This window comes from Pyxidicoccus sp. MSG2 (assembly GCF_026626705.1).
Taxonomy (GTDB): domain Bacteria; phylum Myxococcota; class Myxococcia; order Myxococcales; family Myxococcaceae; genus Myxococcus.
The window spans coordinates 10647684-10705354 of record NZ_JAPNKC010000001.1; the positions used below are offsets into that span (position 1 = coordinate 10647684).

Genomic DNA, 57671 nt, shown 5'->3' on the forward strand with positions numbered 1-57671 from the left:
CGCCCGGACGACATCGCCTTCTTCCAGTTGAGCTCGGGCAGCACGGGCATGCCCAAGGTCATCCAGGAGACGCACCGGGGCATCCTGCTCCATGCGCACTCGGTGTCCCGGTTCTGTGGCTACGTCCCGGAGGACGTGACGCTCAACTGGATTCCCTTCGACCACGTGGTGCCCATCCTCACGTGCCACCTGAAGGACGTCTGCGTCGGCTGTGAGCAGATCCACGTGAAGACGGAGCGCATCCTCGCGGATCCGCTGGCCTGGCTCGACCTCATCGAGTGCTACCGCGTCACCCAGACCTTCTCTCCGAACTTCGGGCTGAGGCTCGTCTCGGACGCCGTCGCTCGAGCGCCGGGACGGCGCACGTGGGACCTCTCCTCGCTCCGGTTCCTCCTGAACGCGGGCGAGCAGGTGACACTCGGCGCGATTCGCGAGTTCCTCCAGGCGACCGCGCCCTTCGGTGTCAGGCCCGAGGTGATGCAGCCGGCTTTCGGCATGGCCGAGGCGTGCACCATCGTCTCCTACCAGAACGCATTCTCCGTCGAGCGCGGCGCGCATCACGTGGCCAAGGCCTCGCTCGGTGGGGCCCTGGAGTTCCTCCCCGCAGGGGACGAGACAAGCATCGCCTTCATCGACCTCGGCCCGCCCGTGCCGGGCGTGCAGCTTCGAATCACCGATGCCTCGAATCGGCTCCTTCCCGAGGGTTCCATCGGCCGGCTGCAACTCAAGGGCGGGGTGGTGACGCCGGGCTACCTCGACAACCCGTCCGCCAACCAGGAGGCCTTCGTCGGGGGCGGCTGGTTCAACACCGGAGACCTGGGCTTCCTCTGGCAGGGGCGCCTCACCATTACCGGCCGCGAGAAGGAGGTCATCATCATCCGTGGGGCCAACTTCCACTGCCACGAAATCGAGGACGTGGTGGGGAGCCTCCCCGGCGTCGAGCCGACGTTCGCGGCGGCGTGCTCCGTGGTGGACCCCGACGGCGGCACGGAGGGCCTGGCCCTCTTCTTCGTTCCGAGAGAGCCGTCCATCGAAGTGGCCGCCCGGGTCGCGGGAGTCGTGCGCGAGCAGGTGACGAAGCGACTGGGCGTCACGCCCACGTATGTCATCCCGCTGGCTCGGAGCGAGTTCCCGAAGACCACCAGTGGGAAGATCCAGCGCGTGGCCTTGCAGCGGGCTCTCACGGCAGGGCGCTTCCGGAGCACCATCGAAGCCGTCGACCTCCAGCTCGGGAACGAGCGGACGCTCGCGGACTGGTTCTTCCGGCCGGAGTGGCGGCGCAAGTCCACGCACGGTGTGGCCGTAAGGAAGGGCGCAAGCCTGCTCTTCTGCGACTCGCAAGGACCGGGCGCGCGCGTCGCCCACCAACTCCAGGCGGAGGGACGCACCTGTGTCACCGTCGAGCCCGGGGCCGGGTTCGCCCGGCTCGGCCCACGGCGGTACAGCATCGACCCCACCGTGCCCGAGCACTACCCGCGCGTGCTCGCGGCGGTGTTCGAGGAGGCAGGCCCCATCGCCGAGGTGGTCCACCTCTGGACTCACGGCGCACCGGGGATGGAGGTGTGCACCTCGATGAGCGGCGCGCGGAGCTTGCTGCTCCTGGTCCAGGCGCTCGCCTCCGTGGAGGACCTGGCGCCGCGCCGCCTGGTCGTCGTCTCGAGCCATGCGCAGGCGGTCTCCCCGGACGACGCGCCCGACTGGACGAAGGCGCCGCTCCTCGCGCTCGTGAAGACCGTGTCGAGGGAATTGCCCTGGCTCGACTGCCGCCATGTCGACCTGCCCGCGGCCGACCTCGAAGACGACGCGGCATGCATCACTCGCGAGCTGGCGGCCCGTTCCCGTGATCGGGAAGTCGCCTGGCGCGGCGGTGAGCGCAGGGTGGCGGGCCTCGAGCGGGTGGACCCGGCCGTCCTCCCGGAGCAGTCACCTCCGTTCGAGGAGGGCGGAGCCTATGTGTTGGCGGGCGGGCTCGGCGGAATCGGGGTCGAGCTCTCGCGCTACCTGCTCCGGCAGCACCGGGCGCGGCTCCTCCTGGTGGGCCGTACGCCCTTCGCGCGGCTTTCCCAGGAACGGGCCAAGGCCTACGCGGAATTGGAGCAGCTCGCGCACCGCGCAGGCGGACAGGTGCGCTACGAGTCCGTGGATGTGGCGGATGCGCCGAGGCTGCGGGACACCGTCGAGCGCGCGAAGGCCTGGTGGGGCCGCGAGCTCTCCGGCGTGCTCCACCTCGCGGGGACCTTCGATGAACGCCGCCTGCTGGAGGAACGCCCCGAGGACTTCTCCGCGGCGCTCCACGCCAGGGGCGCGGGAATCATGGCGCTGCATGGGCTGCTCGACGGCCGCTCAGACCGGCTCTTCGGGGTCTTCTCCTCAGTCAACGGGTTCTTCGGCGGGCATTCCGCGGGCGCCTATTCAGCCGCGAGCCGCCTGGTCGAGCACTTCGTCCAGGACCTGCGCCGCAAGGGGCATACCCGAGCGTATTGCCTGTCGTGGAGCTTCTGGGATGCCATCGGCATGAACCGGGAGAGCCCGGCGCGCGAGGCGGCCCTCGCCAGCGGCTTCCAGGCGATCTCCGCCACGGCGGGGCTTACCTCGCTCCTCGTCGCCCTTCACCGAAACGAGCCCCAGCTTCTGATCGGCCTCGACGGCCGGCACCGGGCGATTGCGCGCTCTCGCTGGGACGCCGCTCCCGAGTCACCCCGGCTCACCGCCTGGGTCACGAGCACCGAGGGCGCCTCGACGCTCCCCGAATCGCTTCTGGTGCGCGATGACTTCGGGACGCCCATGGCGTGCCGGCTCGTTCGCGTCGAGCGCATTCCTCGGACTCCCGAAGGGCTGCCCGATGTCGCGCTGCTCGGCGGCGGTGAGGCTGCGCGGAGCCGGCCGCCGCACGTGGCGCCGCACTCCGAGGCCGAGCAGCGCATCGCCACCATCTGGCGCGAGGCGCTCGGGCTGGACAAGATTGGCATCCACGACAACTTCTTCAGCCTCGGTGGTCACTCCATGCTCGTGGCCCAGGTGAGCGCGCGGCTCCAGCAGGCCTTCAGCCGGGAGGTGGCCGCCGTCGACCTCTTCCGGCACCCGACGGTCCGCTCGCTGGCGGAGTACCTGGGCCGTGCCGTGTTGGCACCTCCGGGGCTGACGGGGGTGGATGAGCGGGCCCGGAAGCAGCGGGATGCGCTCGAGCGTCGTCGGCTGGCCGCGGAGTCCATGGCTTCGCGGCGAGGGCGATGAGCCCGCGCGGGGAGAGTGGCGCCGGGGCCCGCCTGCTCCCAGCGACGCGGTACGCCTTGGCATCGTGTAAGGGTTGGACATGCAAGTGACTTCCACCGGCCTGACGGATGGCGTGGCCATCGTCGGTATGTCCGGACGTTTTCCAGGCGCTTCGAGCATCGAGGCGTTCTGGAAGAACCTGTGCGAAGGGAAGGAATCCATCGCGCGCTTCACGCCCGAGGAGCTCGTCGCCGCGGGTGAGGACCCGGCGCGGCTGACGAGTCCTCGCTACGTGCGGGCGAGGGCCGTCCTCGGGGACGTCGGGCAGTTCGAGCCGGAGTTCTTCGGCATGAGCCCGCGCGAGGCGGAACTGACGGACCCGCAGCACCGTCTCTTCCTGGAGGGTGCGTGGGAGGCGCTGGAGCGCGCCGGGTACGACCCCTCGCGATACCCCGGCACGATTGGCGTCTATGCCGGCTGCGGGCCGGACGGCTATCTGCTCCACCACCTCCGTGGCCTCTCGGAGGCCTCCGGTGGAATGAACGGGCTGGGCACGCTGCTCGGCAACGAGAAGGACTACCTGACGACGCGGGTCTCCTACAAACTCGACCTGCGCGGTCCCGCCATCACCGTGCAGAGCGCCTGCTCGACCTCGCTCGTCGCGGTGCAGCTCGCGTGTCAGGCCCTGCTCAACTTCCAGTGTGACATGGCCCTGGCGGGCGGCGTGTCCATCGCGTTCCCGCTGAACCACGGCTATCCGTACCAGGAGGGCCACATCGGCTCGCCGGACGGACACTGCCGGGCCTTCGACGCCGACGCGGGGGGAACGGTTCCGGGCGATGGCGTGGGGGTGGTCGTCCTCAAGCGCGCCGCCGACGCGCTGGCCGACGGCGACCACATCCACGCGCTCATCCTCGGCGCTGCGGTCAACAACGATGGCGCGCACAAGGCGGGGTACACGGCACCGGGTGTCACGGGGCAGGCCGAGGTCATCGCGATGGCGCAGGCCCTCGCCAACGTTCCGGCGCGGTCCATTGGCTACGTCGAGGCCCACGGGACGGGCACGCCGCTCGGGGACTCCATCGAGCTCGCCGCGCTCACGCAGGCCTTCCGTCATGGGACGGAGGAGCGCGGGTTCTGCGCCATCGGCTCGCTCAAGGGCAACATCGGGCACCTCAACACCGCGGCCGGCGTGGCGGGGTTGATCAAGGCCACGCTCGCCGTCGAGCACGGGATGCTGCCTCCCAGCCTCCACTTCCGCGCTCCGAATCCGGCCCTCCAGCTCGAACGCAGCCCGTTCTTCGTCAACGCCTCGCTGCGCCCCTGGGGGACGGAGGTCGGCCCGCGACGGGCCGGGGTGAGCGCCTTCGGCTTCGGCGGCACGAATGCCCACGCCGTCCTCGAGGAGGCTCCGCCCACGAGCTCGGACGTTCCCGTGAGGCCCTGGCAGCTCCTCGTGCTCTCGGCGCGCACGCGCGCGGCGCTCGACGCCCAGGCCGCGCGGCTCGCGGACCATCTGGAGAAAGCGCCGGGGCTCGACGCGGCTTCGCTCGCGGACACGGCGTACACGCTGCAGGTGGGCCGGAAGGCCTTCACCCATCGCCTCGCGCTCGTGTGCCGCGATGCCACGGACGCCGTGGCGGTCCTCCGGGATGCGGACTCCCCACGGAGGCTTCACCATGCTGTCGAGGCCACCGAGGAGCGCTCCACGGCGTTCCTGTTCCCGGGAGCAGGCGGACATGTCCCGGGCATGGGCGCGGAGCTCTACCGGTTCGAGCCGGTGTTTCGGGAGCACGTCGAGCGTTGTGCGGAGCTGCTCCACGCACGCTACGGCTTCGACGTCCGCCCGGCGATGTTCGGCGAGAGTGCACCGCTGTCCGGGCACGCACAGCCCGCGCTCTTCGTGTTCGAGCATGCGCTCGCCCGACTCTGGATGGCCTGGGGCGTGCGCCCCGGCGCCGTGCTGGGACGCGGGGTGGGGGAGTACGTGGCCCTGTGCCTCGCCGGGGTGCTCTCGCTGGAGGACGCACTCGAGCTGGTGACCGAGCGCGGACGGCTCATGCAGGCCCTTCTCGCCGGTGAGCCGCGAACCGCGGCTTCCCTCGCGCTCACCGAACGCGTGCGCGGGATGCAGCGGAAGCCTCCCGCGCTGCCGTGTCTCTCCAGCGTCACGGGCACCTGGTGGACTGAGCGCGCCATCGCCGAACCTTCCTTCTTCGCCCACCTCGACGAGGAACCCACGCGTTTCGCGGATGCGCTTTCACAGCTCGCGGAGACTCCAGGGAGCATCCTGCTGGAGGTGGGTTCCAAGCCTTGGCCTGAAGGGGAGGGGATGGCCCTCGCGCAGGAGCTCGGCCGGCTCTGGGCCTCGGGAGTGGAAATCGACTGGGCGGCGGTGCACGTCGGTGAACGTCGCCTCCGGCGCCCGCTGCCGACCTATCCCTTCGAGCGGCGGACCTGCTGGATCGACCCTCCCAGGGTTGGCGCTGGGATTGCCTCACCGCCACGTCCCGAGCGCTCGCTGGCCGAAGCCGAGGCGACGCTCCGGAGCACGCTGGCACCACCCTCCCTGGACGCGCATCCCGGCCTGGTCTCCGGGCTCGATGCCCTGTGCACGGCCCATGTCTGTGCGTACCTGCGCTCGCGGGGCGTGGACATGCGTGTCGGCGCCAGACATGAGGTGGACGCGCTGGCAGGCACGCTCGGCATCCTGCCCAGGTTCCGCCGGCTCCTGCAGGCCATGCTCCGGATGATGGCCGAAGACGGCATCGTTCGCGTCGAGGGCTCCACCATCGTCTTCCTGAAGGACGCGGACCCGGTGCCCGAGCCTTCCGTGCTTCGCGCTGAGCTCGAGCGCCGCCATCCGGCCTTCACCGGCCTGTTCGCATTCCTGGAGCACTGCACGAGCCACTACGCCGTCGCGCTCAGCGGTCAGCGCGAAGCCATCAGCGTGCTCTATCCCGGAGGCAGTTCCGAGGTCATCGACCGCTTCGAGCGCGACACGGCGGCGTACCGCACCGACACCGTGTACCTCGCGCTCCTCCGCGAGGCCGTGCTCCGGCTGGCCGCGTCCCGGCCCGGGCCTTTGCGCATCCTGGAGCTCGGAGGAGGGCAGGGCCTGCTGACGTGGCCGCTCGCCTCCGAGCTGAAGCCACTCCAGGACCGTGTCTCGTACCACTTCACGGACCTCGGGAAGGTCTTCGTCGATGACGCCCGCCGTGAGGCCGCGCGCCAGGGGCTCGATGGGCTGATGCGCTTTGGCGTGCTCGACATCACGAAGGACCCGGTGGCACAGGGCTACGAGGCACACGGCTTCGACCTCGTCGTCGCGTTCAACGTCCTCCACGCCGTGCGCCATGTCCCCGAGGCACTCCAGCACGTGGAGCGGTTGCTCGCGCCCGGAGGGACGCTGGGGCTCGTGGAAGCAACCCGCTTCGGCCGCTGGGACATGCTCACCTGGGGCCTCGCGGAGGGCTTCTGGTACTACGAGGATGGACTGCGCAAGGACTCGCCGCTCCTGACGCTGGACGGGTGGGAGGCGGCCTTGCGACAGGCCCGCTTCGAGCAGGTGGAAGCCCATCCCCTCGCGCAGGACGCGCGTGCGCGGGTGGACCACGGGCTCATCCTGGGCCGGCGCGCGGCCTCCGTGACAGCACACGTCGCGCCGGCGCGAGTCAGCCCCGCGCCCGCAGTGGGTGACACCGCCTCACGTCATCCACGGCCCGACCTGCGAACGCCCTACGTGGCCCCGCGGACCGACCTGGAGCGCCGGCTCGCGGTCCTCTGCGAGGAACTCTTCGGTGTCGCACCCATCGGGCTCCACGACGACTTCTTCGAGCTCGGCGCTGACTCACTGGTGATGCTGCGGCTCTCGGACCGAATCCAGCAGGTGTTGGGGCTGGAGGTCCCCCAACACGCCGTGTTCCGAGGCGTCACCCTCCAGCGCCTGGCGCACACGCTGTCGCCAGTGGACACGCCTGCCGCCGCGACCGGACCGGCTCCGGTGTCCGCCCACGCGTCGGTGCTGGTGCCCCTCCAGTCCGGCGGGACGAAGCCGCCGCTCTTCTTCGTCCACCCCGCGGCGGGAGTGGTCTTCCCGTACATCGGGCTCGCGCGTGCGCTGGGGCCCGAGCAGCCCTTCTACGCCCTCCAGGCGCACGGGCTGGATGGGCTTGCCCCGCCGGACCGGAGCGTGGAGGACATGGCCCGGCGCTACGTCGACGCCATCCGGAGCATCGCCCCGCGAGGTCCCTACCACCTGGGCGGCTTCTCGTTCGGGGGCCTCGTCGTGTTCGAGATGGCCCAGCAGCTCGTCAGGATGGGTGAAGAGGTCCGCATGCTCGCCATCGTGGACGAGCCCGCCCCCGTTGCCGGCTACCGGCCTTCGCCCGCGGTCATGGCCCGGCTCCTGGCCACGGGGATTGCCCGCTCCATCTGGCCGCACCTGCACGACTACCTCTACCTCTGGACCACCTCGCGCGATGGGGCGGAATCGGCCGGACCCGGCCGGCCTCCTGGCTTCAACTGGCTGGAGTCCTTCCTCGCGCGCTCGACCATGGCCAACTTCGTGCCCAGGGAGTCGCGACTGCTCGCGCTCCGGCAGCCCGCCATGCTCCCGATGTTCCGGCTCTTCAAGCATCACCTCCAGCAGACGCTCGACTACTCACCGCGCACCTATCCCTCGCGCGTGACGCTGTTCAAGGCCACGGAGATGCCCGGCCGGAATGGTGGAGACCCGACCCAGGGCTGGAGCCAGCTCGCGGCGGGCGGCGTGGACGTGCACCGGATTCCCGGCGAGCACCTCACGCTGCTCCGGCAGCCGCATGTCCAGGTGCTCGCGTCGAAGCTCCAGGCCTGCCTCGCCGAGGCGAAGTAGCCCTTGCCGATGAAGCGCCTCATCGACGCGGGCATGACGGCGACAGCGCTCCAGCAGGGTCTTCCCCGCCGCCCGCCGAGCTTGCGCTGGCGGCCCGGGCTGCCGCGGGCCCCTATCCGCCTTCATTCACGGTGAGGACTTCCTGGAGCGTGCGGCGCGGTGCGCGCTGGTGGGGCGGGAGCGGCGGAGAGCGTCCCGTGCGGAGCATCCACACGGGTAGCTCCGTGAGCGGGGCTCCGAACCCTCGCGCGATGAGCTCCGGTCCCCCTCGCAGCAGCGCGACATATTCGGGGCGGGCCGTCGAAGGCAGGCTGTCCGTCACCGCGTTGTAGGCCAGCAGGGCCGGGCTCGTGAGCGGCTGGACGCCGAAGCCCGCCTGATTGAGGCGCAGCCACGCCCGCAGGCCCAGCCCGCCCGAGGCGACCAGGTCCTCCCGGCGGGTGGAGCGCACCGTCAGGCACACGAGCGCGGCCGAGGAGCGGAGCTGCATCGTGAGCCAGCGCTTCGCGACCACGCCCAGGGCACGGCCGGCGAGCTCCCCGCCCAGCAACGGTGAGCGCGACAGACTCAACAGTCGGGAATCCGGGATATCGAAGCCAAAGGTGTTCCAGGGCATGCCGTCCCGCGTGCGCTCCAATTCGTCACGGGACAGCCGCATCCAGCGCATCACATCGCGAAGCGAGTCTTCGTGACGCCACACGTAGGACTCGGCCTCGGTGAGGTAGTCGAGCAGCTCCTTCGAGAAACGAGCGGAGACGTGCAGCCCGCAGCCCGGGAAGTCCCCTGCGTCGCCCCTGAGCACGTCGAACACGGAATGGGTGGAGGAGCCGCCCTGGAACAGCCGCCTGTCCGTCCCGCGCGTGGCCAGCACCGGAACCAGCGGGTGGACCTCCCGTGCGCTCGCGCTGAAGCCCAGCGTCGCCCAGACGGTCCCCGGCCCGTCCCCGAGCGACAGCGTCGGCCAGGCCAGGAGTCCCTCAGCGGTGGCCGCGATGGCGATGGACTCGAGGACACAGCCGAGCGTCACGTACGTGGCGTGCTCGTTGCGATTCAGCACGTGCCTCGAGCGCTCCGCGTCGTGCCGCACCGAGAGGACGGTGCCATCCCAGGAGAAGCTCCAGGGCTGGCAGTTCTCCGTGCTCGGCGCCTGGATGGCGGCGAGCACGATGCGCTCGAGCGCGGCGCGTGGAACGCGGCACGGCACGACGGTGGCGGCCGACGTGTGGCTCATCGCGCGGCTTCAGCCCTCCGCGGCGATGCGGAGGTCGGGCTTCGCGCCCACGAGGGGCGCTTGCATCCATTCCTTCCGGGCCCAGTCGACGAGGTGTCGGAAGCCGGGGCCTTCACGGAGCCGCAAGGCTTCCTTGTCCATCGTGTCGAGCAGGTTCTGGGTGTCACCGAAGAGGAGCTGGAGCAGGAGGTGCAGCTGGTCGATGCCGGGCGCGTAGCGGCAGTACTGGTCCGGGTGGAGCAGATCGCTGCACTGGAGCGCGACGGTGTCCATCGCGTTCTGGAACCAGGCGTAGAGCCCCAGGTCGATGAGGTTGAACTCGTAGTTGAGCAGCCACTGGAGCCAGCCCCAGTCCAGGCTCTTCACATGCCTGCCCTTGGGCACCAGCTTGGAGAGCGCCTTCAGGATGAGCATGCCCGTCGGGCGGGGGATGTGGACCTGCTCCATGCCCCCATTCAGCGGGCCGTCCCGCTTCGACTCCCGCCGGGTCACCGTCGAGCCCAGCGATGCCACGACCACGGTCTCGATGGGGTGCCCTCCGATGTGATGCCGGAGCCGGGGGACTCCGTGGTTCAGGCAGAGCGAATTCACCGCGGCCGCGACGGCGGACATGGAGGGGTTGTTCGTGGCCAGCGACCCATCGAGATAGTAGCTGCGCTCCTTCGGGTGCCCCGGGCCGAAGAAGCCCGGGAGCGGGAGCATCAGGGGCATGGCGGAGCTGGCCAGCGCGAGCTCGGAGAGCAGGAACTCCGGAGCGGCGGCCGTCGGCCCGAAGTTCTGGAAGATCTGCGGGCGCTTCTCCGTCATGTTGAAGCTCGCGATCACCACCTTCACGTCGCTCTTCGTCAGGTCCCTGAGCGTCTCATTGCCGAAGCGCTGCTCCACGAGCTTCTGGAACTTGGTTTCGGTGGAGAACAGGCCGGGGGAGAGCAGGGGAGAGATGCCGATGGTGGCCATGAGCGTGCCCCACAGCGATGCGTGCAGCGAGGCGGCCATCTCGTTGCTGAACTCGATGGCGTCGTCGATGGCGGCCAGCGGCTTCATGCGATTGGGGCCATGCAGCCTGGAGGCGAGGTAGACCCCCAGCAGCGTCCCGTCCGAGGCGCCCGCGAACAGCTCCGCCCGCTCCAGGAACCCGGGCACTTCCAGCTCCAGGTACTTCAGCATGCGGATCTGGAGCGAGGTGCTGGCCGCACCGTCAAACGACAGGATGTTCATGATGGTTCCCCTGGCCGATGGGCGCAGCACCGCTGGCCGCTTTTGGCGCGGCGCACATTGTCGTCCGCGTGGGGTTGTAAACGCAACGCCACACGGTCCGGCCTGTTGGGTTGGAACGCGGGAAGCGTCCCGGTGCTCACGTGGAAGTCATGGGTCCGGGTGGGTATGCTCGGCCGCGCCTCACCGTGCCTTCACGCCTGCCCCTGGTCTCCGATGGCTCAGAATCCCTCCGATGCGAGCGCGGTCGAGTTCAATCCCTTCCTCCCGGCCCAGCTCGAGGATCCGTACCCCACCTACGCGAAGGCGCGCAGGGATGCGCCCGTGTTCTTCAGCCCGATGTTCCACGCGTGGATCGTGAGCCGGTACGAGGACTGCACCGAGGCCGCGAAGGACACGGAGCGGTTCTCCAACAAGGTCGCCCTGGTCGAGCTCCCGCCCGAGGTGAAGGCGCTGCTGCCCATCCCGAACGAGGCGCCCGGGCTCGTGAACAACGATCCTCCGTCCCATACCCGGCTGCGGGCCCTGGTCGGCCGGATGTTCGCGCCCCAGCGCGTGGCGAAGCTGGAACCGCACATCCGCCAGGTCGCGAACTCCCTCGTGGATGGCTTCGCGCGCGAGGGCCGCGCCGACATCATGGCGCGCTTCGCCTACGAGCTGCCGCTGAGCATCATCGTCGGGCTGTGTGGCGCGCCGCTCGAGGACCGCCATCAAATCAAGCGCTGGTCCGATGCGTGGCTCACGCTCAACACGCCGGGGCTGCCGCTGGAGCAGCAGTTGCTCTGTGCCCAGGGGGCCGCCGCGCTCTACCACTACGTCGCCGCGCTCATGGCGCAGCGCCGGAAGGAGCCCCAGGATGACGCGCTGAGCGCGCTGCTCTCCGCGGGAACGGAGGGCGAGGTCCAGCCCAGCGAGCAGGAGACCATCAGCACCGCCATGCAGTTGTTCTTCGCCGGCCACGAGACTGTCACCGGCGCCATCTGCAACACGCTGCTGCATCTGCTTCGCCACCCGGAGCAGCTCCAGGCCTGCCTGCGGGAGCCCGCGCTCCTCCCCCAGGCCGTCGAGGAGGGGCTGCGCTTCGACACCTCGAACCCGGCGATGTTCCGCACCGCGGCGGCGGACGTGGAGCTGGGCGGCGTCCGCATCCCCAAGGGGGCCCGGGTGGTGCTGCTCTTCGGCTCGGCCAACCGGGATGAGACGCAGTTCGAGCGGCCGGACACCTTCGACATCCACCGGAGCAATGCGAGCCAGCACCTCACGTTCGGCCGCGGCCCTCACTTCTGCATCGGCGCCTCGCTCGCACGGCTCGAGATTCGCATCGCCCTCGAGACGCTGTTCGCACGGCTGCCGAACCTCCGGCTCCCCCCGTCTCCAGAGCTGACCTTCACCACCAACCTCGTCCTCCGGTGGCTCAAGCACCTGACCGTCGAGTGGGATCCGGCGTGAACCACGGGTAGCATCCCGGGCGCTCGCGGACGGGTGGGCCAATGAGCGAAAGCAGGCGATCACAATGCATGTCATCCCGGGTTTCACGGTGGCGGAGGTGCTGGCCGAGGACAGCACGGTGCTCTTGCGTGCAAAGAGGAGCGACGGGCAGTCGGTGCTCCTGCGCCACTTCGCCAAGGAGTACCCCAGCCCCGAGGAACTCGCCCGCCTCGGCTACGGCAACGAGCTGACGAGCGGGCTCCAGCTCCCGGGGGTCGTCAAGTCCCTGGGGCTCACCCGCGAGGGTGGCCGCTACGTGCTCGTCCTGGAGGACTCAGGCGGCTCACCGCTCACCAGCCTCCTCGCCGAGGGGCCGATGGAGCCCCTGGAGGCCATTGGCATCATCACCCAGATATCCCGAACGCTCGGCGAGCTGCATCGCAATCGCGTCATCCACAAGAGCATCCAGCCGGCGCACATCCTGTACAACCGGCGGACGGGAGAAGCGAAGCTCACCCACTTCGACTTCGCCTCGCGGCTGGACCGGGAGACGCAGGTCCTGAGGAGCATCCACCGCCTCGAAGGCCACCTGGCCTACATCTCGCCCGAGCAGACGGGGCGGATGAACCGCGCGGTCGACTACCGCTCCGACCTCTACTCCCTGGGAGTCACCCTCTACCAGCTCCTCACCGGGCGGCCTCCCTTCGAGGCCACCGACCCCGTCTCGCTCGTGCACGGGCACATCGCCGTCGAGCCCACGCCGCCGCATGCGCTCCGCCCGCAGGTGCCCCCCGCGCTGTCGGACATCGTCCTCAAGCTCCTGGCCAAGCGCGCGGAGGACCGGTACCAGAGCGCCTATGGCCTGACGGAGGACCTGAAGGAGTGCGCGGACCGGCTGCGGGTGGAGGACTCACTCGACGGCTTCGTTCCCGGCCGGCACGACGTCTCGGCGACCTTCCGCATCCCCGAGAAGCTCTATGGCCGCGATGCCGAGAAGGCGGTGCTCATCGGCGCCTTCGAGCGCGCCAGCCACGGTGCCGCCACCATCGTGCTGGTGAGTGGCTACTCCGGCGTCGGCAAGTCGGCGCTGGTCAGCGAAATCCACAAGCCCATCGTCGCGCGCCGCGGCTACTACAGCTCCGGCAAGTTCGACAAACATCGCAACGAGCCCTACGGCGCGTTCATCCAGGCCTTCCGGGAGCTCATCCGGCAGATTCTCGGGGAGGACGCACGCACGGTCGACCGGTGGAGGGACCGCATCCGCGAGGCGCTCGGGCCCAACGGGCGCGTCGTGACGGACGTCGTCCCCGAGGTCGCCCTCATCGTGGGGCCGCAGCCTCCCGTGCCGGACCTCGGGCCGTCCGAGGCGGAGAACCGCTTCAACATCGTCTTCCAGCAGTTCGTCCGCGTCTTCGCCCGCGAGGAGCACCCGCTGGCGCTCTTCCTGGACGACCTCCAGTGGGCCGACTCCGCGTCACTCAGCCTGCTGTCCCGGCTGCTGCATGACACGGGCAGCCGCAACCTGTTCTTCGTCGGGGCCTACCGGGACAACGAGGTCTTCGAGTCCCACCCGCTGATGGTGGTGCTCGACGGCCTGCGCAAGCGCGGGAGCGTGGGGGGGGAAATCGCGCTCAAGCCGCTCGGGCTGGAGCACGTCCGGCAGCTCATCGTCGACACGCTCGGCGGCGACGGAGAGCCGCAGGTGGACGAGCTCGCGGCGCTGGTCTTCAACAAGACGGAGGGCAACCCGTTCTTCGTGAACCAGTTCCTGACCTCGCTCCACGCGCGCGAGCTGGTGACCTTCGAGTCGGAAACGGGGCGCTGGCGCTGGAGCCTCGAGCGCATCCGTAAGGAGGGCATCACCGACAACGTCGCGGTGCTGATGGCCGAGAAGATTCGCGCGCTGGCCGAGCCCTCGCAGCGGGTGGTGGAGCTGGCCGCCTGCATCGGCAGCACCTTCGCGCTGGACACGCTCGCCACCGTGAGCCGGCTTCCGGCGCAGGTGGTGGCCGCGGAGCTGTGGCCGGCGCTCGAGCAAGGGCTCCTGGTGCCCATCGGTGACGCGTACAAGTACGTGGCCCCGCTGCGCGACGACGCGCACGGCCCCGCCACCGGACGCGCGGCCGTCTACTCGTTCCTGCACGACCGGGTGCAGGAAGCGGCGTACTCGCTCATCGACCCCTCGGCGAGGAAGGCCGTGCACCTGCGCGTCGGGCGGCTCCTGATGGAGCACACCCCGAAGGAGGAGCTCGACAAGCGCGTCTTCGAAATCGTCGACCACCTGCTGGTGGCCTCGGAGTTGCTCGAGACGCGCGAGGAGCGACTCCAGGTGGCGCAGCTCGGCCTGCTCGCGGGGACGCGGGCCCGGGCCTCGGCGGCGTATGCGTCCGGCCTCCGCTACCTGGAGGCCAGCATCGGGCTGCTGCCGGAGGATGGCTGGGAGCGGGAGCGCGAGCTCGTGCATTCCCTCCACCGCCAGCGGGCGGAGTGCTTCTACCTGCTGGGCCAGTTCGATGCCGCCGAGGCGGACTTCGAGCGCCTCCTGGCCCATGCGCGGACCCAGCTCCAGAAGAGCGAGCTCCACAGCCTGCGGGCGGCGCTGCTCATCAGCCGGGGGGCCTTCATGGCCGCGGCCCAGGCCGGGCGCGAGGCGCTGCTCGCCGCCGGCATCGAGATTCCCACCTCGGGCTACGAGGCGGCCTTCGTCGCGGAGCTGGGCGTCGTGGGCGGGCTGCTCCAGGCGAAGCTCGCGGGCCGTCCCGTGAGCAGCGTGCAGGACTTCGAGGAAGCGCGTGAGCCGGAGCACCGGGCACGCATCCTGCTCGTGTCGCGGGCCACCATGTACGCGGGAGACAACCTCGCGTTGTATGGCCTGCTCGCGGCCATCGTCGTCCGGCTCTCCCTGGAGCATGGCAACGCGGCCGGTTCCTCCATCGGCTACGCCACCTACGGGATGCTGCACGGAGGGATGACCGGCGACCAGGCGACGGCCTACGAGCTGGGCCGCGTGGCCCTCGTCCTGGCGGAGCGGTTCGACGAGGCGAGCACGCGCGCGACGGTGTCGAACTTCTTCGGGGGCTACATCAACCCCTGGCGCAAGCACCTGCGCGAGGGCAAGCCGCACCTGGAGCGGGCCTTTACCGGCGGCATGGAGTCGGGAGGCATCCTCTACGCGGGCTTCGCGACGATGCATGCCTCCGACCAGGGCTTCCTCGGGGGCGAGGAGCTGCACGGACTCCGCGAGCGCGCGAACCGGTTCGCCGACCTCCTGCAGCGGCTCAATCAGAAGGACACGAGCACCACCCTCCGGGGCTTCGAACGGACCTTCGCCCTGCTGTCGAGCGGCGTCGCGCCCGACGACGAGGAGCTCGATGCCGCCTCGCTGGAGAAGAAGCTCGCCCACTTTCCGATGAACGTGGCGACGCTCCTGCTCCTCGAGATGCAGGCCGCGTACGTTCTCGGAGACCACGCGCAGGCGCTCGCGCTGGGGGCCAGGACGGAGCCGTTCGTCCCGATGCTCGTGTGCAACATGCGGCAGACGGACTACAGCTTCATCCTCCCGCTCGCGGCGGCGGCCGCGTGGGCGTCCGCCACCCCCGAGGAGCAGGCGCGCTACCGGGGCGTCATCGACGCGCAGCTCAAGCGCCTGGAGCAGTGGGCGGCGAGCTGTCCGGAGAACTTCGAGCACCGCTGGCTGCTGGTGCGCGCGGAGGACGCCCGCATCTGTGGCCGGGAGCAGGAGGCGATGGAGCTGTATGACCAGGCCATCGAGTCCGCGACGCGCCATGACTTCACGAACATCCAGGCCATGGGCAACGAGCTGGCGGCGCGCTTCTACCTCGCGCGGGGCCGGCGCAAGCTCGCCCGCGCGTACCTGCTCGACGCGCGCTACGCCTACGTGCGCTGGGGCGCGGACGCGAAGGTCGCGAAGCTCGATGAGGAGTTCAAGGAGTTGCTGCCGCGGGATGGGACGGAGTTCCCCTCCGCGGGAGGCCCCACCAGCGCGTCGCTGGACCTGATGGCCATCATGAATGCCTCGCAGGCCATCTCGGGCGAGCTGGTGCTCGACGAGCTCGTGCGCACCCTGATGCGCATCCTCATCGAGAGCGCCGGGGCGCAGCGCGGCTTCCTCATCCTGTTCGGGGATTCGCCCCTCGTGGTCGAAGCGCCGAGCAGCGGGGGCCAGGTGCACATCCACACCACCTCGGTGGACGACCGCGACGACCTCTCCACCGCGGTGGTCCGCTACGTCGAGCGCACGGCCGCGCGGGTGGTGCTGGGCAACGCGGCTCAGGCGGTGCAGTTCCAGGCGGACCCGTACATCACGCGCGCGCGGCCCGTGTCCGTGCTGGGCATGCCCATCCTCCGGCAGAAGAAGCTCGTGGGCGTCCTGTACCTGGAGAACAACCTGGCGGCGGAGGCCTTCACCCCCGAGCGGTGCAAGATGCTGGAGCTCCTCTCCGCGCAGGCCGCCATCTCCATCGAGAACGCGCGCCTCTACGACACGCTCGACAACCGTGTGAAGGAGCGCACGCGGGAATTGAGGGAGCGCCACGACGAGCTGCTGCAGACGCTCAAGCGGCTCAAGGAGACGCAGCGCCAGCTCGTCACCCAGGAGAAGCTCGCGTCGCTGGGCGCGCTCACCGCGGGCATCGCGCATGAGCTCAAGAACCCGCTCAACTTCATCAACAACTTCGCGAAGCTGTCGGTGTCGGCGGCGGTGGACCTCGAGGAAGAGCTCCAGGAAGCCGGTGTGCCGACCGGCCGCGCGGTCCAGGAGATGCTCGGCACCCTCAAGCAGAACGCCGTCAAGATTCACGAGCACGGCCGGCGCGCCGACAAGATCATCAACGGGATGTTGCTGCACTCCCGCAGCGGCAGCAGCTCGCAGGTGGAGACGGACCTCAACGCCCTGCTGGCCGAGAGCGTCAACCTCGCGTACCACGCGGTGCGCGGCAAGGAGCCGGAGTTCCACCTGGAGCTCGAGACGGCCTACGACCCGACAGTCGGGCTGGTGATGCTGTCTGCGTCGGACGTGAGCCGGGTCTTCCTGAACGTCATCGACAACGCGTGCTACGCCACGCGCGAGAAGCTGCGCCGCGGGGTGCAGGGCTTCGTTCCCAAGCTGAGCATCCGCACGAAGAACCTGGGGCACTCCGTGGAGGTGCGCATCCAGGACAACGGCTCCGGCATTCCGCCGGAAGTCGTCGGCCGCATCTTCGACCCGTTCTTCACCACCAAGCCCGCGGGGGACGGCACCGGCCTGGGGTTGTCCATCTGCTACGACATCATCCAGGCACACCTGGGTGAGATCGGCGTGGAGACCGTCCCCGGTGCCTCCACGGAGTTCGTCATCACCTTCCCCCGAAGGCAGACGTCCCTGGTGTGATGCGGGCCCACCACGCCGCCGACGCGGTGCGCCGCAAAGAATTGCAACTGATCCCTTTGCCTGTGCTCGGACAGTCGCTCTAGATTCACGTTGCGTGAATCCTGCCAGCCCCGCTCCGCGCTGCTGATTGGCGAGGAGCGGGGGGCCGCAGGGGGGGTAGGGCGCCGCAACCGAACAGGAGGCAGGGATGCCCGAAATGATCATTCCGGGGACCTATATCGACGTACGTGCCGAGGGATTGATATCCGCCGGCCGCATCGCCACCGGCATCGTCGGCGTCGTGGGGACGGCCAGCGCCGGTCCCGTGGGCGTCCCGGTCACCCTCTCGGGCTTCGCCAATGCCCGCGAGGTCTTCGGCCTCCCGGACGACTTCGACAAGCCGGTGGATGGGGCGAACCCCCTCTCACTCACCCGCGCGCTGCAGCACATCTACGCGAACGGGGCCTCCACCGTCATCGGCGTGCGGGTGGCGAAGAGCACCTCCAAGGCCGCGAGCTTCGCGGTGAGGGACGGCGCGGACCACACGGTGGCCGTGCTGACCGCCCTGTCGCCGGGCACGTGGGGCAATGAGATCCACGTCGACGTCTCCGAGTCCAAGGCCCCGTGCCGCATCGTCGGGGAGAAGCAGACGTCCTCCTTCGCGGCGCTCCGCTACCACACGGTGAAGCCCAGCCCGGAGAACCGCCTCCAGGTGACGCGAGGAGACACCCGGCGCGTCGACACCTTCGACATCGTCTACCGGTTCATCGCCCGGACGAGGAGGTCGTCGCCAACGTGTCGAATGCCTTCCTCCTCGCCAACCCGAAGGTCGCCAACGTGCCGGCGGTCAACGAGTTCAAGGTGGTGGACGCGTCCGGGAACACGGTGCGGACGTACGGCTCGGGCGCCATCCTCTACGGCGCCGGGGCTCCGCCCGCTTCGGGCGAGGTTCGCGTCAACACCTCCACCGGTGAGCTCACCTTCGAGGCCGCGCAGGTGCCGGCAGCAGGCCAGAAGGTCATCGCCACGTACGGCGTCGAGCATGCCGCGCCGCAGCCCGGCGAGGTGCTCATCACCGTGTGGAACGGCGACCTGGACTTCCACTCCGGGGATGCGCCCAAATCCGCCAACGGGGACGTGCTCACCGCCAGCTACCTGGTGGAGGCGGAGGATGCCGTCCTCGTGACGCTGGTGGCCGGCACGTCCAAGGAAGCCTACGTCGTCTGTGACGGCAGCCTCCTGGCGCAGCAGGTCGCCACGTCCGCGCTGGTGCGAGGCACCGCCGATGGCACCTACGGCGGCAACAAGCCCGCCACGGACGTGAGCGCGTGGTTCGGTACCGGGACGAACACCCGGGGCGCCAACGGCGCGGACGCCGGTGAGGACGAGTACCGGGCTGGCCTCGAGGCCATCTCCAACATGCTCGTCAACATCGTGGTGCTCGCGGGCCAGGATGCCGAGGAGATGGGCTCGGTCCTGGTGGGCCACCTCAGGGAGACGGCGGAGACCGACCACGAGCGCATCGGCGTCATCGGCGCCAGGGGCAGCACGGTGGCGGAGTTCCTGGGCCACTCGATGGCCGAGGACCGGGTCATCCTCGTTGCTCCGGGCATGCGCTACCCGGATGGCAAGACGCTGCCCGCCGCCTACACGGCCGCGGCCGTGGCGGGGCTCGTGTCGTCCCTGTCCGTGCAGACCAGCCTGACGAACAAGAGCGTGAACATCCCGGGCCTGGCCGTGGACGTGAATCGCGGGCAACAGGAACAGCTCATCAAGCAGAACGTGCTGACCGTGGTCCGCAAGGAAGGGCTGCGGGTGCTCAAGGGGTTGACCACGCAGGGCGAGGGACAGCCGTTCTCCTCCATCCCCATCCGTCGCATCGTCGACTACGCGAAGTACGGCGTCCGCTCGGCCTCCAACCCGTACATCGGCAAGCTCAACAACTCGCGGGTGCGGTCGGCGCTCAGGGCCACGCTCGATGCCTTCCTCACCCGCATGGTGGAAGACGAGGCGCTCACCGGCTACGAGCTCGAGGTCACCGCCACCCGCGCCCAGGAGATCGCCGGAGAGGTCAGCGTCACCATGACCATCCAGCCGACCTTCAGCATCGACTTCATCCGCGTGACCATGACGCTGAAGTAAGCGAGGACACCCATGCCCAATGACGTGTTTCGTGCCACTGACGCGGTCCTGGTGCTCGGCGTGGAGGACACCTCGACTCCCGAGGGTGAGGTCGCCGAGGCGCTGGTCTCCGAATACGACCTCAGCAACGTGGTGGGGCGTCTGACGAACGTCTCCATCAGCGTCACCAGCAACGTGCGCCCCTTCTTCGAGATTGGCCGCCGCTATCCCACGCACCTGCGGCCCGGCATCGTCCAGGTGTCCGGCACCGCCGAGCGCGGCCACGTGAACGGCGCGCTGCTCCGGCTCCTGCTCGGAGACGGCGCGGCGAGCCCGCCCTCGTCGCCGAACTTCGTGCAGCCCTCGTTCAACATCATCTCCACGCTCAAGGACCCGGCCCGGCCCACCCAGCAGTCCCGGGTGACCATCTTCGGGGTGAGGTTCGACAGCTGGAACTACGCCATCCCCAGTGACTCCTTCGTGATGGAGAAGGTGACGTTCCAGGCCCTGCGCGTGGCCTTCGAGGAAAGCTAGCGCTCTTCGCGGGAGAGGTGACGGGAGTGAGAAACCCGATGCATGCAACCCCGGGGGAGAGCCCTGGTGGGAACGGGGCCTCGGCGGACGGAGGGCTGCTGTCCGCCCATGACCTGCTGGCGGGCAGCGCGCTCGTCCATGAGGTGGCGGTGCCCGCCCAGGTGCTGAGGCCGGGGAGCACCGTGGAGCCGGGCAGGGCGGGCGGGCACGTGAAGCTGCGGCCCCTGCGCATCGCCACGCTGGCCCTCATCCTGAAGGCGTCGCGCGAGGAGCCCTCCCTGGTGCCCCTCCTGATGGTCAAGGAGTCGCTGGTGGAGCCCGCGCTCCAACTGGAGCAGATCCGCCAGTTGCACGCGGGGCTCGTGCACTTCCTGGTGGCGCGCATCAACCTCATCTCGGGCCTGGACACGGACGGGGACGGGGCGCAGAGCGTCGCCTCTTCTCCGCTCGGACAGTCACACCTCCTGCTGGCGAAGCACTTCGGGTGGACGCCCCAGCAGGTCGCGGAACTGACACCGGGGCAGGTGGCGGTGTACCTCGCCGGCATCGAGCGGTTGCTCGCGCTGGATGCGGCCCGGGAGCGGGGAGGCCGGGAGTGAGTCTGGAGCGGCAGACGGAGAAGGTCCTCCGGGTGGCGGAAGCGCTGTTCCGCCAGCCCCTCGTGTCCGCGTTTCCCCTGCCAGGGGAGCTCGCCGACGGGGACCTCCACGCGCGGCTGGAGCGCGTCCTGTCGCGGGCGCTTCAGGGCGGCGCGGCCCCTGCCGAAGCTTCGCCTCCCTCCGAGCCGGTACGCCAGCGACTGAGCGCGCCCGACGCACGTCCCGACCTCCGGGGAACCGCGGGCGCGTTCCCTCGGGCTCGATCCGCGGTGCCGCTCGCGGCTTCCTCCGGGTTCAACGAAGCGGCGACGCTCCAACTGCCGGAGCCCGCGGGCATGGCGGCCCACGCAACGCACGTGGGAGCGTCGTCGTGGTCTCCTGGCGAGGGGAGCGGCCTTCCACGAGGGAATGCGGCACTCCAAGGGTCGCTGGAGTCCGACGTCCGAGCGCGTGCTCCCGCACCGTCCACGAACTTCCCGGAGCGAGGGACGGTGGCTGGAAGCCTCGGCTTCCCCTCCGTGCCGATGCACCGCACGCCCGCTCCGACAGTTGACGCGCTGGTGGAGCAGGCGCGTCCGTTCACGCTCACTCCTGTCGTGTCGGCGGAGCGTGCCGCTCAGGCTCCCGTCGCATCCGCGATGCCTTCCCCGCGCTCGCTGCTCACGGAGCGCGCCGTCTTCGAGGAGGGCCCACGGCCCGTGAGTGGCGAAGGGGCTTCGGGCTCGCGGTCCGTCCGCATGGTCTCGTCGCCGGCCGAGCTGGCGGCGCTGCTGCGCTCTCACGTCGATGCTCCCGAAGCCCTTCCTCCGAGGCCGCCTGGCCGCGACGCGGCTCCAGAGGCAGCGGTCGTCGCGGGCCCCGGTCCTGCCCGCGCGAGCCCCGGCGTGCACGTCCCCGAGCCGGTCTCCCTGCCGGAGGTGTCCTTCACGGGGCCGGCTCGTGAAGGAGGGGCGGGCGGTGCGGCGGAGGAGCTGCTGTTGGACAAGCTGCTCGACAGGTTCCAGGACCGGCTGAGGGAGGAGTCGATCCGGCGCTTCGGGCTCAGCGGTGGGGATCTCTGATGGCGCTCGAACTGGCGGGCATTCCCCTGGACAAGCTCATCAGGGTGGAGGTGCGCGAGCGGGCCCGCTTCGTGCGCCATTCCGTGCCTGGCCTCAGCGGCGAGCTGACCCAGGACCTCGGGCGGCCCGGCGTGGCCGTGGCCTTCCAGGGCATCTTCCTGGGCGCGGAGGCCGCCGACAGGCTCAAGGAGCTGCGGGACAAGTACCTCGCCCGCGAGCCGGTGGACTTCCTGTGCGAGGCCGTTGGCGAGGGGTACTTCACCCAGGTCGTCATCGACACTTTACAGGTGGTGCAGCGGGCGGGCTTCGTCGACCAGTTCGACTACGTCTGCGAGGTGGCGGAGTACGTGCCTCCACCGCCGCCCGCGGTCGCCAATCCCCTCGGGGACCTCGACGCCAGCATCCTCGATGAAGCCGCCGGGATGATGGACGACGTCCAGAACGCCATCGGCCAGGTCGCAGACCTGGCGAACCTCCTCGCCGGAGCCTCCGACTACGGCAACCCCACCACGCGGCTGCCGGGGATGCTCACGTCCTTCACCGAAGCGGCAGGCCCCGCCACCACGACGCTGAGCTCCATTGCAGGGCTTCTCTGAGAGGGAGTCCCCGGGATGAGCGCCACAGCCGACCTACCGACGCTGGAAGGGGCGAGCACCGCCAGCCTGAACGTTGGCAATGGCCTCACCGGCTTCCTGAACGTGCTGGGCTCCCTGAACTCGGGCCCCTCGTCGCCGCTGGGGGGCGTCACCTCGGCCATGGAGGGGCTCGAGGCCACCCTGCACATCGACGTCTCCGGAATCTCGGAGCGGCTCCCCCAGGCGCTCACCACCATCCGCAACGCGCTGCCCGCGGACAGCCTGCGGTACGTGGAGGAAATCGAGCAGGCCTACAGCGAGCTGATGCGGTTCCTGCAGGACAGCGACGTGGTGAAGCAGATCCAGGCCGGCTCCAGCCTGGAGCAGACCGCCATGGCGCTGGTCGGGGACCTGCTGGGCCTCTTCCAGACTCGCCTGGGTGACCTCGCCGCGAACCTCATCGGCGAAGAGGAGCTGACGCGCGTCCGCGAGGCCCTCCAGCTCATCGACGAGCTGCGGACCAACTACGCCGGCAACAGCGCGGAGCTGCTGCCGTTCCTCAGTCGCAACCTCGTGGGCGTGGCGCCGGACCTGCTCCAGGACGTGACGGCGCACGTGAATTCGGCGCTCGCCGTCGTGGCGCCCCTGTCCGACGCCAACCTGGCCACGGCGGTGAACCCGGCCCGGGCGGCCATCGCCGCGGCGTTCCAGGAGGTGGCCCAGGCCATCAAGGACTTCGACCCGGCCAACGTGGCCCTGTACGGCGCGCTGGAGCTGAAGCTCCAGGGCCTGCGGACCGCGTTCGACTCGGGCTTCGACACCCTGGAGGACTTCTACTCGGCCCTCCAGACGGTGGTGGAGAGCCACGCCTGGGACACCGTCTTCACCACCTACCGGGACCTGCTCGAGGCGCTGCCGCTCGACGCAATCCCCACCGTCGACGACGCGGTGGACCAGCTCGCCGAGGTGCTGAACGAGTTCCTGGCCCGGCTGACGATGGTGTTCTCGCCGGAGGACCTCGCGGAGCGCATCACCCGGCTGTCCACCAGCATCCAGGAGAGCTTCGCCCAGTCGCCGCTGGGGCAGGCGCGCAGCATCCTGATCGGGTTCATCGACAGGATTCGCCAGGCCATCGAGGAGGTGCCCACCGAGCAGGTGCAGGCGGCGGTGGAGGCCATGCTCGTGCGGGTCAAGCAGGAGCTGGACGACCTCGGCATCAGCTCCATCCGTGCCTCCATCGAGGAGGCCTTCCAGGACGCGCAGAAGTTCATCGACGACGAGCTCGACTCCGGGCTGCTCACCCAGGTGGAGCAGGGCCTCGCGGACGTGCTCCGGCAGCTCGAGCAGATTCCCTTCGCCGAGGTGGGCCAGGAGCTCACGTCGGCCATCGAGTCCGCCGGGTCGGTGATTCAAGAGCTGGAGGACAGCCTCGCGGAAGGCCTCGAGGAGATCCGCTCGCTCCTCGCCCGGCTGGACGACCTGAGCTTCAAGCCGGTCGCCGACGAGGTCATCGAGGAGATCGACACCCTCAAGACGAAGCTGCAGTCCATCCGCCCCGACGCCCTCTCCGACGCGGAGAAGCTCGCCATCCAGGCTGGCCTCGCGCTGCTGCGCGCCATCGACCTGGAGGGGATGATCAACACCCAGCTCAAGAACGGGTTCGCCTCACTGGGGAACGAGCTCAAGGGGCTCATCAACCAGATCATCGCCGCATGGCAGGACTTCCGTCGCAGGCTCGGGAACTTCGACGCGGAGTCGGTGATGGGGCCGCTGAGCTCGCTCCTGGAGCAGGTCACCGGGGCCGTGCAGAAGCTCAACGGCACGACGCTGCTGGCCCCCCTCTATGAGCTGGTCGAAAGCCTGAAGGGCCGCCTCGCCGCGCTCTCGCCGGGCTCGCTCCTGAGGGTGCTCCGCGAGCCGTATGCGCAGATGATGACCGTGGTGGAGCGGGTCAACCCGGATGTCTGGGTGGCGCCCCTGCGGACGTTGTACGCGGAGATCGACAAGCTGCTCGGGTACGTGGACATCCGGCCCCTCCTCGACACGCTGGAGCAGAAGGAGAAGGAGCTCTTCGCGCAGGCACGCCAGGCCATCATCGGTGGGCTCGACAGCGTGAACCTGCCCGCGCCGCTCGACACCTTCTACGCCGCGCTCAAGAACGTCACGCTCGCCCTGACCGATGCCGTGTTCGGAGACCCGGAGGAGGGCATCCGCCAGGTCCAGCTCAGCATCCAGAACAGCATCAAGCTGAGCACGCTGTTCCAGCCGCTGGACCTCGTCTTCGACCGGCTGCTCCAGGCCCTGGACGGCGTCCCTCGCAATGACCTGGTCTCCGTCATGGAAGGGCTGCGCACGGGGCTCGGGGTGGCGATGCAGGCCATCGACCCCCGCAACGTCCTGCGCCAGCTCCGCGCGGGGCAGGGCACGCTCGCGGAATTGTCCCCGGTGCGGGCCGCGGCGGGCATCCCGTTCCTCCCGGGGCTGCGCGCCTCCCTGGTGGCGAGACTCGAGCTCGCCCCGCCCGGCAACCAGGACGCGGCGGTCTCGCTCCTGGCGCGCTTCGACCTCGTGCTCCAGCCGGTGCGCCTCGACGTGGAGGCCTCCCGGCTCCGGCAGCTCCAGGCGTCGCACGAGAGCCTGGTCGACGCCCTGCGCCTCAAGATCAACGCGCTGGAGGCGACCGGCGCGGAGGCCGCGTACACCCGGCTCGACACGAACCTTGGCCGGCTCCTGCCCGCGTTCCTGCGGCAGAGTGAGCCGCTCACCTACGAGCAGATCCGCGCCGGGCTCGCGACGTTGCGGCCCTCGGAGAAGGCCCGCCGGATCGATGCGACGCTCGAGCTCTTCGTGGCCAGACTCAAGCCCATGGAGAGCGCCATCACTCCGGCGATCAATGGGTTCTTCAAGGCGATCAAGGACACGGCCTTGATCATCCACCCGGCCATGCTCAAGGACGCGGTCTCCGGCGTCTACGACACGGTGCAGGCGAAGTTCCATGTGCTGGACCCGGACGAGCTGGCGCAGTCGCTGCGGGAGAACGTCTACGAGCCCCTGCTCGATCCACTCAAGGCGCTCGACCCGGCCACGCTGGAGGCGCAGCTCGACGGCCTGTACCAGGGCGTCCTCACCTCGGTGACGGGCAAGGTGAAGGGCTTCATCGACCAGGTGAAGGGCGCGGTCGACCAGGTCCTCGGACAGGTCCGCCAGGCCGTCGCCGCGGTGCTCGGCAGCTTGAAGGCGGAGATCGCCACCATCCTGCAGAAGCTGGAGGACCTGCTCGCGAACCTCGACACCCTGGTGCTCGACGACCTGTTCGGGCGGCTCCTGCGCGTCATCGACAACCTGGAGACCAGCTTCAACGAGGAGCTGGACCGGGTGCAGCACGAGTTCGACGCGATGTTGAACGCCATTCCCCTCGGCGCGTCCGGGGGCTCGGCTTCGGTGAGCCTGTGAGGACGCACATGCGCGGACCATCCGAAGCGACAGCCGCGCACCTGGAGCAGGAGGGCCTCGCGCGCATCGAGGCCTGGCAGGCCGCCGTCTCCGCCGGGAGGCAGGTCTCCGCGGAGGACGGCCTGGTGAAGGAGGTGCGCGAGGGCGGGGCGATGTCCCGCTACACCTGGCTCGCGAACGGAGAGCTGGCGTCCATCACCGAACCCGATGGGACGCGGTGGCACTACGGCTACGGCCCTGATGGCCGGTTGCTGACCGTCACGCGCAACGGAGAGCCCTGGGGCGAGTACCGCTATGACGAGGCGGGGCGGCTCACCGAGGTGATTCGCCCCGACGGTCCGCGGCGCCACGTCTACGACGCGCAGGGACGACTCCTGCGCACCCTGCGCGGAGACGCCGCCGCCTTCACCTACCAATACGACGCGCGGGGCCGGGTCTCCCTGGCCCGGAGCGACCGGGAGGAGACCCGCTTCACCCATGACGAGCACGGCCGGCTCTCCCGCCTCGACCAGGTGGTGGAGGAGATTGCCCTGACGGTGGAGCAGGACTTCGATGGCGAGGGCCGCTTGGCGCGGCTGCGCTTCGCCCCGTGGGGTGTCTCCATCATCTACGCCTGGGACGAGCGTGGCCGCCCGCATTCCCTCTCGTGGGGCGGGGAGGTCCTGGCCCGGTTCGGGTACGCGGATGAGGAGAAGCACTGCTGGCGCGAGACGGCGGATGGGCTGCGCGAGGACACGTGGCACGACGCGCGAGATGGGCGGCCCGTCCGCAGGGAGCTGCGCCGGGGCGCGGAGGTGCTCTGGCGGAAGGAGCTGGCCTACGACGCGGGATTCCGCCTCGTGAAGGACGGTGAGCGGACCTACGGCTACGACGAGCTGGGCCGGCTGGTGAGTGCGGAGGAGGGAAGCCAGCACTGGCGCTTCCAGTACGACGCCATGGATGAGCTCGTGGCCGAGGAGGGCGCTGGTGGGAGGCCACTGGAGCTGGACGTGGATGCCACCGGGAGGGTGCGTCGCGTGCGCCGCGCATCCACGGAGCGCGTCTACCGCTACAACCAGGCGGGCGAGGCGCAGGCGGTCCTGGAGAACGGCCAACGCCTCGCGCAGTGCGTGTATGACCACAAGGGGCGGCTCGTGCTCAAGCGCACGGAGGCGGGCACCGAGCGATACCTGTACGGGCCCGACGACGCGCTGCTCGCCATCACCGACGCCGCGGGCGCCCCGCGCTGGCTCTTCCTGCGGATGCCCACCGGCCTCGTCGGGGCCATCGATTTCCGCACCCGCCCCGAGGGCGAGCCCGTCTTCTTCCACGGCGACGGACGCGGCAGCCTGGTCTTCGCCGGTGCGATGGACGGCACGCTGGAGGGCCCGTTCTCCTGCGACCCGTTCGGAGTGCCGCTGGGGCGGCCCACCCGCCTGCCGTACCTCCACCGGGAGCGCGTCTACCACGCCGACCTCGGGCTCTACTGGATGAGCTGCCGCTGGTACGACCCGGCGCTGCGCCGCTTCCTCACCGAGGACAGCTACACGGGCGCTCCCGACGACGAGCGCCTGGTGGGTCCCTTCTGCCTGGCGCAACACCAGCGGCTGACCCGCGCCCAGATTCTCGGTGAGTGGCTCAAGCAGCCCCGCGTGCGCAACCGCCACGCATGGTGCTGCAACGACCCGGTGAATCGATACGACCCGAACGGGCACTGGAGCTTCGGCGGGGTGCTGCTCTCCCTCCTCGGCGCCATCTGGACGCTGCCCAATACGCTGTTCGGGCTCGTGGTGGAGATCCTCTGCCTGGTGGGTGAGGTGGTGCGCTGGCTCGTCTGGCTCTTCAGCTTCGGCCACGTGAGCTGGGAGACGCCGGGCATCGACGTGGCGTCGTCGGGGCGCCTCAACGCCTTCGCGCTGGTCTTCACCGGTGGCTGGCTCGGCTCCATCAGGGGCTTGTTCGGCGTCACCTTCGGCAACGTCTTCTTCGTGAACAGGCAGTGGAAGACCTATCCGGATTATCTGGCCCTTCCAGCCAACGTCGCCCCCCCGGCCTATGGGGGAACGGTCACCATTTCCCGGGACGACACCCTCTACGAGCACGAGTTGCGGCACGTGAATCAGTACTCGTGGCTCGGCCCCTTCTTCCACCTCGGGCTGCCGGTCTTCGGCTTCTACGAGTGGGACGTCATCTTCAACGGCTACCGGAACGCCTGGACGGAGAGGAACGCCAGGGACCACGCGGGATTCTGATGGCCGGCCATTCTCCACACTTCTCCCTCACGCTCGGGAGCCTGCGCTCGGACACGGACAGCCCTGCTGGAGGGCCGTCGTACTTCGCCGTGGACCGCAGCCTGGAGCTCCCCGCCGACGGGCTGCGCGTCGTGCTGGCGGAGCGTGGCGAGGTCGTGCCCGGAGACGTGGCGGAGCTGGAGTTGGGTGACGAGGACGGGCTGGAGCGGGTGTTCACCGGCACCGTGGTGGAGGTCCGCCCCCATGCGGCGGGCGTGGAGGTCTTCGCCGCGGGCACGGTGCTCGCGCTGCTCGAGCTGCGGGCCTCGTCGTACTACCAGGAGCAGACGGCCGGTGACATCGCGAGGGATCTCATCGGGAAGGCGGGGCTCGACGCGGGCGACATCTCCGACGGCGTGACGCTGCCGCGCTTCGCCGTGGAGCGGCGGCGCAGCGCGTGGCCCCAGCTCAAGCGGCTCGCGGAGCGCCTGGGCTTCGACGTCTTCTCGGACCGGGAGGGGAAGATCCACTTCCGCGGGCTGGGGGAGGCCGCGAACCTCGGCGCCGGTGGGCTCGCCGGGGCGGCGGCGGGCGCGGCGGGCGCGGTAGGTGCGCTTGCAGGGGGAGGTGGAGCCCTGGCCTTCGGCAAGCACCTCATCGCCACGGGTGGCGTCTCGCGGCCCGCGCTGGAGCGCAAGGTCGTGGTGGGCGGCGAGAGCCCCATGTCCGGCCAGGGCGAGGACAAGAGCTTCTGGCTGACGGCGAAGGACACGGACTTCGAGGACTCCGCGGGAGACGGCGAGGAGACGTTGGTGCTGGACACGGTGGCGCGCACGAAGGACCTGGCGGGCCGGTTCGCCGCCGGCTACCTCGCGGGCCTGCGCCGCACGCGGAGGGAGCAGCGGGTGACCGTGCTCGGACAGGCGGACCTGGACCTGGGCGCCCCGCTGGAGACGGTGGACGCGCCCGAGGCGCTCCTCAACGCCAGGGGCTTCGTGAAGGCACTCCGGCACCGCTTCGGAGGAGGCATCGGCTTCCTGACCGAGGCCACCCTCTGTGTGGAGGGCGGGGAATGAACGAGCTCGTCGCGCTCATGCGCCGCGTGGTGCGCGAGGAGCTGGCGGCCCGGCGTGGGCCCCTGCTCGCCACGGTGACGGCCGTGTATGCCCACGAGGACAAGGACGATGCCCGGAACTACGAGGCCGACGTGCGCCTCAAACACGAGGGGCTCGACCTCCAGAAGGTGCCGATGTCCGTCACCCACGTGGGCGTGGCCGTCCCACCGAGGGTGGGAGACCTGGTGCTCGTGCAGTTCCTCGACATGGACCTGCAGCAGCCGCTCATCACCGGCCGCTTCTACCACGAGGAGGAGCGGGTACCGCTCTTCAAGGAGGACGAGCTCCTCTTCGAGCACCGCCTCGCGGACGGCAAGCTCAACCACCTGCGCTTCGCCGCCGACGGCACCATCTACGTGCAGCGGGACGTGACGAAGCCCGAGGACAACAGCGAGTTCAAGGCGGGCATCAAGATAGACCCCGAGGGCAACATCGAGCTGAAGACCGGGGACAAGGTGGTTGTCACCCTGAAGGCCGGGGAGATCGACATCAAGTCCGACGGGCAGCCCATCAAGATCACCTGCGACGAGCTGACCGTCGACGGAAAGCTGAAGGTGACGGGGGATACGCAGCTCAAGGCCAAGCTGAAGGTGGGCACCGGCATGGGCACCACCATCGACGGCAACAAGATTACGGGAGGGTCCGTCTGATGGCCGACCTGGTCCTGGAAGGAGTCCTCAACCTGGAGGGCCTGCTCACGCTCGAGGGGTCCTCGGGCGGGAAGGTGAAGGTCGGCTCCAACGAGGTGCTGGTGGAGGTGCTGCCCAGCGGTCCGCCCCAGTGCAGCTCGGCGCCGCCCGTGCTCCTGCCGCCTCCGCCCGCGTCGCCGGCGCAGCCCCAGCCCACGGTGTGGATCGTCAACAGCTTCAACAAGACGGTGAAGGCGGGCACCCAGGCCATTGTCGCCCAGGGCATGGCCATGCAGGGGCTGACGGGCGGGCCGATGTGGCCGGGCATGGTCCTGCCGAGCACGGGCAACCCCACCGTCACCATCAACAACATCCCCATCAACGTCGTGAACGACAAGGCCGCCATCTTCCCCTCCGGGGGCATGGCGACCTTCAACTCCAGCGGGCAGACGTGATGGCGGACCTCGTGCTCCACATCCTGCAGCCGGTGAATGGCGCGAAGCTCGCCGCCACGGGGAACGTGCGGCTCCAGGCACAGTTCGCGGCCGGGAGCGCCGCGGGGCTCTTCTTCAAGTGGTACTCCACCCTCAACGCGGCGGCGACGCAGGACCACCCGGAGCTGAACGCGGCCGACCACTCCGCCGCGAAGCTCGACTGGACCACGCCCCTCGACGTGGGGACGCACGTCATCACCCTGGCGGCCGCCGACCGCGACGGCAACGACCTGGCCTCCATCAAGGCCGTCACGCGGTCGGCGTTCGCGGGCGGGGCCCCGGCCAGTCCCGAGCCCTGCGTCATCCACCGGCTCCAGGCCACCCTGAAGACGCCCGCGGCCAATGGCGCGAGCCTGAGCAAGGCGTCGGCGACGCTCGAAGCGCTCGCGCCCTCCCGCTGGGGCAAGAAGCATCCGACGCTGCCCGGGGCCTACGTGATGGACCCGGACTACCACGCGGTCAACGGCCTCCGTTACCGCTTCCGCTTCGCGCCCGCCGGGCCGCCGGACGCGTCGAAGACGGCGGAGGTGACTCCCGCGGCGAGCGCGCTGACCTTCTTCATCGGCTCGGACGACAAGCCCTATGTGCGCTGGAGCGGCGCGCTGCCGGGAAACCTGGGGACGGGGGCCTACGTCCTCACGCTGTACGTGGAGAGCCTGGATGGGTCGGTGGGCCACAACGTGAGTCGCAACGTCACCCTCACCGCATAGGAGCAAGCATGCCGGCTGGACGCGAGACACTCTTCGGCAACGACCTGCTCCTCCGGGAGTATGCGGAGGGGCTCGACCTGTCCCAATTGCAGCAAAGCGGCCCCGGCGGGGACCTGGCCCTGGCGCGCGGCAACACCAACATCATCCAGGCGCTCACGCTGCGCCTGCGGGTGCGCCAGGGCGAGCTGGCGCCGCTGGGTTGGCCGGACTACGGCTCGCGCCTGCACGAGCTCATCGGTGAGCCCAACGTGTCGCGCACCCACCTCAAGCTCCAGGCCTTCGCGCGGCAGGCCATCGAGGCGGACCCTCGCGTCCTGAAGGTCGAGTCGGTCCGGACGGTGAACCTTCCGGGTGAGCGGGACACGGTCCGCCTGATGCTGGACATCCAGCTCATCGACGCGCCCACGCCGCTCAACCTGGTCTTCGACCTGCCGCTGGAGAAGCCATGACCGAGATTGGCCATCCCTTTTCCAAGCCCTTCCAGGAGCTCATCGACTCGCTGGAGGAGAGCGTCCGCGAGGGCGTCGAGCAGCCGGCCCAGGTCGACGTCCTGTTCCGCAAGGACACGCCCTCGTACGAGCTGAAGGGGCCGGTCCACGACGTCTCCCGCGTCACGGGTTTGCGGCGCAGGCAGTTCGTCGTCTTCGAGCGCAACGTCCACTACCGCTACGCGAGCGGGCGCCTGCTGTGGAACGCCCCCGCCAACCCGGCGGATCCGGACTGGTACCCGGACGACAACTCCCGCGTCCTGGTGGAGTACACCTACCGCGACCTGCCGTCGGGCATCACCGACTTCAACGCGGGCAGCGTCGCCGGCACGCTGGTGCGGGCGGTGGCGCGCGAGCTGAAGTTCCTCTACGAGCAGATGGACCAGGCCTACCGCCGGGCCTTCATCGACATTGCCCAGGGCGTGGCGCTGGACAACGTGGTGGCCCTGCTCGGCATCGTCCGCAATCAGGCCCTGCCCGCCACGGGCTTCGTGACGTTCTTCCTGAAGAAGCCGCCCAGGACGGGCACGAAGGTCGTCATCTCGCCGAAGACGCGCGTGGCCGACACGCAGGGGCGGCTCTTCGTGGTGACGGAGGGCGGCTTCATCGAGTCCACCCTGGCGGAGGTGCGCACCCAGACGGGCGGCGTGCTCAAGACGGCGAACCGCATCGGTGTCCTCACCCACGTGCGGGTGAAGGGGACGACCACCAACCTCCCCACGAAGCCCACGGTGACGGGCAAGGACTTCGGCGCGGACGAGCGCACCATCACGCTCAATGACGTCTCCCCGGCAGGGGACCTGGTGGTGACGTACCAGCCGAAGAGCGTGACCCTGCCTGTCACGGCGCTGGAGCCGGGCCGGGAAGGCAACGTGGGCTCGGGCAGCATCACCGTCATGCCCACGCCTCCCAGGGGCGTCGACGGCGGCGTCACCAACGAGGACCCGCTGATCGGCGGCGAGGCGGCCGAGGGCGATGACCAGCTGCGCGAGCGGGCCAAGCACGCCCTGGAGCGCGCGGGGAATGCCACGCTCAACGCCATCAAGTACTCCATCCTCGAGGTGGACGGGGTGGAGGGCGTGGAGGTGAGGGACCACGCCACGGACGAGACGATTCCTCTCGGAGAGGTGCGGGTGCGCTACTCGGGCGGCGACGAGGCGACCCTCGTCAAGGCCATCGACGAGACGCGGGCCGCCGGCATCCTGGTGCGGGTGGAGGCCATCACCTCCGTGTTCCTGTCCGGCAAGGTGTACGTCATCCCCGATGCGGGCCTGGCCGCGGACTCGCTGGACACGCTGAAGCGCGCCGTCGTGGCGACGCTCCGGGCGCTGGGCATCGGCGAGGCGGCCTACGTGCGGCGCCTCACCGCGCTGGCCTACCAGGTGGCGGGCATCGCCGACGTGGCGGAGGCCCAGCTCGACTTCGCGAAGAAGAAGCCGGGCGAGGCGCTCCCCTCGGAGACGGGCCAGGTCACCGACCCCTTCGTGGTGAAGTCGAGCGAGCTCATCCGGCCCGACGAGAGCAACCTCACCGTCGTCGCGCTCGACGGCCTCAAGGCCACGGGTGTCTACGTGCCGGCGCAGAACCGCACGAACCTCACGCTGAGCGTGGTGAAGGGGGACGGCACGGCGGTGCGCTTCCGCTCCTTCACGCTGAACGTCGTCGTGGTGCTGAGGGCCCGGCTGAAGACAGCCCCGGACCAGCCGGCCCAGCGCGTGTGCCAGGTGGAGAAGCAGGTCACCTTCACCAGCTCGGCCGACACGGTGGTCGTCTCCATTCTGAACGCCGACATCAAGGACGCGCCCGGCCACCCGGGGTTCCGCCTGGGCGCGGACGGACATGACCCGCATGTGGAGTTCCAGGTCAGCTCCACCGCCTACCCGGCGCTGAAGCCCGGCCTCTCGCCGGTGGACATCACGGGAATCTCCTGAGGAGGGCACGGTGTCGTTCAAGACCGACAGACTCGCCGCGCTCTTCCCGGACGCCTATTCCGCCCGGGAGGGCGCCTCGTCGCTCCGACGGCTGCTGGACGCCATCGGCCACGAGCTCATGGGGGCCGACGAGTCCGTCAAGGCGCTGCTGAAGTCCCACTGGGTGAACTACGCCCAGGACGACGCGCTCGACGGCCTGGGCGCCACGTTCGGCGTGGAGCGCCGCAGGTTGGCTGACGGCACCTGGGAGCCGGACGACGCCTTCCGCCGCCGCCTCAAGGCGGTGGTGCCGTACTTCACGGGCGGAGGCACGGTGAAGGCCGTGGCCGGGGCGGTGCGCTCGGCCCTGGGACTGCCCTACGACCTCGAGCTCTTCCGCCGCGAAATCACCCCCGCCGGGGGCGACTCCACCGGACAGATTGCCGCGCTCATCCAGGCCCTGGAGGGACTGGTCCGGGTGCAGGAGTTCTCCCCGAAGCCCGAGAGCATGCTCTCGGAGCCGGTGACGCGCGTCGCGGACACCAGCGAAGTCACGGTGGAGGTGGCCTTTGCCAGCATCACCCAGGTCTACCCGCGCATCGAGTGGACCTTCACGAAGGGCGGGGGCCGCTACCTCACGCTGCGGCGCCTGGACACCGGCGAGGGCCTCAAGTCGAAGGCCGCCCTGAAGATGAATCCCGGTGAGACGCTCGTGCTCACCGCCAGCCCCAGCGGCGCGCTCGCCGCCTCCGTGGGCACCACCGACGTGAGCAGCCTCTTCACCGCGTGGGACGGCACCTCCGCGCCCCGCCTGCCGCCGCTCCCCGGTGAGGCGACCCACTGGAAGTTCACCGCCCGGTCCGCCATCTACGACCTCTCGGGGTTCGACGACACCGAGGGCTTCGACACGCCCGACTTCTCCGTGCGCATCCAGTGGACGCGCTACCAGCACCTCACCTTCGACGTCATCGTCCCGTACTTCATCAAGCGGGCGGTGGAGGACATCCAGCGGCAGACCGGCTACCAGGGCGAGCTCTTCCTCTTCGAAGGACTGCCCCTGGAGGTCATCCAGCGAGTCGTCGACCAGACCCGGGCCGCGGGCGTGAAGGGCATGGTCCACTTCTCGCTCAACTTCCTGGAGGACCACGCGGCCCTGGAGCAACTGAGCGGCCTGCTCCAGCACCGGTACCAGGAGACGCAGGACGTCAGCGAGGTCGTGAGCGTCGGCTCGCTGAGCACGGCCGTGGAAGACCAGAACATGCGCGAGGCCTTCGCCATCGGCGGCGTCTTCAACATTTCCACTTTCGACACCAGCTTTGGCTTCGAATAGCCAGACATCCAAGGAGCTCGCATGCAGGAGAGCATGGAGATGAAGGGGCAGATGACAATCTCCCTGACCGACGCGGAGGGGAGGGTGGTCTACGAGCGGACCCACCAGAACCGCATCGTCAAGGCCGGGCGGAGGCTGGTGGCCCAGCTCTTCGGGGGCATCACCTCGGGGACGCCGCCCTCCAAGGTGACGCACATGGGCGTGGGCACGGGTGCCACCGTCGCGGATGACGAGCAATTGGACCTGGTGGCGGCACGCGCGCCCCGCAATCCCATCACCAGCGTCACCTACTCCGAGGTCGTCGAGTCGAGCCCGTCGGGGCCGGTGAAGCGCGTGAAGGCGTCGCTGCAGACCATCTTCGACTTCAACGAGGCCAACGGCACCGACCCTCTCCGGGAGGCGGGCATCTTCACGGCGGTCACCGGGGGCACCATGTACAACCGCGTGGTGTTCGATGCGGTGACCAAGAGCAGCAACTTCAAGCTGACCCTCATCTGGGACATCGTCTTCTAAGGGCGAAAACACCCACGGACTCGCGAGCAGGAGGCACACGAACATGCCCTTTGTCCCGGACCAACCGTTTCCCAAGGCGACCGGCAATCCCATCCGCTCCAAGGACTGGAACGACCTGGTGTACGAGTCGCAACGGCTCGACACCGCCAAGGTCAACAAGGTCGGCGACGCGATGACCGGTCCCCTGACCATCCAGGCCGCCCTGAACCAGGCTGCGCTGGGGGTGGGGACCGCATCGCCCGCCGCCCGGCTGCACGTGGTGGACGGCGCCAACCCCACGGTGCTGCGCGTGCAGAGCACGGCGAGCTTCGGAAAGACGCGCCTGGAAATGTGGAGCGACCCGCAGGGCGGCGGCAACGAGTGGCGGCCGGGCTACATCGAGTCGCTCGACCTTGGCGGCTACACCGGCGGGCTGTCCTTCATGACCAATGGCACCGGGGCCGCCAACCGCACTGGCGCCGTGGAGGCCTTGCGGGTGGTGAATGGCAAGGCCGGCTTCGGCGTCACCGACCCGGGCTACCGCATCGACGTGGGCGACCGCATCCGCCTCAGGACGGGGGCCAATGGCAGCGCGGGGCTGTGGCTCTATGAGACCACCGAGGACAAGGCCTTCATCGGGATGAACGGGACCAGCGTGGGCCTGTGGGGCAACAAGGGCGCCGGCTGGTCACTCAACATGGACACGGTCACCGGGAACGTGGGCATCCGCCAGGGCCCCGAGGGCGCGGGCGGGGCCGCCCTCGCCGTCAACGGCAACCTCAGGGTCAGCGGCCGCGTCATGGACGCCAAGCTCCGGCTGGAGGTGGCCCTCAACAACACCGTCTCCATTGCCAGCACCAATGGGAACTTTGGAGCGTGGCAGAACACCCCCAACATGAACTTCAGCGTGACCTCGCCGGGGGCGTATTTCCTGGTGCGGTTCCAGATGGGGGGCGTCCAGGCCACGGGCACCACCATCCCCCATGCACGGGGCGAGTTCAGGCTGCTGTATGACGGAGGCCAGATTGCGTATGTGCTGCACGAGTACCACGCGAATGGCTGGGAACTCCGGGAGGTCTCCCTGGAGCGCATGTTCTACATGGCCGCCGGCAACCACACCGTCCAGGTGCAGTGGGCCACCCACAGTCCCGAGGCCACGGCCGGCAATCCGGTGACCCTGAGGGGCTGCTGGTACAGCGACACCCGCAGCATCTCTGTCATCGAGCTCTAACGGGAGGAATGGACCATGTTCGTCATTCGAGACAAGAAATCGAAGGCCATCCTCAACATGTGGCAATCGCCGCCGGGAGAGCGCCGCAAGCCGGAAGAGCTCCTGCCTGACTTCGACGCGAAGACGATGGAGTTCGGGCAAACGGACATGCCCTCCGTCCCCGCCCACTTCGACATCGTGAACGGCGTCATCAAGCCCCTGGAGCCACCCGCCCCCGAGCCGGAGGCGGCACCCGCCGCGCCTGCTCCCACCCTGGCCCAGGTGAAGGAGTCCACCGTCGCGGAGCTGTCCCGCCTCTCCTTCGAGCTGCGCAAGAAGCTCATCCCCGAGCACGAGCTCCAGAACGCCGCGCTGGGCGTCTACGACGAGAAGCGGACCCAGGCCATTCGCGACACCGTCAAGGCCTTCCGCGACGAGTACAAGCGCCTGGAGGCCGTGGTGAAGAAGGCGAAGTCCATCAAGGAGGTCCAGGCGGTGAAGCCCGACTTCCCGACCCAGGTGGCGGCGGCCGCGAGCAGCGCAGCCCGGAAGGGCGAAAAGGAGAAGCGATGATGAAGGAGCGACTGGGCCTCCGCCTGGACGAGCTGCGGGCGGAGTACGAGAAGGGGAAGACGACGCTCGAGGAGCTGGAGGCGAAGGTCTTCAGCGTGCGCTCGACCATGCTGCGCATCAGCGGCGCCATCCAGGTGCTGGAGGAGGAGCTGGGGCGGGCAATCGCGGAGCCGGTCAACGGGAAGGGGCACGTGGAGCCCGTGGACGGGAAGGCGCCCGACGCTCACACGCTGCGGGTGCCTGCCTGAGCCGGCGCCATGCTTCTCTCCCTGCAAAACGCCTTCGTCGAGCTGCTGGAGACGTCCTTCCCGGACCTCTTCAACGGGACTCCCGCGCCCATCCAGGTGAAGTTCCAGAACCCCGCCTGGACGCTGGATGCCGCGTCCGCCGACCCCACGGCGGGTGAGCCTGGCCAGGACGACGCCACGGACCTCCTCGCCTTCGACCCGGCCCAGCCGGCCGGTCCGTACACGCTCTCCCGACCGCCCTATCCCGGCCCGAAGCGCGTGTACCTGCGGGCCGCGGACGGTGGGCGCCAGACGCTCGGCCCCGCGGAGGTGCACTGGGACAGCGACAACCCGCGGTCCTTCACGCTCCAGCCGAAGCCCACGCGCGTGCTGACCGGCTTCAATCAGGTGGAAGTCCTCTACGGCGTCACCGCCGTCTTCACCCAGCTCAAGAGCCACCACCAGCTCCCCGTCATCCTGAGCGGCACGGACGACGCGGAGCTGGAGCGCGCGGAGGCGCTGACCCTGGCGGCCTTCGCGCTCAACCGCGAGGCGGTGATGGCGGCGGGCGCCTTCTCCCACGCCGGCGGCGACTACACGGCGGTGGGCACCGTCAAGGGCCTCAAGCTGCTCAAGGGGGCGGCGACCCCCGGCTCGTCACGCGAGTTCCTCCTCGACGCCGAGGTCGAGCTGAAGGTCAGCCGCGCGCTGGCCGAGGACGAGGGCCGGCCCATCCTGCACATCGTCTCGCCGGGGAAGACCCCCGGAGCACGCAAGGTGGACATCGACATCGACGTCGAGTCCTGAAGGGAGTTCTCCGATGGCTCGCCTCCAAGCCTCCGTCACGCTGGACCCCTTCCGCGCGCCCGAGCAGCTCGCCTTCCTGCGCGAGCGCGTGGAGGTGTTGCAGGAGTCGGGCGTGCACCTCTGGGTGTCGCTGGAGGAGGGCCAGGTCGACACCCTGATTGCCCAGGGCATGCAGGTGATTCCGCGGCCGGAGGCCTCCGTCGTGGAGCTGCCCGCGCTCGCCTTCAATCCGGAGTCCGAGCCGCCCGAGCCGCCCGCGGCGCTGCGGGCCGAGGAACCGTCGGGAACGGCGACCGGGGACTACCTGGTGACGTTCCAGGCCCCCATCGACAAGCCCTGGCTCCAGGAGATTGCCACCCTGGGGGGAGAGTTCCTCCAGGCCCTGCCGAGCCAGGCGGCCGTGTTCCGCTTCACGCGGCAGGAGGCCGACGCCGTGAGGGCGCTGGCCTTCGTGGCCTACGTGGGGCCCTTCCATCCCGCCTATGGGGTCAGCCCCGATCTCACGGGCACGGAGGAGCCCTTCACGGCGTCCTCGCTGCGGAACATGCAGGTGACGCTGCCTCCGGATGCGCCGGACGGAAACCTGCTGCTGCGCTTCTTCGACGGGGTCAACCCCGAGTCATCCCGGGCGGCCGTGGAGGCGGCCGGGGCGACCATCGTGGCCGACACCGCCCACGGCTTCCGCGTGCGGGCACCGCCGGAGCGCGCCAATGACATCCTCCGGGTCCCCGGGCTCTTCGCGGCCGAGCCGCCGACGACCACCGAGCTGGTGAACAACAACGGGGGTGTGATTCTGGGCACCAACCAGGTGCGCCAGGTCGGCACGGTGAACTTCCTGGTGAACCTCAACGGCGTCGGCGAGGTCGCCGGCATGGTGGACTCGGGCTGCGACGTGGGCAACCTGGCCGGGGCGGTGCCGCCCTTCGTGGGCGCGGTGATGACGCCCTTCCACACCGACCTGGCGACGAACGTCCGGCTCGTGCGCAACAGCGGCAACCCGCAGAACGTCGCGGGCGTGGCCCCCGACGGCTCGCCCCACGGGACGCACGTCGCGGGGACCATCTGTGGCGACGGGACGAACTCCGCGGGGCAGGTGAGGGGCATGGCGCCGTCGGCCTCGCTGGTTGCCATGGGGCCGCTGCCCGCGAACTTCGAGCCGCCCTTCGAGTTCGCCTTCCAGAATGGTGCTCGGGTCATCAACAACTCGTGGGGGAGCTCCTTCAACGTTGGCGTGAACAACAACCGCTACATCCCGACCCACGGGTTCGCGCTCGACCGCTGGTGCTTCGACCACCCTGACGTCCTGCTCGTGTTCGCGGCGGGGAACGACGAGACGGACGTCGTGGCGGGTGGCAACGGGACGCTGGACGCAAACAACCTCAAGCTGGAGGCCACGGCGAAGAACGTCCTCACGGTGGGTGCCTCGGAGAACCTGCGGAACAACGGCGGCTGGCGCGACAGCTACCGGACGTTCTTCGGGCCCCGGTACAACAACGCGGCGTTCAACGTGAGCGCGGGCGGGGCGGCGGGGGCCTTTTCGTTCTCGGACAACCACAACGAGGTGGCCCTGTTCAGCTCGCGCGGCACGATTCGCACCACCACCCTGGCGAACACCCAGCGCGTGAAGCCCGACATCGTGGCCACTGGCACCAATGTGCTCTCGCTGCGCTCGCAGTGGGTGGCCCCGCCTCCGGCGCTGCCCGTGGTGCCTCCGCCGATTGGCGCGGCCTTCTGGAACGCGAACTCCGACAGCATGCTGCCCGCGGGGTTCAACCGGAACCTGTACCAGATTCTCTCGGGGACCAGCATGGCCACCCCGATGACGACGGGCTCCGCCATCCTGGTGCGGCAGTACTACCGCACCCGCTTCGCCCAGTTGCGCCGGCCCGTGCTGCTGGAGGGCGTCGCCATTCCCGCGGCCGCGCCCCTGCCCACGTTCACGGCCCATCCCTCCAGCGCGCCCCATGTGGACGGGCTCGTCTTCGCCTGGGTGACGGCGGCGCTGCCAGCCGGGCAGAAGAACGTCCTCGCGATGCGGCTGAGCCGTGCGCTCGCTCCGCTCGATGCGGCGCCAGTCCACCTCCAGGACAACGTGGGGGACCATGCCGCACCCAAGGTCGCCACCCGTGGAGAGCGGACGTACCTGCTCCACCGCCATGGCGACAACACCATGCGCCTGTCCTGCTACAACCGCACGCTGGCGCTCGAGGCGGGCTTCGGGACGAATGGCGTGGTGACCCTGGCCCCCAACGCCCGCCCCGACGACAACGTCCTGCCCGACTTGTTGGTAGTGGGCGAGCACGTGTGCTGCGCCTATCCGGCGACGGGTGGCAACGGCTACTTCTTCCAGCGCTTCCGCGCCGACACGGGAGCCGCCGTGGACGGCGCGCCCCTCAGCTTCCTCTTCAACACCAACACGGGGCCGCACCGCTCGGTGGCCCATGCGGGCACCCGCTACACGGTGTGCGGCGTGGCGCACCCCGGGAACTACCAGCTCCAGACGCGCCAGTTGGGCGACGACGGAGCGCTCGTGGGGGCGGGGCCCACCACGATGGTGGACCAGGCCCAGGAGATTCGCGAGCCCTGCCTCATCTGGAACGAGCGCCTCAACATCCACATCGTGGTCTGGGTTGATGCACGCACGGTTCCGGGCGGGGAAATCTACCTGCTCTTCGTCGACGCGAATGGCGCGGCCATCCGGGCGCCCCGCCTCGTCATGTCAGTACCGGCGGCCAACCACATCCGCCGGCCGCGACTGCTCGTCCATCCGGAGGTGGGCCACGTCCTGCTCTGGGAGGACGACTCGCAGAACCTCCACTACGACCTCTACGTCGCCCTGCTGGACGAGACGGGCCAGGTCGACGGGCGCCTCCCGGCCGATGCGAATGACCCGCTGTCCCGGAAGCTCATCCGCATCTCCGATACGCCGGAGGATACGGCGGGCTTCGCGGCCATCGCCGATGCGCGGGGATTGTCATTGGTCTTCCAGAGCCCGGATGAAATCAACTCCGACCGGCTGGGGGCGTATGCCCTCAACCTGACTCCGGCGGCCGCGTTCGAGGCGCAGGAAGACCCTTCCACGCCGCTGCTCCGGAGCGGTCGCTACGTGAAGGTCGACCTGCTGAGCCATGGCAATCCCAACCTCATCGCGCTCTCCGCGGAGTGGACTGGTGGCGCCTGGTACCTGCTGCGCCTTGCGCCCGCCGGGGCCGGGCTGACCGAGCTCCAGTGGGTGCGGCTCAATCCCGACGGGTTGGTGGATGCGTCGTATGGCGTCAATGGCGTGCGCTCGGCGCCGGTGACGCTGCTGATGACGTCGTGTCAGCTCCTCTGGACGGGCAGTGGCCTCGTGACGGCGGGGAACGACCTGCTGGGAGGACTCATCGTCCATCGCCACGACGACCAGGGAGCGCCCGTTGCCGGCTTTGGCGCGGGCGGGGCCGTGTCCCTCCAGGACACCGCCACCTTCCATGACCATGTGATTCCGCAGGTGGGCTGGGATGCGGGGAGCTCGCAGGTCCAGGTGGCCTACGGGACGACGCAGGCGGGTGTGCTCCAGTTGCGCTACCAGCGCCTCGACAACGCGGGCGTGCGGGTGGGCGCCCCGGTGAACCTGACGGCGGCCACGGGTGTGGCGCCTCACAACTGGTTCCAGTTCGTTCCCAGCGAGAATCGCTCCATCGCGCTCTACCACCGCGTGAATGGCGCGGTGACGCGCGTGCACTGCCGGCGCTTCCTGAACACCGGCGCGCCGAGCGGTGGCGAGCTGGACGTGAGCGCCGTGGCCGGAGAGGGCATCAACGCGGTGCTGGCACGGCGGCCGACACTCGTGAACTCGCCGAACCGGGAGTACGGCGCGGTCTGGCAGTACCGCGCCAACAACGCCGCGCGCTGGGAGCTTCGCTTCAGCCGGCTGGACCGGCTGGGCCAGCCGATGGGTAACCCGCCCGCGCCGCCCGCGCCCGCGCTCCCTCCGCCGCCCCTGGTGGTCGCGGATGTTCCTGTCATCGCCGCGGGCCCTGACTGGCCCGCGGACCGGGAGGCGGTGGAGCCCCAGCTCGTCTCCACCTATACGCACTGGCCCTGGTCCAATCCTCCGGCCGTGGTGGCCGGAGTCACCAGCCTGCCGGACTGGAGTCCCTCGTATGGGCTCGCGTGGATTGGAGTGCTCCCGGATGGCTCGCGGGTGCTCTTCTTCACCGTGCTCGATGAGAATGGCCGCCGGGCGATGCTGCCCCAGCCGCCTCCGGTGGGGCCGGGCTCGCTGACGGCGCCCGCGCCCGCGCCGCTCTTGCAGCTCACGGGCGCCACCTCGCGGGTGAGGAACTTCAAGCTCGTCTGGAACGGCCGCGTCTTCCTCCTGAACTGGGTGGAAGAGGAGGGCGGGCAACTGAAGCACCGGTGCACGGCCGTCAACCGCCATGCCAACACGCTGGCGTATGAGCTGCCCAGCGCGGCGCTGCTGCGGGCCACGCTGGTGAATGGCGCCACCAACATGAACGCCGTTTCACTGCCGGACGCCGCGAATGGGTATGGCTGGGGACGGGTGAACCTGCGGCAGACGCTGGCGCCAACGCCTCCCGTCACGTTGCAGGTGCGCGACGACTGCACCCTCGGCCCGAGGCGGACTGTGACGTACCGGTTCAACCTGCCCGCGGGCACGGCGCTGCTGAGGGTGACGCTGAACTGGACCGACCCGCCGGGAGCCCGGGTGGTCAACCCGCTGCACCTCACCGTGCGAGCCCCCGCCGTGGGGCCGAATCCGAGGCCGGAGTACCGCGGCAATCTGTGGGACACGGCGGCGGGGCGGAGACACCTCAGCCGCCCCGCGGGCAACCCGCCCGTGGCCGCGGACAACCACGAGAACATCCAGACCTTCAAGCAGGTCGTCATCGCCAATCCGCCGCCCGGTGCGTACGACGTCGAGGTCTCCGTGGGCTCCTTCCCCGCGGACCCGTTCAATCAGCAGAACCTCCAGGCCTTCGCCCTGGTGTTCGCCGGGACGGGGCCCGAGGTGACGTTCAACCAGCCCGTGGCGAACGTGCAGGGGGCGGCGGTGTATTAGGCGCGCGCTCCGGTTCTGCTGGCTCGCGTAGAGTGCGCCGGGCGGTTGGGACTGGAGCTTCGTATGTGGCTGCCGTGGCTGATGCTTGCCCTGCTGTGGGCGCTGGTGGGGTGCGGCGGAGCCACGCGGGTCGTCCGGCTGGACACGGGCCGTGGCGTGCCCGTCGTCCATATCCCCCGCTCGGAAGGGGGCACCGAGCCGGTAGTGCTCGATGACGACGCGGTGAAGGAGTCCGTGGCGCGGTGGGCCCGGACCGTTCGCCCCTCCCAGCGTCCCCAGGAGGCCGCCCGGCGCCTGTTCGAAGTGGATCCTCGAAGCGGTTCGTATCTCTTCGATGCGAGGAGTCGGAGGCTCACCCCGCTGGGGCCCGGAGAGCACCTGGACGCGGAGCTACCCCAGGCAGAGGTCGAACTGACGCGTGCCTACCTGCGCTGGTGTGAGCGGACCGGGCGTAAGGGGGACTGCCTGGCGCTGCTGACCGAGAGCCCCATTGTCGTCGGGGACGCGCGCTTCACGCTCGCTCTGGCGCTGGCGAAGGGGGCGGTGCTGGACGAGTTGTGGGAGGCCGTGAAGGACATGGCCAACCCGAACGCCATGGTGCAGGCGGCGCTCTGGACAGCGGGCACCTATGCACTGCTGTGGACGGTGCCGGAGCCCGCGACCAAGGGAGTGGCGGCGGTTTTGACGGTAGCGCTCATCGCCTACGTGGGAGTGGACACGTTCTGGGGGCTCATCCAGGGCTTCAGGCACCTGATGGAGGAGGCCGAACGTGCCGTGACGTTCGATGAGGTGCGCGAGGCGGGAGAGCGCTTCGGGAAGGTGATGGGCCGCAACGCGGCGCGGGCGTTCGTGATGCTGGCGACGGCGGCCATTGGAAGCACAGGGGCGACGCTGGGCGCGAAGCTACCGGGGTTGCCGGGCGCCGCGCAGGCAGTGGTGCGGGCCGAGGCACAGGCGGGTGTGGCGTACGCCGCGGTGGGCCAGGTCGAGACGGTGGCCGTGGCTGCGGAGGGCTTCACGGTTGCGCTTGCACCAGGCGCCGTAGCCATGTCCTCCCGAGGCGCGGCCACGGGAGGTCCTGCGGCCAACGCCGGGCCGACCGGCTTCAGAGCATGGAAGTCCTTCAGCGGCTTCAAGAATGCGATGGGCTCGGCGGGCCACGGGAAGCAGTGGCACCACATCATCGAGCAGACGCCAGGGAACGTGCAGCGGTTTGGCCCCGAAGCCATTCACAGCACAGACAATGTCATCGCAATCGACAAGGGAATTCACGAACGGATCAGTGCCTACTACTCCTCCAAGCAGCGCATTGCCGGGGGGCGGGTCGTTCGTGAGTGGCTTCGCGAGCAGTCATACGAACAGCAGCGGGAATTCGGGCTCCGGATTCTCAAACAGTTTGGTGCCACCCCATGACAGCAGAGGATTGGAAGGCGCTCACAACGGAGGCGCTGGTAGGCAGGTATAGGGAAGCCTCCGCGAATCACGGGCGCTTGCTCGATGCGCGCAAGACTCGGGCTGCAAACAAAGAGTATGACCGAGTTGCCGCAATTGAGGCCGAACTGAGAACACGCGGTGGCGACGCCAGCAAGCGCATCGCGCAGTTGCTCGACGACCCAGAACCAGGAACGCGGTTCTGGGCCGCCTCCGCCGCCCTGAAATTCGCCCCCGAAGAGGGAGCGCGCGTACTTGCCGATCTTGCAACGCTCCCTCTGAGCATGATCGGGCTCAGTGCGGCGATGACGCTCGAGGAGTGGAGGAACGGGACGTACAAGCCTGAGTGATGCTCGTGGTGGCCCTGGAGTAGACCCGTTTCCCATCAACCACGCGCGGCTGTGGGCACTCCGCTCCATGGAGAACGCAGCAAGAGCGGAGGTGACGGAGCCGTGGCTGGCGCCGCAGCGCCTACCACTTCTCCACGGACGTCACGGTGAGCGGGTACATGGGGCCGACGAAGTTACCATCCGACGTGCACGGCCGCTGCGTGACGTCCGAGAGGTTCGCGGCGTAGTAGCCCCAGGTGGAGCCGTTGCCCTTCTCGTAGAAGGTGGAGCCGTTGGGGAGGACCACCTTCCAGACGTAGTCGAAGTGCTCGTACCACTTCGGCGAAGTGCGGTTCGAGATGGTGCTCCTCACCGTGATGCTCCACGTGTAGGGCGCCGACGCGGAGACGGCGAGCGTCTGCGTGTTGTCCCAGTCGAACGGGACGAAGTTGTCGAGCCCGCCCCATCCATGGATGAGATACACGGAGGTGCCCCAGGGCAGGGTGTAGTTCTGGTACGCCAGATTCAGCTCCGCCTCGTAGGAGCTGGCGTAGACACAGGCGTGGAGCACCACGCGCCCCTGTACCCACTGGTCCGACGCCATCGCGGACGAGGACACGAAGAAGAGGAGAAGGGCGAGCCCGTTTCGAGAGAACACCGTCATGAGAAGACTCCGGGGAGAGAGAAATTCGACCGTCGTCTCTATCACGGTTTTACGAGAAGTCTGCTTGGCTCTGCTCACGCGGGATGCTTGTTTCAGGCTTTCCCCTTCACCTGGAAAGGACCTCATCCATGCGGAACTTCCTCGCGCTGTCCGTCTCCCTGTTCTCGCTCACGCTCCTGGGCCCGGTGGCCTGTGGCGGCACGACTCCCGAGCAGGCGCCGGAGACCACGGAGCAGAAGCAGGGCCTCAACGCGACGGGCACCGGCTGCAGCGCCGATTCGGAGTGTGCGTCCGGGCTGTGCTGGACCGAGTCGGACTCGTATCCCCTCTACAACCCGTACTGGATCCGCGCTGATAGCTGCACCGAGGAGTGTGGCGGGCCGACGGACCATGCGTCCTGCCAAGCTCTCGCCGCGGACCTGAACGCTCCGTCGCCCAGCACTGCGCGCTGCATCCCGGCCCGTGGCGTCTACGACAACTACCCCTACGACGACATCTTCTACGTGTGCGACATGGTCGCCGCCGGTCTGGGGCAGGTGCACTGGGTGGAGTAGTCCTTCGTCACGAAGCTCACGGGCAGCACGCTCGAAGTGCTGTCCGATTCGGGCCCCCGGCCGCGCGTCACGCGCGCCGTGCTGCCGTGGCCTGCGCATGGTGGGGAACAACCACCTGGGAGGCTTCATCGACCATCTCCACGACGACCCGTGGCGCCCGTTGCCGGCTCTGGCATGAGTACCCGTTCCGAGCTCGTACCGTGCTCTCCGGTTCTACTGGCTCGCGTAGAGTGCGCCGGGCGGTTGGGACTGGAGCTTCGTATGCGGCTGCCGTGGCTGATGCTTGCCCTGCTGTGGGCGCTGGTGGGGTGCGGCGGAGCCACGCGGGTCGTCCGGCTGGACACGGGCCGTGGCGAGCCCGTCTTCCATGTCCCCCGCTCGGGAGGGGGCACCGAGCCGGTAGTGCTCGATGACGACGAGGTGAAGGAGTCCGTGGCACGGTGGGCTCGGACCGTTCGCCCCTCCCAGCGTCCCCAGGAGGCCGCTCGGCGCCTGTTCGAAGTGGATTCTCGAAGCGGTTCGTATCTCTTCGATGCGAGGAGTCGGAGGCTCACCCCGCTGGGGCCCGGCGAGCACATGGACGCGGAGCTACCCCAGGCTGAGGTCGAGCTGACGCGTGCCTACCTGCGCTGGTGTGAGCGGACCGGGCGCAAGGGGGACTGCCTGGCACTACTGACCGAAGGCCCTATTGTCATCGGGGACGCGCGCTTCACGCTCGCCCTGGCACTGGCGAAAGGGGCGGTGCTGGACGAGTTGTGGGAGGCCGTGAAGGACATGGCCAACCCGGAGGCCATGGTGCAGGCAGCGCTCTGGACGGCGGGCACCTATGCGCTGCTGTGGACGGTGCCTGAGCCCGCGACCAAGGGAGTGGCGGCGGTTTTGACGGTAGCGCTCATCGCCTACGTGGGAGTGGACACGTTCTGGGGGCTCATCCAGGGCTTCAGGCACCTGATGGAGGAGGCCGAACGTGCCGTGACGTTCGATGAGGTGCGTGAAGCGGGAGAGCGCTTCGGGAAGGTGATGGGCCGCAACGCGGCGCGGGCGTTCGTGATGCTGGCGACGGCCGCCATCGGAAGCGCGGGGGCGACGCTGGGCGCGAAGCTACCGGGGCTGCCCGGGGCTGCGCAGGCAGCGGTGCGGGCCGAGGCACAGGCGGGCATGGTGTACGCCGCGGCGGGTCAGGTCGAGATGGTGGCCGTGGCGGCGGACGGGTTTGCCATCGGCCTCGCGCCGGGCGCTTTGGCCATGTCATCCAGTGGCACGCGCGGAGGCGGTGGCGCAGCGGCGGGATATCGGGAGTGGCAGACGCACGGTGGTCTCTACAAGGGCAGGGGCAGTGCGGGCAAAGGCAAGCAATGGCACCACATTGTCGAGCAGACGGAGGGGAACGTCCGCCAGTTCGGTCCCGAGGCAATCCATAACACCGAAAACGTCGTTGTCTTGGACAAGAGCCTGCATGACCAGGTGAGCGCATTCTATTCATCCAAGAAACCACGGTTCACGAACTCATCCACACTGACTGTGCGCGAGTGGCTTAGCGCTCAGTCTTACCAGGCTCAGCGCGAATTCGGACTTCAGGCTATTGAGAACATCAAGAACGGGGTCTGGCAATGACACTCGAGCAACTTGTGGAGGAGTTCGCAACGAACGTGACTGCTCAGACTGCGGCCATTTTCCGCGGGGACGCCAAGGTCGGCAACAGGCACGCGGATCGCTATATTGCTGCATTCGAGAAGCTGCGTGCCCACGGCGATGAAGGACGCGAAGCGCTCGCTGTTCTTCTGAAGCACCCAGATGTGGATGTGAGAACAATGGCTGCCGCGTACTTGCTTCGCTACCGAACCGTGGAGGCCAAGGCTGTGCTGGAGGAGGCCGCGCGGGGAAAGGGGCTGGTTGCGTTCGAGTGTCAATACACACTCAAGGGGTGGGAAGAGGGCACCTGGGCCCTCGACCCGGAGTAACCCGCACTGGAGCTATCCAATGAAGTCCAGTGAGCTCAAGAAGCTGGAAACGGAAGAGCTCATTGAATGCTTTCGGGACGTTTCGGCCAGGCATGGATGCTTGCTGAACGCTGTACAGCACCGGATTGTCGCACTCCGGGTGTCACAGGCCGCGGCGAGAGTCGTGGCACCATGCGCGCATGGACGACTCGAACGACTCCATGGCCATTGCCGTCGTGGGCCTGGGCCTGCGCTTCCCTGGTGCATCGGAGGAGCGCCGCTTCTGGCACAACCTGGCCTCGGGCGTGGAGTCCATCACCCACCTCGATGCCGCGCAGCGCGCGAAGGCGGGGATGCCCACGGAGCCCGAGTGGGTGGCGGCGGCCGGCGTGCTCGAGGGCGCCGAGCTGTTCGATGCCGCCTTCTTCGGCTTCTCCCCGGGCGAGGCGGAGCAGATGGATCCGCAGCACCGACTCTTCCTCGAGTGCGCGTGGTCCGCCCTGGAGTCGGCGGGACACCCGCCTCGGGGCTCGCCGCTGCGCGCCGGCGTCTATGCGGCGTCCACGTTCAGCACCTACTTCCTGTCGAGCCTGCTGCCACGGGCGGGGCGGGACGCGGCCAGACTGAGCGACAGCCTCTTCTCCACGGGCATCGACTTCGTCGCGACGCGCGTGTCCTATGAGCTGGACCTCACCGGGCCTGCCCTCACCGTGCAGACGGCCTGCTCCTCGTCGCTGGTGGCGGTCCACCTGGCGGTGCAGGCGCTGCTGGCCGGCGAGTGCGACCTGGCGCTCGCGGGTGGCACCTCCGTGCGCGTGCCGCAGATTTCGGCCCATCGCTTCCAGGAGGGCTCCATCCTCGCGCCGGATGGCCACTGCCGCCCCTTCGACGCGCGGGGTGCAGGCACGGTGGCGGGCAACGGCGTGGGCGTCGTCGTCCTCAAGCGGCTCTCGGACGCGCTCACGGACAGGGACCCCATCCGCGCCGTCATCCTCGGCACCGCCATCAACAACGACGGCGGCGGAAAGTCGGGCTTCGCCGCGCCTTCCGTGGACGGACAGGTCGCCGTCCTCAACGACGCGCTGTCCATGGCCGGCGTGGCTCCGGGAGACATCTCCTATATCGAGGCCCATGGCACCGCCACGCCGCTGGGAGACCCCGTGGAGGTGGCCGCGCTCCAGGAGGTGTTCCGCGGAGCTGCTCCCGGCAGCATCGGCCTGGGGGCGGTGAAGTCCAACGTCGGGCACCTCGACGCCGCGGCGGGCGTGGCCGGGCTCATCAAGACGGTGCTGGCGCTGGAGAACCGCCTCCTGCCGCCCACCGTGCACTTCACCTCGCCCAACCCGCTGCTGGGGCTGGAGGGCAGCCCGCTGTACGTGGTGGCGCGGCCCACGCCCTGGCACGGGCCGGCGCCGCGCCGCGCGGGCGTCAGCGCCTTTGGCATCGGCGGCACCAACGCCCACGCCGTGCTGCAGGAGGCCCCGTCCGTCCCCCACGATGAGCCCCGGCGCGACGAGGAGCTGCTCCTGCTGTCGGCGAAGTCCGAGGCCGCGCTGGAGCGGATGACCGCGGAGCTGGCCGAGCACCTGCGCTCGGGCCGCGAGCCGCTGGCGGACGTGGCTCATACGCTTCAGGTGGGGCGCGCGCGCTTTCCCTGGCGGCGCTTCGTCACCCTCGGCCGGGGGGAGGACGCGGCGGCGCTGCTGGGCGGGAGCGAGCCGGAGCGGGTGCGCACCGTGCTCGACGCGGCCGAGCCGCGCGGGGTGGCCTTCCTCTTCCCCGGCGGTGGCTCGCAGCACGTCAACATGGGCGCCGAGCTGTTGCGCGAGCCCGTCTACCGCGCGGCCATCGACCGGTGCGCCGAGCTGCTGCGGGGCCCGCTCGGAGGCGACCTGCGCGAGGTGATGTTCGCCGCGCCCGAGCGCTTCGACGCCGCGAGCCGGGAGCTGGCCCGCCCGCTGTGGACACAGCCGGCGCTCTTCGCGTGCGACTGGGCCCTGGCCGAGCTGTGGCGCGCCTGGGGCGTGCGGCCGGAGGCGATGCTGGGGCACTCGCTGGGTGAGTACGTGGCCGCCTGCGTGGCGGGCGTCTTCACGCTGGAGGAGGCCCTGGAGCTCGTCACGGCGCGGGGCCGGCTGGCGGAGGGCATGCCTCCGGGGGCCATGGTGTCCGTGCTGGCGCCGGTGGCGGAGGTGAAGCCGCTGCTGGGCCCGGAGCTGTCCGTCTCCGCCATCAACGGGCCCGCGACGTGTGTCATCGCCGGGCCACCCGGCGCCGTCGAGTCCTTCGAGCAGGCGCTGTCGGCGCGCGGCCTGGAGTTCCGGCGCGTGCGCTATCCGCGGGCCATGCATTCGTCGATGCTGGACCCCTACCTCGCGGACTTCGCGCGGGTGGTGCGGCGCGTGACGCCACGGCCTCCGACGCTGCCCATGGTTTCGAGCGTCACCGGGCGCTGGCTGGAGGCGCGCGAGGCGACCGACCCCGAGTACTGGGTGCGCCACCTGCGGGAGACGGTGCGCTTCTCCGACGCACTGGAGTGTCTGTTCTCCTCCGGGGACAAGGCCCTCATCGAGGTGGGGGCGGGCACCATCCTCTCGTCGCTCGCGCGGCAGCATCCGGCGCGGACGTCGCAGCCGGTGATTGCCTCACTACCGCGCAGCTCCGAGCGGAAGGCGAGCCCCCTGCACGCGCTGGGCGAGGCCTGGCAGGCGGGGGTGCCCATCGACTGGGAGGGCTTCCGCGCGGAGGAGCGCCGCCGCCGGGTGGTGCTGCCGACGTACAGCTTCGACCGGGAGCGGTACTGGCTCGAGCCCGTCGACACTCCGGCCAGCACCGCCCGCGCGGAGCTGCCTCCGCCGTCACCTCCCGCGCCCCGCCACGCGTCGCGGCGCGCGGGCCCGGCGGCGCCACCGCGCAACGAGACGGAGCGGGCGCTGGCCAGCTCCTTCCAGGAGTTGTTCCGCCTCGAGGAGGTCGGCATCCACGACGACTTCTTCGCGCTGGGAGGCGACTCGCTGCTGGCGCTGCGGCTGACCGCGTGGGTCTCGGACCGGTTCGGCGTGCACCTGGCGTTGAAGGAGGTGCTGGAGGCGCCCACGGTGGCCATGCTGGCCCTTCGGCTCGGAGGGGCCTCGTCCGTGGCGGGGACGGGCCCTTCGTGTCTCGTGCGGCTCCAGGAGGGCACGCGCGGGACGCCGCTCTTCTTCGTGCACGCGGCCGGAGGAGAGGCGCTCTTCTACCGCGAGCTGGCGCGGAGCATCGGCCCGTCGCGGCCGGCGTATGGGTTCCAGGCGGTGGGGCTGGAGGGCGGGCCGTGCCACACCTCGGTGGAGGAGATGGCGGCGCACTACCTGGAGGCGCTCCGGACGGTGCGGCCTGCCGGGCCCTACCTGCTCGTTGGCGCGTCCTTCGGCGGCAGCATCATCTTCGAGATGGCGCGCAGGCTGACCGCCGAGGGCCACGCGGTGCCGCTGTGCGCGATGCTCGACGCGCCGGGTCCGGGGGCCTTCCCCGAGCCCTTCGAGGATGATGCCGAGGCGCTGGCGTACCTGGCGGGCATCTGGGTGGACGTGCCGGCGGAACGGCTGCGCGGCCTGACGCCCGACGCCCGGCTCCAACACATCATGGACGCGGCGGCGCGCGCGGGCGTCCAGGCCTTCGCCACCGTCGAGCAGGGCCGGCGGTGGTTCGCGGTGTGGAAGTCCAACCTGGAGGCGATGCTCCGCTACACGGCGCCTCGCTGGGACGGCGAGGTGCAGTTCTTCCGCGCCGGCGAGCGGCTCCCACGCATGCCGTCGTTCATGGAGCAGGCCTGGACCGAGCGGTGCGCGGTGCTGCGGCTGGAGGTCGTTCCCGGCACCCACGAGAGCATGCTGCGGCCGCCGCACGCGCAGGGACTGGGCGCGCGGCTGGCGCGCCTGCTCCCCGACTGAAGGCCCTCACGAGCCCGAGCGCCCCCGGCGCTGCTGCGCCATCCGTCGCAGGTTCTCCCGCCGGTTGTCTCCCGAGGGGCTCGTCGCGGGCTGTGGGGCCGCGGGCCCGCCGTCACTGGCGAGGTGCGCGGCCTGGGCCCGCACCGTGGCGTGGCGGAGCAACTCCAGCAGGGGAACCCTGCGCCCTACCAACGCCTCCACCTTCACGTGCACGGCCTGGAGCAGCAGGGAGGTGCCGCCGACGTCGAAGAAGTTGTCGGCCGCGCCCACCCGCTCCAGTCGCAGCACGTCCGCCCAGATGGCGGCGAGCGCCTGCTCCAGGCCCTCGCGTGGCGCGGTGAACGTCCCTTCGGGTTCGGAGCGCTCCGGGGCCGGCAGCGCGCGCCGGTCCGGCTTGCCGTTGGCCGTGAGGGGGATGGCCTCCAACTGGACGAAGAGGGCGGGCACCATGTGCTCGGGCAGGGTGCGGCGCAGGAAGGTGCGCAGTGTGTCGGCGGTGGGTGGATCGCCAGGGGAGGGGACGTGGTACGCCACCAGGTGCTTGCCGCCGGGGCCGTCCTCGCGGACCACCACCACGGCGTCCTTCACGGCCGGGTGGGCGAGGAGTGCCGCCTCGATTTCGCCCAGCTCGATGCGGAACCCCCGGAGCTTCACCTGGTTGTCCTTCCGTCCTCCGAACTCGAGGTTGCCGTCCGGCAGCCAGCGCACCAGGTCGCCCGTGCGGTACATCCGGGCGTCCGGGGCCGCGTCGAACGGGTCCGGCAGGAAGCGCTCGGCGGTGAGGTCCGGGCGGTCCAGGTAGCCGCGCGCCAGGCACTGCCCTCCCAGGTACAGCTCGCCCCAGACGCCCACGGGCACCGGCCGCAGCGTGCCGTCCATCACGTACGCCCGCACGTTGGCGAGGGGTCGGCCGATGTGGGGCAGCACGCCCTCCTCGCCGTGGGAGGCCACCGGGCCCACCGTGGCAATCACCGTGCACTCCGTGGGCCCATAGCCATTCACCAGCGTCGCGGGGAAACGCGGGCCAGGGCGCTGGTGGAGCCGGTCGCCTCCGGCGAAGAGCACCCGGAGCCGCAGCCCCTCGGGCCATGCTTCGTCCAGCACCGCCTCCACCATGGGCGTGGGCAACAGGCCCAGGGTGATGGCCTCGTCGGCCACCCACTGCACGAGCCGGCGGAGCTCGGCGCGCGGCTCCTCAGAGGGCAGGTGCACGCTGGCTCCCGCCGCCAGCGGTGCCCACAGGTCGAGCACCGTGGCGTCGAAGGCCAGGCCCGCCACCACCATGTTCCGGTCCTCGCGCGTCACCGAATAGACCTCGTGGTACCAGCGCACGAGGTTGTCCACGCTCTGGTGGGCCACCGCCACGCCCTTGGGCCGTCCGGTGCTGCCGGAGGTGTAGATGACGTACGCGAGGTTCTCCGCGAGCACTCCCGTGCGCGGCGCGTGCGCGGGCTGGAGGTCCAGCGTGGGCTCCGCGTCCAGACAGAGCGTGCTCACGTCGACACCCCGCATCGCCGGGAGGAGGGACTGCTGGGTCACCACCACGAGGGCCCCGCTGTCCCGCGCGAGCTGACGCAGCCGCTCCTCCGGGTACGTCGGGTCCAGGGGCAGGTAGGCGCCCCCGGCCTTGAGGATGCCGAGCGCCCCCACGACGTAGTCCACCGAGCGCTCCATCAGCAGGGCCACCACCCGCTCCGGCCCCACGCCCCGTGCGCGAAGGAGCCAGGCGAGCTGGTTGGCTCGCGCGTCCAGCGCGGCGTACGTCATGGACCTGCCCGGGCTCGCCACCGCGAGCGCCTCCGGGTGGCTCCGCGCGTGGACCTCGAAGCGCGTGTGGAGGCAGGCGTCGTGCGGCCCGTCCACGCGAAGGCCGTTCCACTCCACGAGCAATTGGTGCCGCTCTGCCTCGTTCAGCAGGGGCAGCTCGCGCACGGGCTGGCCGGCATCGGCGACCACGGCCTCCAGCACCGCTCGCAGATGCCCGGCGAGGCGGGCCACCGTGGCCGCGTCGAAGAGGTCCGTGTTGTATTCGAAGGCGCCCTCCAGGCCCGACGCCGTTTCCCACATGACCAGGGAGACGTCATGGCGGGACACCCGACTGTCCGCGTCCACGAGGCGCTCCGCCAGCCCGGGCAGGTTCAGCGCCAGCGTGGCGGTGCTCTGCAGGGTGAACATCACCTGGAACAGGGGTGAGCGGCTCACGTCCCGGGGCGGCTTGAGCGCCTCCACGAGTCGCTCGAAGGGCACGTCCTGGTGGGCGTACGCGCCCAGCGCCGCCTCCCGCACCTGTCGCAACAGCGAGCGGAAGGGTGCCTCGGGAGTCACTCGCGCGCGCAGCACCAGCGTGTTGACGAAGAAGCCGATGAGGCCCTCCACCTCCTGGCGGTTGCGGCCGGCGATGGGCGAGCCGACGACGATGTCTTCCTGGCCGGTGTAGCGCGACAGCAGGGCCTGGTAGCCCGCCAGCAGCGTCATGAAGAGGGTGGTGCCCTCGCGCTGCCCGAGCTGTCGCAGGCCCTCGGCCAGTGGCGAGGGCAGGTGGAGCGAATGGAGGGCCCCGCGGAAGGTCTGCACCGGGGGGCGCGGCCTGTCGGTCGGAAGCTCCAGGGCGGTGGGGACGCCGGCAAGCTGCTTCCGCCAGTAGTCGAGCTGCGCCTCCAGCGCGTCATCCCGCAGCCACTGTCGCTGCCACACCGCGAAGTCCGCGTACTGCACTGGCAGCGCCGGCAGCGAGGGCTCCCGCCCGGCGACGGCGGCCGTGTACAGCTCTCGCAGTTCGCGCAGGAGCACGCCCAACGACCAGCCATCCGAGATGATGTGGTGCATGTTGAGCACCAGCACCTGCTCGGCGTCGCCGAGGCGCAGCAGCACCAACCGCAGCAGGGGGCCCGTGGTGAGGTCGAAGGGACGGCGCGCCTCTTCCTCTACCCGCCGCCGTGACTCCTCCTCGCGCGCGGGCTCCGGCAGCGCGCGCAGGTCCATCGCCGCTAGCGGCACCTGCGCCTCGGGGACGATGCGCTGGACTGAGCCGTGTTCGTCCTGGCGGAAGACGGTCCGCAGGGACTCGTGCCGCTGGACCAGGGCGTGGATGGCGCGCTCCAGCGCTGGCGTGTCGAGTCCCCCCTCCAGCCTCAGTGCCAGGGGGATGTTGTAGACGGGACTGCCTGGCTCCATCCGGTCGATGAACCACAGTCGCTGCTGGGCGAAGGACAGCGGCAGGGGGCCCGTTCTCGGCGTGGGAACGAGCAGCGGGACGTGCGGTGCCTGCTCCGCGCCGACGAGGGCCTCCAGGCGCACCGCGAGCTCGGCCACGGTGGGGGCCTCGAACAGCATGCGCACCGGCACTTCCACCTGGAGCGCCTGCCGCAGCCGCGAGACAACCTGGGTGGCCAGCAGCGAGTGGCCGCCCAGCTCGAAGAAGTTGTCCTGTGCGCCCACGCGGGACTGGCCCAGGAGCTGCCGCCAGATGGAGGCGACCTGCTCCTCCATGGGCGTGCGCGGCGGTACGAAGTCCTCGCGCGGGCCGTCCAGGTCCGGAGTCGGCAGCGCCTTACGGTCCACCTTGCCGCTGGGCGTCAGTGGCAGCACGTCCAGGTGCACCCACGCGGTGGGCACCATGTACTCGGGCAGCCGCTCCTTGAGGAAGGTCTTCAGTGTTCCCGTTTCAGGACGCTGACCCTCGACGCCGAGGACCCACGCCACCAGTCGCTTACGGCCCGCCCCGTCCTCGCGGGCAGCCACCACGCAGTCGCGCACGGCGGGGTGCTTCGCGAGTGCCGCCTCGATTTCGCCCAGCTCGATGCGGAAGCCGCGCACCTTCACCTGTGCGTCGCGGCGTCCGAGGAACTCAATGGCTCCGTCCGCGCGGTAGCGGGCCCAATCGCCCGTCCGATACATGCGCGCTCCAGGCCGCGTGCCGAACGGGTCCGGGATGAAGCGCTCCACGGTGAGGTCCGGCCGTCCCCAGTAGCCGCGAGCCACCTGAAGGCCGCCGATGTACAGCTCACCGGGCACGCCGACGGGTACCGGCTGCAGGTGGGAGTCGAGCAGGTGGATGCTCGCGTTGGCGATGGGGGTGCCGATGAGGGGCAGGTCCGGCCACGGCTCCGGGTTTCCAGAGAGGACGCAGAGGGTGGCGAGGTGCGTCTCCGTCGGGCCGTACTGGTTGTGCAGCACCGCGCCGGGCAGCCGCTGCATCAGCAGGCGAAGGGCCGGGGTGATGCGCAGTTGCTCGCCGGCGGTGATGATTTCCTTGAGGTGTCGTGGGACGAGGCCGTCCTGCTCAGACACCTCGGCGAGGTTCTGCAGGGCGACGAAGGGAAGGAACATGCGTTCCACGCCACGGGAGTCCATGAGCTCCAGCAGGGCGTGAGCGTCGCGGCGGACGTCCTCGGAGATGAGAACGAGCTCTCCACCGCCGGCCCAGGTGGCGAGCATCTCCTGGAAGGAGACGTCGAAGCTGAAGGCGGAGAACTGGAGGGTGCGGCCTGAGGGAACGGAGGAGCTCTGGCGCTGGAAGTGGATGAGGTTGACGAGGGAGGCGTGGTGCATGGCGACGCCCTTGGGGGCGCCGGTGGAGCCAGAGGTGAAGATGACGTAGGTGAGGGAGTCGGGCCCGGCGGTGGGCGTCGGGTCCGTCTCTGGAGAGAGAGAGAAGGCGTCGGCGTCGTCGAGGATGAGGGAGGTGGCGGAATTCGACGGCAGGACGTGCTGGAGGTGGCGCTGGGTGAGCAGCACGCGGGCGCCGGACACCTCGAGCATCGCGGCGAGGCGCTCCGCGGGATAGGCGGGGTCCAGAGGGACGTAGGCGCCACCGGCCTTGAGGGTGGCGAGGACGGCGAGAGGAAGGTGAAAAGAGCGCTCGACGCAGATGCCGACGCGCTCGTCGGGCGTGACGCCGAGGGAGCGCAGGTGGTGAGCGAGTTGGTTGGCGCGGCGGTTGAGCTCACCGTACGACAGGCGTGCGTCACCGAAGCTGGCGGCGATGGCGTCGGGCGTGCGTGCGGCCTGCGCCTCGAAGAGGGCGTGCACGGTGCGCAGGGCGGGGTAGGGGACGGCCGTGTCGTTCCACTCGCGCAGCACCTGGTGCCGCTCCACGCCCGTCAGCAAGGGAAGAGAGGCCAGCTTCTGCTCCGGCCGCGCGAGGACGCCTTCCAGCAGGCGCGAGTAGTGCCCCGCCATGCGCGCCACCGTCGCCTCGTCGAAGAGGTCGGTGTTGTACTCCCAGAGGCTGGTCCACCCGGCCGGCGTCTCGCGGACGAAGAGGGTGAGGTCGAACTTCGCCATGCCCGGCTCGAAGGCGAACTCCTCCACGGAGATGCCGGGCAGCTCCCAAGCGGCGGAGCCCTGCTGGAAGACGAACATCACCTGGAACAGCGGCGTGCGGCTCACATCGCGCACGGGAACGAGCGCATCCACGAGCTGCTCGAAAGGCATGTCCTGGTGCGCGTAGGCACCGAGGCTCGCCTCGCGCACCCGGCGCAGCAACTCACGGAAGCTGACGTCGCCGGAAGCCTTCACGTGGATGGCCAGCGTGTTGGTGAAGAAGCCGATGAGCCCCTCCACCTCGCGGTGGTTGCGGCCGGCGATGGGCGTACCCACGACGATGTCCGGCTGCCCGCTGTAGCGCGCCAGCAGCGCGTGGAAGCCCGCCATGAGGAGCATGAAGGGGGTGACGCCCGCCTCGCGGCTCAGTGCCTGGACGGCGCCGGGCAGCTCGGCCGGAAGGAGTTGGTGGAACTGGGCCCCGCGGAAGGTCTGCACCGGAGGACGCGGCCTGTCGGTGGGCAGCTCCAGCACGGGCGGAGCGCCCGCGAGCTGTTGCTTCCACCAGGCGCGCTGGGCCTCCAGCACGTCGCCCCGCAGCCAGTCGCGTTGCCAGTGCGCG

35 protein-coding genes (2 of these 35 cut by a window edge) are annotated in these 57671 nt (G+C 69.8%); 30 read left to right on the top strand and 5 right to left on the bottom strand.

What is annotated here, in order from left to right:
* Both OV427_RS41530 and OV427_RS41535 read left to right on the top strand, forming a co-directional pair.
* Nucleotides 1-3234: the 3' portion of a non-ribosomal peptide synthetase gene (locus OV427_RS41530; RefSeq protein WP_267861759.1), read on the top strand. Its footprint begins 4098 nt before the window's first position; only the last 3234 of its 7332 coding nucleotides appear in the window; the start codon falls outside the window, past its left edge; it ends in the stop codon at nt 3232-3234.
* Nucleotides 3235-3313: 79 nt separating this feature from the next.
* Entirely contained in the window at nt 3314-8089 is a 4776-nt protein-coding gene (locus tag OV427_RS41535; protein WP_267861760.1) for a type I polyketide synthase, read from the top strand.
* A 112-nt stretch (nt 8090-8201) separates the two neighbouring features.
* On the opposite strand, the gene OV427_RS41540 is transcribed toward OV427_RS41535, so the two are convergent.
* Complete coding sequence (locus OV427_RS41540) at nt 8202-9320, bottom strand: hypothetical protein (RefSeq protein ID WP_267861761.1); 1119 nt, start codon at nt 9318-9320, stop codon at nt 8202-8204.
* Nucleotides 9321-9329: 9 nt separating this feature from the next.
* Complete coding sequence (locus OV427_RS41545; protein ID WP_267861762.1) at nt 9330-10538, bottom strand: patatin-like phospholipase family protein; 1209 nt, start codon at nt 10536-10538, stop codon at nt 9330-9332.
* Between the two features lie 213 nt (nt 10539-10751).
* Between OV427_RS41545 and OV427_RS41550 the strand changes: the two genes are divergently transcribed.
* Complete coding sequence (locus OV427_RS41550; protein WP_267861763.1) at nt 10752-11984, top strand: cytochrome P450; 1233 nt, start codon at nt 10752-10754, stop codon at nt 11982-11984.
* A gap of 64 nt (nt 11985-12048) precedes the next feature.
* Nucleotides 12049-17352, top strand: coding sequence for a trifunctional serine/threonine-protein kinase/ATP-binding protein/sensor histidine kinase (locus OV427_RS41555; protein ID WP_267861764.1), 5304 nt, complete (start codon nt 12049-12051; stop codon nt 17350-17352).
* Nucleotides 17353-17781: 429 nt separating this feature from the next.
* On the opposite strand, the gene OV427_RS41560 is transcribed toward OV427_RS41555, so the two are convergent.
* Nucleotides 17782-17910, bottom strand: coding sequence for a hypothetical protein (locus OV427_RS41560; protein WP_267861765.1), 129 nt, complete (start codon nt 17908-17910; stop codon nt 17782-17784).
* Between the two features lie 216 nt (nt 17911-18126).
* On the opposite strand from OV427_RS41560, the gene OV427_RS41565 reads away from it, so the two are divergent.
* The 22 genes from OV427_RS41565 (at nt 18127) to OV427_RS41670 (ending at nt 44715) form a co-directional block, all read left to right on the top strand.
* On the top strand, nt 18127-19473 hold the full coding sequence (locus OV427_RS41565) for a phage tail sheath C-terminal domain-containing protein (RefSeq protein ID WP_267861766.1): 1347 nt from the start codon (nt 18127-18129) through the stop codon (nt 19471-19473).
* 12 nt (nt 19474-19485) lie between these two features.
* A complete protein-coding gene (locus OV427_RS41570) occupies nt 19486-19986 on the top strand; it encodes a hypothetical protein (RefSeq protein ID WP_164000372.1) in 501 nt (166 codons plus the stop codon).
* 38 nt (nt 19987-20024) lie between these two features.
* The gene (locus tag OV427_RS41575) at nt 20025-20585 is read left to right on the top strand and encodes a hypothetical protein (protein WP_267861767.1); all 561 of its coding nucleotides are present in this window, start codon (nt 20025-20027) and stop codon (nt 20583-20585) included.
* Nucleotides 20582-21646 carry a hypothetical protein gene (locus OV427_RS41580; protein ID WP_267861768.1) on the top strand — a complete coding sequence of 355 codons (1065 nt, stop codon included), beginning with the start codon at nt 20582-20584 and terminating at the stop codon, nt 21644-21646. The genes OV427_RS41575 and OV427_RS41580 overlap by 4 nt, the downstream gene beginning before the upstream one ends.
* Nucleotides 21646-22242, top strand: a complete 597-nt coding sequence (locus OV427_RS41585) for a DNA circularization N-terminal domain-containing protein (protein WP_267861769.1) — start codon at nt 21646-21648, stop codon at nt 22240-22242. Before OV427_RS41580 ends, OV427_RS41585 begins: the two co-directional genes overlap by 1 nt.
* Nucleotides 22243-22257: 15 nt before the next feature.
* Complete coding sequence (locus OV427_RS41590; RefSeq protein WP_267861770.1) at nt 22258-25674, top strand: hypothetical protein; 3417 nt, start codon at nt 22258-22260, stop codon at nt 25672-25674.
* An 8-nt stretch (nt 25675-25682) separates the two neighbouring features.
* Nucleotides 25683-27905 (top strand): hypothetical protein, encoded by a 2223-nt coding sequence (locus OV427_RS41595; RefSeq protein WP_267861771.1) that lies wholly within the window; start codon nt 25683-25685, stop codon nt 27903-27905.
* Nucleotides 27905-28960, top strand: a complete 1056-nt coding sequence (locus OV427_RS41600; RefSeq protein WP_267861772.1) for a hypothetical protein — start codon at nt 27905-27907, stop codon at nt 28958-28960. The genes OV427_RS41595 and OV427_RS41600 overlap by 1 nt, the downstream gene beginning before the upstream one ends.
* Nucleotides 28957-29649, top strand: coding sequence for a hypothetical protein (locus OV427_RS41605; RefSeq protein ID WP_267861773.1), 693 nt, complete (start codon nt 28957-28959; stop codon nt 29647-29649). Before OV427_RS41600 ends, OV427_RS41605 begins: the two co-directional genes overlap by 4 nt.
* Nucleotides 29649-30083: a hypothetical protein gene (locus OV427_RS41610; protein WP_267861774.1), complete on the top strand. Its 435-nt coding sequence runs from the start codon at nt 29649-29651 to the stop codon at nt 30081-30083. Before OV427_RS41605 ends, OV427_RS41610 begins: the two co-directional genes overlap by 1 nt.
* On the top strand, nt 30083-30832 hold the full coding sequence (locus tag OV427_RS41615) for a hypothetical protein (protein ID WP_267861775.1): 750 nt from the start codon (nt 30083-30085) through the stop codon (nt 30830-30832). Before OV427_RS41610 ends, OV427_RS41615 begins: the two co-directional genes overlap by 1 nt.
* Before the next feature lie 8 nt (nt 30833-30840).
* On the top strand, nt 30841-31281 hold the full coding sequence (locus OV427_RS41620) for a GPW/gp25 family protein (RefSeq protein WP_267861776.1): 441 nt from the start codon (nt 30841-30843) through the stop codon (nt 31279-31281).
* Entirely contained in the window at nt 31278-33251 is a 1974-nt protein-coding gene (locus OV427_RS41625) for a baseplate J/gp47 family protein (protein ID WP_267861777.1), read from the top strand. Before OV427_RS41620 ends, OV427_RS41625 begins: the two co-directional genes overlap by 4 nt.
* A gap of 10 nt (nt 33252-33261) precedes the next feature.
* Nucleotides 33262-34560 carry a hypothetical protein gene (locus tag OV427_RS41630; RefSeq protein ID WP_267861778.1) on the top strand — a complete coding sequence of 433 codons (1299 nt, stop codon included), beginning with the start codon at nt 33262-33264 and terminating at the stop codon, nt 34558-34560.
* A 21-nt stretch (nt 34561-34581) separates the two neighbouring features.
* Nucleotides 34582-35073, top strand: coding sequence for a hypothetical protein (locus tag OV427_RS41635; protein WP_267861779.1), 492 nt, complete (start codon nt 34582-34584; stop codon nt 35071-35073).
* Between the two features lie 43 nt (nt 35074-35116).
* Nucleotides 35117-36283 (top strand): hypothetical protein, encoded by a 1167-nt coding sequence (locus OV427_RS41640; RefSeq protein WP_267861780.1) that lies wholly within the window; start codon nt 35117-35119, stop codon nt 36281-36283.
* 15 nt (nt 36284-36298) lie between these two features.
* Nucleotides 36299-36835, top strand: coding sequence for a hypothetical protein (locus OV427_RS41645; RefSeq protein ID WP_267861781.1), 537 nt, complete (start codon nt 36299-36301; stop codon nt 36833-36835).
* On the top strand, nt 36832-37083 hold the full coding sequence (locus OV427_RS41650; protein WP_267861782.1) for a hypothetical protein: 252 nt from the start codon (nt 36832-36834) through the stop codon (nt 37081-37083). Before OV427_RS41645 ends, OV427_RS41650 begins: the two co-directional genes overlap by 4 nt.
* Before the next feature lie 9 nt (nt 37084-37092).
* The gene (locus OV427_RS41655; RefSeq protein WP_267861783.1) at nt 37093-37869 is read left to right on the top strand and encodes a hypothetical protein; all 777 of its coding nucleotides are present in this window, start codon (nt 37093-37095) and stop codon (nt 37867-37869) included.
* A gap of 13 nt (nt 37870-37882) precedes the next feature.
* Complete coding sequence (locus tag OV427_RS41660) at nt 37883-42934, top strand: S8 family serine peptidase (protein ID WP_267861784.1); 5052 nt, start codon at nt 37883-37885, stop codon at nt 42932-42934.
* Between the two features lie 63 nt (nt 42935-42997).
* Nucleotides 42998-44347, top strand: a complete 1350-nt coding sequence (locus tag OV427_RS41665; protein WP_267861785.1) for a hypothetical protein — start codon at nt 42998-43000, stop codon at nt 44345-44347.
* Nucleotides 44344-44715, top strand: a complete 372-nt coding sequence (locus OV427_RS41670; RefSeq protein ID WP_267861786.1) for a DUF2019 domain-containing protein — start codon at nt 44344-44346, stop codon at nt 44713-44715. The genes OV427_RS41665 and OV427_RS41670 overlap by 4 nt, the downstream gene beginning before the upstream one ends.
* Before the next feature lie 121 nt (nt 44716-44836).
* Here the strand turns inward: OV427_RS41670 and OV427_RS41675 are convergent, their stop codons facing one another.
* Nucleotides 44837-45358, bottom strand: coding sequence for a hypothetical protein (locus OV427_RS41675; RefSeq protein ID WP_267861787.1), 522 nt, complete (start codon nt 45356-45358; stop codon nt 44837-44839).
* Between the two features lie 128 nt (nt 45359-45486).
* Here OV427_RS41675 and OV427_RS41680 point away from each other — a divergent pair, with 128 nt between their 5' ends.
* The 4 genes from OV427_RS41680 (at nt 45487) to OV427_RS41695 (ending at nt 51784) form a co-directional block, all read left to right on the top strand.
* Entirely contained in the window at nt 45487-45912 is a 426-nt protein-coding gene (locus OV427_RS41680) for a hypothetical protein (protein WP_267861788.1), read from the top strand.
* Nucleotides 45913-46173: 261 nt separating this feature from the next.
* The gene (locus tag OV427_RS41685) at nt 46174-47526 is read left to right on the top strand and encodes a hypothetical protein (RefSeq protein WP_267861789.1); all 1353 of its coding nucleotides are present in this window, start codon (nt 46174-46176) and stop codon (nt 47524-47526) included.
* The gene (locus OV427_RS41690) at nt 47523-47873 is read left to right on the top strand and encodes a DUF2019 domain-containing protein (protein ID WP_267861790.1); all 351 of its coding nucleotides are present in this window, start codon (nt 47523-47525) and stop codon (nt 47871-47873) included. The genes OV427_RS41685 and OV427_RS41690 overlap by 4 nt, the downstream gene beginning before the upstream one ends.
* Before the next feature lie 179 nt (nt 47874-48052).
* Nucleotides 48053-51784, top strand: coding sequence for a type I polyketide synthase (locus OV427_RS41695; RefSeq protein ID WP_267861791.1), 3732 nt, complete (start codon nt 48053-48055; stop codon nt 51782-51784).
* A 6-nt stretch (nt 51785-51790) separates the two neighbouring features.
* Here OV427_RS41695 and OV427_RS41700 read toward each other — a convergent pair whose 3' ends face one another.
* Nucleotides 51791-57671, bottom strand: partial view of a non-ribosomal peptide synthetase gene (locus OV427_RS41700; protein ID WP_267861792.1) — the 3' portion only. 7022 nt of this gene lie beyond the right edge of the window; only the last 5881 of its 12903 coding nucleotides appear in the window; its start codon lies off the right edge, out of view; it ends in the stop codon at nt 51791-51793.

Bases quoted from the DNA above. Each gene is read 5' to 3' on its own strand.
- OV427_RS41595 (WP_267861771.1), top strand. From the start codon at position 25,683: ATGCGCGGACCATCCGAAGCGACAGCCGCGCACCTGGAGCAGGAGGGC.
- OV427_RS41635 (WP_267861779.1), top strand. From the start codon at position 34,582: ATGCAGGAGAGCATGGAGATGAAGGGGCAGATGACAATCTCCCTGACC.
- OV427_RS41640 (WP_267861780.1), top strand. From the start codon at position 35,117: ATGCCCTTTGTCCCGGACCAACCGTTTCCCAAGGCGACCGGCAATCCC.
- OV427_RS41680 (WP_267861788.1), top strand. From the start codon at position 45,487: ATGCGGAACTTCCTCGCGCTGTCCGTCTCCCTGTTCTCGCTCACGCTC.
- OV427_RS41585 (WP_267861769.1), top strand. From the start codon at position 21,646: ATGGCGCTCGAACTGGCGGGCATTCCCCTGGACAAGCTCATCAGGGTG.
- OV427_RS41665 (WP_267861785.1), top strand. From the start codon at position 42,998: ATGTGGCTGCCGTGGCTGATGCTTGCCCTGCTGTGGGCGCTGGTGGGG.
- OV427_RS41675 (WP_267861787.1), bottom strand. From the start codon at position 45,358: ATGACGGTGTTCTCTCGAAACGGGCTCGCCCTTCTCCTCTTCTTCGTG.
- OV427_RS41610 (WP_267861774.1), top strand. From the start codon at position 29,649: ATGGCCGACCTGGTCCTGGAAGGAGTCCTCAACCTGGAGGGCCTGCTC.
- OV427_RS41645 (WP_267861781.1), top strand. From the start codon at position 36,299: ATGTTCGTCATTCGAGACAAGAAATCGAAGGCCATCCTCAACATGTGG.
- OV427_RS41545 (WP_267861762.1), bottom strand. From the start codon at position 10,538: ATGAACATCCTGTCGTTTGACGGTGCGGCCAGCACCTCGCTCCAGATC.
- OV427_RS41655 (WP_267861783.1), top strand. From the start codon at position 37,093: ATGCTTCTCTCCCTGCAAAACGCCTTCGTCGAGCTGCTGGAGACGTCC.
- OV427_RS41590 (WP_267861770.1), top strand. From the start codon at position 22,258: ATGAGCGCCACAGCCGACCTACCGACGCTGGAAGGGGCGAGCACCGCC.
- OV427_RS41690 (WP_267861790.1), top strand. From the start codon at position 47,523: ATGACACTCGAGCAACTTGTGGAGGAGTTCGCAACGAACGTGACTGCT.
- OV427_RS41685 (WP_267861789.1), top strand. From the start codon at position 46,174: ATGCGGCTGCCGTGGCTGATGCTTGCCCTGCTGTGGGCGCTGGTGGGG.
- OV427_RS41605 (WP_267861773.1), top strand. From the start codon at position 28,957: ATGAACGAGCTCGTCGCGCTCATGCGCCGCGTGGTGCGCGAGGAGCTG.
- OV427_RS41650 (WP_267861782.1), top strand. From the start codon at position 36,832: ATGATGAAGGAGCGACTGGGCCTCCGCCTGGACGAGCTGCGGGCGGAG.
- OV427_RS41620 (WP_267861776.1), top strand. From the start codon at position 30,841: ATGCCGGCTGGACGCGAGACACTCTTCGGCAACGACCTGCTCCTCCGG.
- OV427_RS41570 (WP_164000372.1), top strand. From the start codon at position 19,486: ATGCCCAATGACGTGTTTCGTGCCACTGACGCGGTCCTGGTGCTCGGC.
- OV427_RS41660 (WP_267861784.1), top strand. From the start codon at position 37,883: ATGGCTCGCCTCCAAGCCTCCGTCACGCTGGACCCCTTCCGCGCGCCC.
- OV427_RS41575 (WP_267861767.1), top strand. From the start codon at position 20,025: ATGCATGCAACCCCGGGGGAGAGCCCTGGTGGGAACGGGGCCTCGGCG.
- OV427_RS41540 (WP_267861761.1), bottom strand. From the start codon at position 9,320: ATGAGCCACACGTCGGCCGCCACCGTCGTGCCGTGCCGCGTTCCACGC.
- OV427_RS41670 (WP_267861786.1), top strand. From the start codon at position 44,344: ATGACAGCAGAGGATTGGAAGGCGCTCACAACGGAGGCGCTGGTAGGC.
- OV427_RS41600 (WP_267861772.1), top strand. From the start codon at position 27,905: ATGGCCGGCCATTCTCCACACTTCTCCCTCACGCTCGGGAGCCTGCGC.
- OV427_RS41695 (WP_267861791.1), top strand. From the start codon at position 48,053: ATGGACGACTCGAACGACTCCATGGCCATTGCCGTCGTGGGCCTGGGC.
- OV427_RS41550 (WP_267861763.1), top strand. From the start codon at position 10,752: ATGGCTCAGAATCCCTCCGATGCGAGCGCGGTCGAGTTCAATCCCTTC.
- OV427_RS41615 (WP_267861775.1), top strand. From the start codon at position 30,083: ATGGCGGACCTCGTGCTCCACATCCTGCAGCCGGTGAATGGCGCGAAG.
- OV427_RS41625 (WP_267861777.1), top strand. From the start codon at position 31,278: ATGACCGAGATTGGCCATCCCTTTTCCAAGCCCTTCCAGGAGCTCATC.
- OV427_RS41555 (WP_267861764.1), top strand. From the start codon at position 12,049: ATGCATGTCATCCCGGGTTTCACGGTGGCGGAGGTGCTGGCCGAGGAC.
- OV427_RS41535 (WP_267861760.1), top strand. From the start codon at position 3,314: ATGCAAGTGACTTCCACCGGCCTGACGGATGGCGTGGCCATCGTCGGT.